The 55,406-nt window shown below is 68.1% G+C and carries 53 protein-coding genes and 2 tRNA genes (1 of these 55 running past the window's edge); 24 read left to right on the forward strand and 31 right to left on the reverse strand.

All coding sequences use genetic code 11. The annotated features are described in order from the left end of the window. Positions 1–517: 517 nt before the first annotated feature. The 3 genes from D1604_RS13340 to otsB are packed head-to-tail and all read right to left on the reverse strand — an operon-like array spanning position 518 to position 4,450. Entirely contained in the window at positions 518–1,894 is a 1,377-nt protein-coding gene (locus tag D1604_RS13340) for an alpha,alpha-trehalose-phosphate synthase (UDP-forming) (protein ID WP_119413692.1), read from the reverse strand. After that, positions 1,891–3,675, reverse strand: a complete 1,785-nt coding sequence (locus D1604_RS13345; RefSeq protein WP_119413693.1) for a glycoside hydrolase family 15 protein — start codon at positions 3,673–3,675, stop codon at positions 1,891–1,893. Before D1604_RS13345 ends, D1604_RS13340 begins: the two co-directional genes overlap by 4 nt. Then, positions 3,665–4,450 (reverse strand): trehalose-phosphatase, encoded by a 786-nt coding sequence (gene otsB, locus D1604_RS13350; RefSeq protein ID WP_119413694.1) that lies wholly within the window; start codon positions 4,448–4,450, stop codon positions 3,665–3,667. The genes D1604_RS13345 and otsB overlap by 11 nt, the downstream gene beginning before the upstream one ends. A 202-nt stretch (positions 4,451–4,652) precedes the next feature. On the opposite strand from otsB, the gene D1604_RS13355 reads away from it, so the two are divergent. Genes D1604_RS13355 through D1604_RS13370 form a run of 4 tightly spaced genes read left to right on the forward strand, consistent with a single transcriptional unit; the run spans position 4,653 to position 8,582 of the window. After that, the gene (locus D1604_RS13355; RefSeq protein WP_119413695.1) at positions 4,653–5,648 is read left to right on the forward strand and encodes a KpsF/GutQ family sugar-phosphate isomerase; all 996 of its coding nucleotides are present in this window, start codon (positions 4,653–4,655) and stop codon (positions 5,646–5,648) included. After that, the gene (locus D1604_RS13360) at positions 5,648–6,913 is read left to right on the forward strand and encodes a glycosyltransferase family 4 protein (protein WP_119413696.1); all 1,266 of its coding nucleotides are present in this window, start codon (positions 5,648–5,650) and stop codon (positions 6,911–6,913) included. Before D1604_RS13355 ends, D1604_RS13360 begins: the two co-directional genes overlap by 1 nt. A gap of 35 nt (positions 6,914–6,948) precedes the next feature. Then, entirely contained in the window at positions 6,949–8,091 is a 1,143-nt protein-coding gene (locus D1604_RS13365) for a polysaccharide biosynthesis/export family protein (RefSeq protein WP_119413697.1), read from the forward strand. Between the two features lie 11 nt (positions 8,092–8,102). Further along, on the forward strand, positions 8,103–8,582 hold the full coding sequence (locus D1604_RS13370) for a hypothetical protein (protein WP_119413698.1): 480 nt from the start codon (positions 8,103–8,105) through the stop codon (positions 8,580–8,582). Here D1604_RS13370 and D1604_RS13375 read toward each other — a convergent pair. From D1604_RS13375 to rpmH, 6 genes are all read right to left on the reverse strand, one after another. Next, complete coding sequence (locus D1604_RS13375; protein WP_119413699.1) at positions 8,579–9,571, reverse strand: LLM class flavin-dependent oxidoreductase; 993 nt, start codon at positions 9,569–9,571, stop codon at positions 8,579–8,581. The genes D1604_RS13370 and D1604_RS13375 overlap by 4 nt on opposite strands. A gap of 70 nt (positions 9,572–9,641) precedes the next feature. Continuing rightward, the gene (locus tag D1604_RS13380; protein ID WP_119413700.1) at positions 9,642–10,145 is read right to left on the reverse strand and encodes a DUF3617 domain-containing protein; all 504 of its coding nucleotides are present in this window, start codon (positions 10,143–10,145) and stop codon (positions 9,642–9,644) included. Between the two features lie 72 nt (positions 10,146–10,217). Further along, a complete protein-coding gene (gene yihA / locus D1604_RS13385) occupies positions 10,218–10,886 on the reverse strand; it encodes a ribosome biogenesis GTP-binding protein YihA/YsxC (protein ID WP_003166775.1) in 669 nt (222 codons plus the stop codon). 4 nt (positions 10,887–10,890) lie between these two features. Next, complete coding sequence (gene yidC, locus D1604_RS13390) at positions 10,891–12,693, reverse strand: membrane protein insertase YidC (protein ID WP_024354911.1); 1,803 nt, start codon at positions 12,691–12,693, stop codon at positions 10,891–10,893. 5 nt (positions 12,694–12,698) lie between these two features. After that, the gene (gene rnpA, locus D1604_RS13395; RefSeq protein ID WP_024354912.1) at positions 12,699–13,139 is read right to left on the reverse strand and encodes a ribonuclease P protein component; all 441 of its coding nucleotides are present in this window, start codon (positions 13,137–13,139) and stop codon (positions 12,699–12,701) included. Positions 13,140–13,173: 34 nt separating this feature from the next. Beyond that, positions 13,174–13,308 (reverse strand): 50S ribosomal protein L34, encoded by a 135-nt coding sequence (gene rpmH / locus D1604_RS13400; RefSeq protein WP_024354913.1) that lies wholly within the window; start codon positions 13,306–13,308, stop codon positions 13,174–13,176. Between the two features lie 179 nt (positions 13,309–13,487). Here rpmH and D1604_RS13405 point away from each other — a divergent pair, with 179 nt between their 5' ends. The 3 genes from D1604_RS13405 to D1604_RS13415 all read left to right on the forward strand — a co-directional run bounded on the left by D1604_RS13405 (position 13,488) and on the right by D1604_RS13415 (position 16,296). Continuing rightward, positions 13,488–14,216: a TVP38/TMEM64 family protein gene (locus tag D1604_RS13405; RefSeq protein ID WP_119413701.1), complete on the forward strand. Its 729-nt coding sequence runs from the start codon at positions 13,488–13,490 to the stop codon at positions 14,214–14,216. Beyond that, complete coding sequence (locus D1604_RS13410; RefSeq protein ID WP_119413702.1) at positions 14,213–15,673, forward strand: sensor histidine kinase; 1,461 nt, start codon at positions 14,213–14,215, stop codon at positions 15,671–15,673. The genes D1604_RS13405 and D1604_RS13410 overlap by 4 nt, the downstream gene beginning before the upstream one ends. A 95-nt stretch (positions 15,674–15,768) precedes the next feature. Further along, entirely contained in the window at positions 15,769–16,296 is a 528-nt protein-coding gene (locus D1604_RS13415) for a cell wall hydrolase (RefSeq protein ID WP_233552095.1), read from the forward strand. Between the two features lie 73 nt (positions 16,297–16,369). Here D1604_RS13415 and D1604_RS13420 read toward each other — a convergent pair whose 3' ends face one another. Beyond that, positions 16,370–17,413 carry a ribonucleotide-diphosphate reductase subunit beta gene (locus tag D1604_RS13420; RefSeq protein WP_119413703.1) on the reverse strand — a complete coding sequence of 348 codons (1,044 nt, stop codon included), beginning with the start codon at positions 17,411–17,413 and terminating at the stop codon, positions 16,370–16,372. A 149-nt stretch (positions 17,414–17,562) separates the two neighbouring features. On the opposite strand from D1604_RS13420, the gene D1604_RS13425 reads away from it, so the two are divergent. Next, positions 17,563–18,219, forward strand: coding sequence for a glutathione S-transferase family protein (locus D1604_RS13425; RefSeq protein WP_119413704.1), 657 nt, complete (start codon positions 17,563–17,565; stop codon positions 18,217–18,219). Between the two features lie 3 nt (positions 18,220–18,222). On the opposite strand, the gene D1604_RS13430 is transcribed toward D1604_RS13425, so the two are convergent. After that, entirely contained in the window at positions 18,223–19,542 is a 1,320-nt protein-coding gene (locus tag D1604_RS13430; protein WP_119413705.1) for an acetyl-CoA hydrolase/transferase family protein, read from the reverse strand. A 100-nt stretch (positions 19,543–19,642) separates the two neighbouring features. Next, positions 19,643–20,380 carry a phosphatase PAP2 family protein gene (locus D1604_RS13435; protein WP_024354920.1) on the reverse strand — a complete coding sequence of 246 codons (738 nt, stop codon included), beginning with the start codon at positions 20,378–20,380 and terminating at the stop codon, positions 19,643–19,645. Between the two features lie 278 nt (positions 20,381–20,658). Between D1604_RS13435 and D1604_RS13440 the strand changes: the two genes are divergently transcribed. Together D1604_RS13440 and D1604_RS13445 are read left to right on the forward strand one after the other, a co-directional pair. Further along, entirely contained in the window at positions 20,659–22,542 is a 1,884-nt protein-coding gene (locus D1604_RS13440; protein ID WP_119413706.1) for a ribonucleoside-diphosphate reductase subunit alpha, read from the forward strand. A gap of 159 nt (positions 22,543–22,701) precedes the next feature. Then, positions 22,702–23,580 carry a lipid A-modifier LpxR family protein gene (locus tag D1604_RS13445; RefSeq protein ID WP_233552096.1) on the forward strand — a complete coding sequence of 293 codons (879 nt, stop codon included), beginning with the start codon at positions 22,702–22,704 and terminating at the stop codon, positions 23,578–23,580. 15 nt (positions 23,581–23,595) lie between these two features. Here D1604_RS13445 and D1604_RS13450 read toward each other — a convergent pair whose 3' ends face one another. Further along, positions 23,596–25,329, reverse strand: a complete 1,734-nt coding sequence (locus D1604_RS13450; RefSeq protein ID WP_119413707.1) for a gamma-glutamyltransferase family protein — start codon at positions 25,327–25,329, stop codon at positions 23,596–23,598. Between the two features lie 193 nt (positions 25,330–25,522). Between D1604_RS13450 and D1604_RS13455 the strand changes: the two genes are divergently transcribed. Both D1604_RS13455 and D1604_RS13460 read left to right on the forward strand, forming a co-directional pair. Beyond that, positions 25,523–25,599, forward strand: a tRNA-Arg gene (locus D1604_RS13455). A 194-nt stretch (positions 25,600–25,793) separates the two neighbouring features. Then, the gene (locus D1604_RS13460) at positions 25,794–26,771 is read left to right on the forward strand and encodes an alpha/beta hydrolase (protein WP_158584944.1); all 978 of its coding nucleotides are present in this window, start codon (positions 25,794–25,796) and stop codon (positions 26,769–26,771) included. A 64-nt stretch (positions 26,772–26,835) separates the two neighbouring features. Here D1604_RS13460 and D1604_RS13465 read toward each other — a convergent pair. Beyond that, positions 26,836–26,912, reverse strand: a tRNA-Arg gene (locus D1604_RS13465). 138 nt (positions 26,913–27,050) lie between these two features. Between D1604_RS13465 and D1604_RS13470 the strand changes: the two genes are divergently transcribed. Further along, positions 27,051–28,337, forward strand: a complete 1,287-nt coding sequence (locus D1604_RS13470; RefSeq protein ID WP_119413709.1) for a hypothetical protein — start codon at positions 27,051–27,053, stop codon at positions 28,335–28,337. Positions 28,338–28,406: 69 nt separating this feature from the next. Continuing rightward, a complete protein-coding gene (locus D1604_RS13475; RefSeq protein ID WP_119413710.1) occupies positions 28,407–28,712 on the forward strand; it encodes a hypothetical protein in 306 nt (101 codons plus the stop codon). A 183-nt stretch (positions 28,713–28,895) separates the two neighbouring features. Here D1604_RS13475 and lpdA read toward each other — a convergent pair whose 3' ends face one another. The 5 genes from lpdA to D1604_RS13500 form a co-directional block, all read right to left on the reverse strand. Beyond that, a complete protein-coding gene (gene lpdA, locus D1604_RS13480; RefSeq protein WP_233552097.1) occupies positions 28,896–30,290 on the reverse strand; it encodes a dihydrolipoyl dehydrogenase in 1,395 nt (464 codons plus the stop codon). A 45-nt stretch (positions 30,291–30,335) separates the two neighbouring features. Beyond that, complete coding sequence (locus D1604_RS13485) at positions 30,336–30,623, reverse strand: GIY-YIG nuclease family protein (protein WP_024354929.1); 288 nt, start codon at positions 30,621–30,623, stop codon at positions 30,336–30,338. A gap of 71 nt (positions 30,624–30,694) precedes the next feature. Beyond that, complete coding sequence (locus D1604_RS13490) at positions 30,695–32,338, reverse strand: 2-oxo acid dehydrogenase subunit E2 (RefSeq protein WP_119413712.1); 1,644 nt, start codon at positions 32,336–32,338, stop codon at positions 30,695–30,697. 1 nt (position 32,339) lies between these two features. Then, entirely contained in the window at positions 32,340–33,443 is a 1,104-nt protein-coding gene (locus tag D1604_RS13495; protein WP_199683790.1) for an alpha-ketoacid dehydrogenase subunit beta, read from the reverse strand. Positions 33,444–33,446: 3 nt separating this feature from the next. After that, positions 33,447–34,676, reverse strand: a complete 1,230-nt coding sequence (locus D1604_RS13500) for a 3-methyl-2-oxobutanoate dehydrogenase (2-methylpropanoyl-transferring) subunit alpha (RefSeq protein ID WP_024354932.1) — start codon at positions 34,674–34,676, stop codon at positions 33,447–33,449. A 148-nt stretch (positions 34,677–34,824) separates the two neighbouring features. Between D1604_RS13500 and D1604_RS13505 the strand changes: the two genes are divergently transcribed. Next, the gene (locus D1604_RS13505; RefSeq protein ID WP_024354933.1) at positions 34,825–35,313 is read left to right on the forward strand and encodes an Lrp/AsnC family transcriptional regulator; all 489 of its coding nucleotides are present in this window, start codon (positions 34,825–34,827) and stop codon (positions 35,311–35,313) included. Between the two features lie 30 nt (positions 35,314–35,343). Here D1604_RS13505 and pdeM read toward each other — a convergent pair whose 3' ends face one another. Beyond that, the gene (gene pdeM, locus D1604_RS13510; protein ID WP_024354934.1) at positions 35,344–36,075 is read right to left on the reverse strand and encodes a ligase-associated DNA damage response endonuclease PdeM; all 732 of its coding nucleotides are present in this window, start codon (positions 36,073–36,075) and stop codon (positions 35,344–35,346) included. A gap of 166 nt (positions 36,076–36,241) precedes the next feature. Next, positions 36,242–38,752, reverse strand: a complete 2,511-nt coding sequence (locus D1604_RS13515; RefSeq protein WP_119413713.1) for a ligase-associated DNA damage response DEXH box helicase — start codon at positions 38,750–38,752, stop codon at positions 36,242–36,244. Between the two features lie 58 nt (positions 38,753–38,810). On the opposite strand from D1604_RS13515, the gene D1604_RS13520 reads away from it, so the two are divergent. Next, positions 38,811–41,660 (forward strand): ATP-dependent DNA helicase, encoded by a 2,850-nt coding sequence (locus tag D1604_RS13520; RefSeq protein ID WP_119413714.1) that lies wholly within the window; start codon positions 38,811–38,813, stop codon positions 41,658–41,660. Between the two features lie 187 nt (positions 41,661–41,847). Beyond that, the gene (gene ybaK, locus D1604_RS13525) at positions 41,848–42,321 is read left to right on the forward strand and encodes a Cys-tRNA(Pro) deacylase (protein WP_119413715.1); all 474 of its coding nucleotides are present in this window, start codon (positions 41,848–41,850) and stop codon (positions 42,319–42,321) included. A gap of 2 nt (positions 42,322–42,323) precedes the next feature. Here the strand turns inward: ybaK and D1604_RS13530 are convergent, their stop codons facing one another. Beyond that, a complete protein-coding gene (locus D1604_RS13530) occupies positions 42,324–42,758 on the reverse strand; it encodes a VOC family protein (RefSeq protein ID WP_119413716.1) in 435 nt (144 codons plus the stop codon). Between the two features lie 102 nt (positions 42,759–42,860). Between D1604_RS13530 and D1604_RS13535 the strand changes: the two genes are divergently transcribed. From D1604_RS13535 to hisC, 3 genes are read left to right on the forward strand one after another with little or no spacing between them, the layout of a single operon-like run. After that, positions 42,861–43,919 (forward strand): DUF2125 domain-containing protein, encoded by a 1,059-nt coding sequence (locus tag D1604_RS13535; protein WP_119413717.1) that lies wholly within the window; start codon positions 42,861–42,863, stop codon positions 43,917–43,919. A 13-nt stretch (positions 43,920–43,932) separates the two neighbouring features. Further along, a complete protein-coding gene (locus tag D1604_RS13540) occupies positions 43,933–44,625 on the forward strand; it encodes a hypothetical protein (RefSeq protein ID WP_119413718.1) in 693 nt (230 codons plus the stop codon). Positions 44,626–44,669: 44 nt separating this feature from the next. Continuing rightward, on the forward strand, positions 44,670–45,785 hold the full coding sequence (gene hisC, locus D1604_RS13545; RefSeq protein ID WP_119413719.1) for a histidinol-phosphate transaminase: 1,116 nt from the start codon (positions 44,670–44,672) through the stop codon (positions 45,783–45,785). A gap of 4 nt (positions 45,786–45,789) precedes the next feature. Here hisC and D1604_RS13550 read toward each other — a convergent pair whose 3' ends face one another. The 5 genes from D1604_RS13550 to D1604_RS13570 are packed head-to-tail and all read right to left on the reverse strand — an operon-like array spanning position 45,790 to position 49,618. After that, positions 45,790–46,581, reverse strand: a complete 792-nt coding sequence (locus D1604_RS13550) for a MipA/OmpV family protein (RefSeq protein ID WP_119413720.1) — start codon at positions 46,579–46,581, stop codon at positions 45,790–45,792. 50 nt (positions 46,582–46,631) lie between these two features. Beyond that, positions 46,632–47,345, reverse strand: a complete 714-nt coding sequence (locus D1604_RS13555) for a lysophospholipid acyltransferase family protein (RefSeq protein WP_119413721.1) — start codon at positions 47,343–47,345, stop codon at positions 46,632–46,634. Then, on the reverse strand, positions 47,342–47,989 hold the full coding sequence (locus tag D1604_RS13560; RefSeq protein ID WP_024354944.1) for a YdcF family protein: 648 nt from the start codon (positions 47,987–47,989) through the stop codon (positions 47,342–47,344). Before D1604_RS13560 ends, D1604_RS13555 begins: the two co-directional genes overlap by 4 nt. A 10-nt stretch (positions 47,990–47,999) precedes the next feature. After that, entirely contained in the window at positions 48,000–48,881 is an 882-nt protein-coding gene (locus D1604_RS13565; RefSeq protein ID WP_119413722.1) for a cell division protein FtsX, read from the reverse strand. Next, a complete protein-coding gene (locus D1604_RS13570) occupies positions 48,878–49,618 on the reverse strand; it encodes a cell division ATP-binding protein FtsE (protein WP_119413723.1) in 741 nt (246 codons plus the stop codon). Before D1604_RS13570 ends, D1604_RS13565 begins: the two co-directional genes overlap by 4 nt. 69 nt (positions 49,619–49,687) lie before the next feature. Here D1604_RS13570 and D1604_RS13575 point away from each other — a divergent pair, with 69 nt between their 5' ends. Then, positions 49,688–50,551, forward strand: coding sequence for an MJ0042-type zinc finger domain-containing protein (locus D1604_RS13575; RefSeq protein WP_119413724.1), 864 nt, complete (start codon positions 49,688–49,690; stop codon positions 50,549–50,551). Beyond that, on the forward strand, positions 50,544–51,083 hold the full coding sequence (locus D1604_RS13580; RefSeq protein WP_024354948.1) for a phosphoribosyltransferase: 540 nt from the start codon (positions 50,544–50,546) through the stop codon (positions 51,081–51,083). Before D1604_RS13575 ends, D1604_RS13580 begins: the two co-directional genes overlap by 8 nt. 3 nt (positions 51,084–51,086) lie before the next feature. Here the strand turns inward: D1604_RS13580 and lysA are convergent, their stop codons facing one another. The 3 genes from lysA to argH are packed head-to-tail and all read right to left on the reverse strand — an operon-like array spanning position 51,087 to position 54,050. Next, a complete protein-coding gene (gene lysA, locus D1604_RS13585; RefSeq protein WP_119413725.1) occupies positions 51,087–52,361 on the reverse strand; it encodes a diaminopimelate decarboxylase in 1,275 nt (424 codons plus the stop codon). 37 nt (positions 52,362–52,398) lie between these two features. Further along, positions 52,399–52,635 carry an LPS translocon maturation chaperone LptM gene (gene lptM, locus D1604_RS13590; protein ID WP_024354950.1) on the reverse strand — a complete coding sequence of 79 codons (237 nt, stop codon included), beginning with the start codon at positions 52,633–52,635 and terminating at the stop codon, positions 52,399–52,401. Further along, a complete protein-coding gene (gene argH, locus D1604_RS13595; RefSeq protein WP_119413726.1) occupies positions 52,632–54,050 on the reverse strand; it encodes an argininosuccinate lyase in 1,419 nt (472 codons plus the stop codon). The genes lptM and argH overlap by 4 nt, the downstream gene beginning before the upstream one ends. Here argH and D1604_RS13600 point away from each other — a divergent pair. Further along, positions 54,049–54,705, forward strand: a complete 657-nt coding sequence (locus tag D1604_RS13600) for a TlpA family protein disulfide reductase (RefSeq protein WP_119413727.1) — start codon at positions 54,049–54,051, stop codon at positions 54,703–54,705. The two genes, argH and D1604_RS13600, sit on opposite strands and share 2 nt — an antisense overlap. Before the next feature lie 144 nt (positions 54,706–54,849). Next, the gene (locus D1604_RS13605) at positions 54,850–55,131 is read left to right on the forward strand and encodes a hypothetical protein (protein WP_233552098.1); all 282 of its coding nucleotides are present in this window, start codon (positions 54,850–54,852) and stop codon (positions 55,129–55,131) included. Between the two features lie 89 nt (positions 55,132–55,220). Here the strand turns inward: D1604_RS13605 and D1604_RS13610 are convergent, their stop codons facing one another. After that, positions 55,221–55,406, reverse strand: partial view of a GIY-YIG nuclease family protein gene (locus D1604_RS13610; protein WP_306460740.1) — the 3' portion only. The gene runs 63 nt beyond the window's last position; only the last 186 of its 249 coding nucleotides appear in the window; its start codon lies beyond the right edge, outside the window — the gene reads right to left on this strand; it ends in the stop codon at positions 55,221–55,223.

Genomic DNA, 55,406 nt, shown 5'->3' on the forward strand with positions numbered 1-55,406 from the left:
ATCGATCGCGCCGTACCAGCCATCGGGCTCAGCCGATGCTGCGCCGGCTGCAAACAGCCCGGCTGCAGCGACACTGGCCAGAAGTTTCAGCTTCATGGTGTCCTCACACTCCTTAGTTAATCCGATAGCCGACACGTACCCCGCGAAGGCGCTCGAAACCCGAACGACATTGCAGTGCGGCAGTTCCCTCTTCTAGCGTTGATTGTGGCGACTGTGGCGCCGTTTCAACACAAAAAATCGTCCCCGCCTCGGTGTCTGACAACAGGGCTTCACTGTCTGGACGAACCTGAACGAGCGATGAACCTGCGGACTTTGCGACAACTTACTTGCGGCGTCATAACCGGGGTCGGCGATGAATTCCACAACATCCCGACACAGATGGTTCAAGACCAGACGATCAGGACTCTCAATTGCCACGGCCAGCCCTCTGCGTCCGCAGCTTGAAGGGTTGCAGTCAGACGAATTCGCCGCATTCCCGCCTCGCCGCACCGCGCAAATGAGGCGTTGCGCCGCAGGGCTATCTCTCTGCAAGCAGGGCGCGCACGAACTGATCGCGCCAGTGGGCGACGTCCGTGTCGCGGACGACCTGCATCAGGGCCTTCCACTTTCGGATACGCTCTTCCAGAGGCATGGTCAGAGCCTTGCGGATGGCGTCGGACAGTTCTTCACGGCTGAAGGGGTTGACCAGCAAGGCCTCGCCCATCTGTTCGGCGGCGCCGGCGAAGCGGGACAGGATCAGCACGCCGGGGTCGTCAGGGTCCTGGGCGGCGACGTATTCCTTGGCCACCAGGTTCATGCCGTCGCGCAGCGGGGTCACCAGCCCGACCCTGGCGGCGCGATAGATGCCCGCCAGCTGGTCGCGCCGGAAGGTCCGGTTCAGGTAGCGGATCGGCTGCCAGTCCATGTCGGCATAGGCCCCGTTGATGCGACCGGCCAGAGCTTCCAGCCGCGCGCGGATATCCTGATAGGTATCCACGTCATCGCGCGAAATCGGCGTCACCTGCAGCAGGAAGACGTCGCCCCGCATCGACGGATTGTCTTCCAGGAACTGCTCATATCCGAGCAGGCGCTGTTCCAGCCCCTTGGAATAGTCGAGCCGGTCCACCCCCACGATCATGGAGCGGAAGGCCGCGCTGGCCGCGATACGGTCATAGGTCTTCTGGCCCAGCAAGGAATCGCGCGCCGCCAGGAAGCCGTCCACATCGATGCCGATGGGAAAGACGCCAAGCTGAACGCTGCGGTCGAAGGCTTCGACACGGCCGCCCGGCCCGACCACGCCCTTGGCCTCGACCTCGACATAGCGCTGGAACAGTTCCATCCACTCGCGGGTCTGGAAGCCCAGCAGGTCAAAGTGGAATATGGACTTCACCAGGCGTCGGTGATGCGGCAGGGTGACGAGCAATTGCCGCGCAGGCCAGGGCGTGTGCAGGAAGAAACCGATGCGGTTCTTCACCCCCAGACGGCGCAGATCCCGCGCCATCGGGATCATGTGGTAATCATGAATCCAGATGACGTCGTCGGGCTGCAACAACGGTTGCAACACCTCGGCGAAACGGCGGTTGGTGCGCTCATAACCCTCGCCATAGGATCGCTCATAGGCCGTCAGGTCGACGCGGTGATGGAACAGCGGCCACAGGGTCTTGTTGGCGTAGCCGTTGTAATATTCATCGACATCCTGGGGCTCCAGATCGACGGTGGCCACCGTGACGCCGGCGCGATCCTCGACGTTGAGCTCGCCGGTGAAATGCTCGACCGTCTCGCCGGACCAGCCGAACCACAGGCCGTCATATTTCCGCAGCGCCGCCGACAAAGCCATGGCCAGACCGCCCGCCGAGCCCGCCGCCGGGTCCTTGGGCGCCGAGACGCGGTTCGAAACGACGATCAGGCGGCTCATCGCGCATCCTGCCATGAACGACTGAGCAGGACGGCGCAGTTGATGATCCCGACCAGGGAATAGGTCTGGGGGTAGTTGCCCCACAGTTCGCCGTCCTGGATCGAAATATCCTCGCTGAGCAGGCCCGCGTGTGTGCGGCGGCTGAGCATCTCCTCGAAGATGACGCGCGCCTCCTCGACCCGGCCGTTCAGCGCCAGGGCCTCGATGTACCAGAAGGTGCAGAAGTTGAAGGCGGTCTCGGGCTCGCCGAAATCGTCCGGGTGGATGTACCGGAACAGATAGGGGCCGCGCTTCAGGTCGCGCTCGATCGCCTCGAAGGTCTTCACCTGGCGCGGGTCGCGGGCGTCGAGGAAGCCCAGGTCCGTCATCTGCAGCAGGGCGGCGTCCAGCTCGGTTCCGCCGAAGCTGGCGGCGAAGCGGCCCTCGTCGGGAAGGTAGGCTTCGGCCTCGATGCGCTCGCGGATGATGCGCGCCCGCTCGCGCCACAGTTCACAGCGATCGTTCAGGCCCAGGTGAAGCGCCGCGCGGGCCAGACGGTCGCAGGCCGCCCAGCACATGACCGAGGAATAGGTGTGCACCCTCGCGATGGTGCGGAACTCCCACAGGCCCGCGTCGACCTGATCGTGCATGGCGAAGGCGCGGTCGCCGACCTTTTCCAAAGCGCGGAAATCCTCGACCGTGCCGGGACGCAGCAGGCGCTGATCGAAGAAGGCCTGAACCAGCGGCAGGACGATCTGGCCATAGACGTCGTGCTGAAGATGCTCATGCGCCTGATTGCCGACGCGCACGGGCTTCATGCCGCGATAGCCTTCGACGCTGTCGACGATGCGCTCTACGATGGCGGGCTCCAGCCCCACGCCATAGACCGGCTGCACATGGCCGCCCGCCGAGGCGTCGACCAGATTGCGCAGATAGCCGAGGTAGTTCTCCAGGATATCCACCGCGCCCAGGCGGTTCAGCGCCCGCACCGTGTAATAGGCGTCGCGGATCCAGCAGTAGCGATAGTCCCAGTTGCGCCCGCTCTCGGGAAATTCGGGCACCGACGTCGTCATGGCGGCGACGATGGCGCCGGTCTCCTCGTAGACGCACAGCTTCAGGGTGATGGCGGCGCGGATCACCGCCTCCTGCCAGTCCAGCGGCAGATAAAGGGTGCGCGTCCAGTGCTTCCAGTGGGCGATGGTCAGGTCCAGCGCCGCGTTGACGCCCGCCAGCACCGACTGGTCATAGCCTTCGTCCGGGCCGAGGAAGAAGGCCATCTCCTCTTCCAGACGGAAGGTGCGCTCGTTCAGCACATGGCTGACGGGACAGTTGGTGGTCAGGCGCAGCGTCACGTCGCTGCACAGATAGCGGACGTGGTTGGAGCCCGAGGTCCGCTCGGCCGCCCGCGCGCCCCAGTCGGCCGAGGGGCGCAGGCGCACGGTCACGCGCGGCGATCCCGACAGGGGTCGCAACACCCGCGCAAAGGCGGTCGGCCGATAGATGCGCGAGTGCTTCAGATGGCGAGGGCAGAAGTCAATGATCTCGACGGCGGCCCCATCCTCGGCCGTCAGGACGGTGCGCAGCACGGCCGTGTTGCGCACATAGGCCTGTTCGACAGTGGCGAGGCCCTCCAGTTCGACGGCCCAGAAGCCGTGCTCGGGCTCCTCGCCGTCCATCAGGGCGGAAAAGACCGGGTCGTCGTCGATGCGCGGGGCGCAGGCCCAGACGATGCGGCCGCGCCGGTCGATCAGGGCGCTGACGGAGCAGTTGCCGATGGGGGCGAGGTCGAGGTCAGGCTTCATGGCGAGCCTCCTTGTGAACGTCGGCGGCGACGGCTTCCAGCCAGTCCAGAACGGCGGACACGCCGGGCAGACCATAGCGGGCGGCGGTCGAGCGCGGGGCGCCCACGAGAACGCCAAAGCCGCCGAGCGCCTGCGCCGCCTCGAACCCGGCCTCATCGGTCAGATCGTCGCCGACCATGACGGGGACAGCGCCGAGGAAGGGCGGCTCCTGCATGAAGGCGCGGACGGCCGTGCCCTTGTCCGCGCCGGGGGTCTTAAGCTCCAGCACCATTGAGCCGGACTGCAGGGTCAGGCCCGTCGCCGCCGCCAGATCGGTCGCCAGCCGCGTCGCCGCCTCGCCCTCGGTCGGAGCCTGACGGAAATGGAGGCCAGCGGACAATCCCTTGTCCTCGACCAGAACGCCGGGTCTGTCAGCGGCGAAGGCATGGAAGGCCTGCAAGGCCTGCCCGATGGCGGGCGAGGGGGCCGTCCGCAGCAAGGCGCCGTCGTCTCGCCGACGCTCCAGCCCATGCACGCCGGAGGCGGCGCGCGCGGCGCCGTCGCTGATCCGATCGATCTCGGCCAGGGTGCGACCGCTGACCACGGCCGTTCGTCCCTGCAGGACCTGCGTCAGCCGCGTCAGAACCGCCGTGCGGCGCACGTCAGGGCCCACGGCGTCCGGCGTCGGCGCAAGGGGCGCCAGCACGCCATCGAGGTCAAGAAACAGTGCGAGGCCCGGCAAGCAGACGGGCGGGTGAGGCAGGCGCGGGGGTACGGCCCCCTGAGCATCGGACATCAGGCTGAGGTTTCGACTTTCCCATTAGTGAGACCGTCACAACGCCCCAACACCGCAAAGGTTGTAAAAGATTCTCAAACGGGCGGATCGGAAAGTTTTGAGCGGCGCTTTCCGAACGCGCCATTGTGCGAAGCAGCTTATTGGGGCAATTCCCGCTGCTGTACGAAGAGCCGCAGAAGCGGCCCCGGCGCCTGGAACCGTCATGACCGCCATTTCCGCCCCTTCTACTCCCGAACAGCTCGCCGCCATGTCAGACCGCGCCCGCGAGGTCGTGCGCCTGAACATAGAGGCGCTTGAGGCGCTGGAGCGGTCGCTGGATTCCTCGATCGCGCGGGCGGCCGATGTCATCCTGTCACGGCCGGGCTATGTCGTGGTCACGGGCATGGGCAAGTCGGGACACATCGGCGGCAAGATCGCCGCCACCCTGGCCTCGACCGGCACCAACTCCTTCTTCGTCCACCCGGCCGAGATGAGCCACGGCGACCTGGGGATGCTGCGCCCAGACACCACGCTTCTGGCCCTGTCCAACTCGGGCGAGAGCCGCGAACTGCGCGATCCGCTGATCTTCTGTGCGCGCAACGACATTCCGGTGATCGGCCTCACCCAGAGGCCGCAGAGCTTCCTGGGCCGCCACTCCGACGTCTGCCTGACCATGCCCAAGGTGGCCGAGGCCTGCCCCAACGGCCTGGCGCCGACGACCTCGACCCTGATGTCGCTGGCGATGGGCGACGCCCTGGCGATGGTGCTGATGGACCGGCGCGGCTTCACGCGGGAGGATTTCGGCCTGCACCATCCGGGGGGCTCGCTGGGCATGAGCCTGCAGACAGTGCGCGAATGGATGGGCGACAACGCCGCTGCGCCCGCCAGCGTGCCTCTGGACGCGGATTTCAGAACCGTCGTTTCGGCCATCACCGAGGGGCGCAAGGGCGCGGTCGCCGTGCTGGCGCCGGACGGCGCCCTGGCGGGCATGATCACCGACGGCGACGTACGCCGCGCCTTCGCCAACGACATCACGACCCTGCACGCCGAAGACATCATGAGCCGCAGCCCGATCACGGTCGATCCGCAGGCCCGGATGAGCGACGTGGTCGATCTGTTGAGCGCCAACAAGATCAGTAATCTGTTCGTCGTCGATGAGCGCCGCCCGGTCGCCATCATCCACATCGCCGAGTTGATGCAGGCAGGATACGTCTCCTGATGGTGCAGGACGTGCTCTTCGACGCCAGTCGATTGCTCAGCCGGACCGAACGCAGTGCGCCGACCGGCGTGGACCGGGTCTGTCTGGCATACGCCGAGTGGCTGATCGAGCATCCCGTCTATCGCATGACGCCGGTGCGGGCGCGCAAGGATCAACTGGCGCGCGTCGACAACGACTGGTTCCGCCAGCGCCTGACCGAGCTTCGGATGCGCTGGACCGGCCCCGGCGCGGTGTCCGAACTAAACGGCGAGGCCCGTAAACTGTTCGACGCCCTGAGTTCGCCCGAGGACGACGCCTCGGTCATCGGCCATGCCCCCGAGGAAAGCCCGCAGCTTCGCAAGAAGCCGAAGCGGGTGTGGAAACAGTATTTCCGGTCGCGCCGCATCGCCGCCCCGCCTGCGGCGCGCGCCTATATCAACGTCGGCCACACCAGTCTGAATACGCCGGACATCCTGACCTCTTTGGCGCATGGCGGCATCGAACGGATCATCATGGTCCATGATCTGATCCCGGTGACGCACCCCGAGTTCTGCCGTCCCGGCGACGGGGCCAAGCATGAACGGCGCATGGAGAATGTGCTGCGCCACGCCTCGCGCATCATCGTCAACTCCCACTATACAGCGGATGAGCTGAGCCGCTTCGCCGCCCGGTCGAACCTGGCCGCCCCGCCGATCGACGTCGCCCACCTGGGGCTGGAACGCACCTTCGACAGCCGCACCGCCATCACGGCCGCCCGCCCCTATTTCCTGCACGTCGGCACGATCGAGGCCCGCAAGAACCTGGCCTTCCTGCTGACCGTCTGGCGGCGGCTGCAGGAGACGATGGGCGCCGAGACGCCGCGCCTGGTCCTGGTCGGGCGTTACGGCTGGGAAAACGAGGCGGTGCTGGATCACCTGCAACGCTCGCCCAATCTGCGCGGCCTGGTGCATCAGGCGGAAAACCTGCCCGACTGCGCCCTGTCGGCGCTGATGCGCGGCGCCCGCGCCATGGTGGCACCGTCGTCGGTCGAGGGCTTCGACCTGCCCGCCGTCGAGGCCAGCGCCATGGGCGTGCCTCTGATCGCCTCCGACATCGCCGCGCACCGCGAACTGGTGCCCCACGCCCGCCTGATCGACCCGCTGGACGGGCTGGGCTGGCTGAGCGCGCTGGAGGACTGGACCCGCAACCCGCCCGTCGCCCCGCCCTACTGCGCGCCGGATTGGGAGCGCCATTTCGACGTCGTTCAGGACCGGGTGCTGTCTTCCTCTGGCGGCGCGACCGCCTGAAGGGTAAGCATCTGATGAAATTGAACAGAGGCCCCATGACCAGAACCGCCGCCAGCCTGCTCATCGTCGCCCTTCTGGCCGGGTGCTCCACCCTGCCGCGCGACGGGCCGTCCGGGCGCAATGTCGTTCAGGGCGCCTCCTCGCCCGAACGCGCCGGCGACTACGCCCTGATCGATCTGGACTTCGTCCTGAGCGAACGTCTCAAGGCCGCGCCGCCGCCCTCCTTCTCGACCCTGGCCCTGGCGTCGTCGGATGCGCCGACCGACATCATCGGCATCGGCGACACCCTGGCCGTCAGCGTGTTCGAACCCGGCGGCGGCCTGTTCAGCGGCATGGGAACCACAACCGCCACCTCGGGCGCGCAGATGCTGCCCCCGCTGGTGGTAGGCCGCACGGGCGCGGTGCCTATCCCCTTCGCGGGCGAGGTCAATGTTCAGGGGCTGACACCGTCGCAGGCTGCGGCCGCCGTGCGCCGCGCCCTAATCGGCAAGGTCGCCAATCCGCAGGTGATCGTCACCATCGGAGCCAACGCATCCAACGCCGTCACCGTGCTGGGCGATGTCCGCAACCCGGGCCGCCAGCCCCTGTCCTCCAACCATGACAGGCTTCTGGACGTTATCGCCGCCGCCGGGGGACCGTCGCGCTCGCTGTATGATATCGATGTGCGGATCCAGCGCGACGACAAAGTCTATACGGCCCCGCTGTCGATCGTCACGACCGAGTTTAACGAGAATGTGCGCCTGCAGCGCGGCGACCAGGTCAATCTGGTCCACAAGCCCCGCCGCTTCAGCTCTTTCGGCGCCTTCAACGCCGTGGCGCGCAGCGAACTGCCGTCCGGCCCACTGACCTTGGCCGAAGCGCTCAGCGGCGTCGGCGGCCTGGACTCCAACCTGGCCAACGCCCAGTCGGTGCTGATCTTCCGCTTCGAGCGGCCTGAAGTGGCGCAGGCTCTGGGCATTCAGCAGGCTCCCACCTCTCGCGGGGTGCCGGTCGTCTATCGCCTGAATCTGAACGAGGCTGAAGGCTTCTTCATCGCCAGCAACTTCCAGATGCAGCCGGACGACGTCATCTACGCCCCGCGCGCCGGGGCCGCAGAGATGCGCAAATTCTTCGAGTTCGTGCAGAGCATGACCCGCGTCGTCTACGACGTCTCGGTGACCAGCACGCTCAACCGCTGACGGAGCAAGTCTTGTTCAGCCGCTTCGGACGATCGCGAGAGCCTTCACCGCAGCGGCTGCACGATGGGCGCTCACGGGAAGCCGACGGCCGCCTGGCTCTCGGCGCGGAAATCGACGCCATCGAGGCGGCGGCGCTCGAAATCTACGTCCGTCACGACCTGCCCGGAGAGATCGGCCACTACCAGCGCGCCGACAGTCAGGCGCCGTGGGAGAAGCTCGAAGACGCCCTGACCCCGGAACAGCGCTGGGCCATGGTGCAAGCCGCTCCAGAAGGCGAAGGTCGCCGTTTTGCGTCCAGCGCAGACCTCGGCGTCGATTCGCCCGTGCCTGAGGCGCGCAGGGCGGCCGCTATTCTGGCCGCCTGTCGCGGGCTGAGACAAAGACTCGCTGAGGCGGCCGGCTTCACCGCCCAGGACCTGGCAGACGCGATTCAGTTGGGCGCCGCCGCACGGCGCCTCGAAGATGACGACGCTCAGGACATATCCAGTTAGACCGCCGCCCCCGCCGCCTCGGCCAGCAGCTCCAGCGAGCGTATCCGTGCGGCCGGATCCCATATCTGGCTGGTGAGCATCAGTTCATCCGCCTCGGTTTGGGCGATGAAGGCGTCAAGGGCGGCCCTGGCTGTCGCCGGAGCGCCGACCGCAGAGCAGGCCAGGGCCGCGTCGATCATGCCGCGCGCCGCGCCGTCCAGCCGCTCGTAATAGCCCTCGACCGGCGGCGGCAGCTTGCCGGGGCGGCGGGTTCTCAGGTTGACGAAGGCCTGCTGGACCGAGGTGAACAGCAGGCGCGCCGCCTCGTCCGTCTCGGCGACGAAGGCGTTGTAGCCCAGCATGACGTAGGGCTTGTCCAGGTGCTGCGACGGGCGGAAGGTCCGGCGATAAATGTCGATGGCCCGCATCATCTCGCCGGGCGCGAAATGGCTGGCGAAGGCGTAGGGCAGCCCCAGATGCGCCGCCAGTTGGGCGCCATAGGTCGAAGAGCCCAGAATCCAGATCGGCACGTCCTGCCCCTCGCCCGGATTGGCGATGATGCGCTGATCCGGCGCGGCGGGCGCGAACCACTGCATCAGTTCCATCACGTCCTGCGGGAAGGCGTCGTGGTCGCCCTGAAGCGTGCGGCGCAGGGCCCGCGCCGTGGCCTGATCCGAGCCAGGCGCGCGACCCAGTCCTAGGTCAATGCGGCCGGGGTGCAGCGCGTTCAGGGTGCCGAACTGTTCAGCGATGACCAGTGGGGCGTGGTTGGGCAGCATGACCCCGCCTGCGCCGACGCGAATGGTCTTCGTCGCCGCCGCTACTGCGCCGATCACCACCGAGGTCGCCGCGCTGGCGATGCCCGGCATGTTGTGGTGTTCGGCCAGCCAGTAGCGGCTGTAGCCCAGCCGTTCGGCATGGCGGGCCAGATCGATGGTGTTGGCGAGCGCCTGGCCCACGTCGGAGCCTTCCGGCACGGGGGCGAGGTCGAGAATGGACAGAGGGATCATCCGACCGATATGGGGCCGCGCATGCGCGACGCCATACCGGCCGTGACGATCAGTCGTCTATTGGCGCCGCTTATTGACCGGCGGGGCAGTCGCCGATGCGCTCGGCCGTCATGGTGACCTTGGTCTGTGCCATCTGCGGCGTCGGCGCCGGGTCCATCTTGGTGGTGACCTCGGTGACGTAGCGGCTGTTGAAGTCGCCGGTCACGCGGATGGTGGAATCGGCCTTCATATTGCCCGGCAGGGTGCACGACGAGGTAGCGACCATGGCGTCGCCCTGGCGCGCGAACGGCTGGGTCGTACAGTCGGCGCCCGGCTGCTGGGCGCTAGCCGGCGCTTCCAGCTTGGCGTCCTTGATGCACACGTCCTGCGCCGGGACCGAGGCGCCCCCCGGCATGCCTTCCATGGCGGTGGACACGCGCCACAGGCCGGGCTTGGGCGCGTCGAGCGTCGCCGGGGCCGTCGAGGCGGTCTCGGCCCCCTCAGCGGCTGGGCCTTCGGCCTTGTTGTTGTTTCCGCAGGCCGACAGACCCAGCAGGCAGGCGACGGCGACGCCGCCGATGATCGCTGAACGCATGACGCGCTCCCCTCTCGTTAAGAACCAGGGGACAACGCCGGTCCGGCTTAACGGTTCACGCCAACGTGAGAGTCAGTCGAGAACGACGCCGGTCGTGCGCATGATCTCGGCGCGCAGTTCAGGCAGACCCAGGCCCTTCTCGGACGAGGTGACGGCCACGTGGGGGTAGGCGGCCGGGCGTTTGGCGATGGCCTTCAGCGTCGCCGCCTGCACCTTCTCGGCCTCCCCTGCCTTCAGCTTGTCAGCCTTGGTCAGGACGATCTGATAGGAGACGGCGGACAGGTCCAGCGCGTCCAGCGCCTCGTCGTCGACCTTCTTCAGGCCGTGGCGGCTGTCGATCAGCAGATAGACGCGCTTCAGCGTCACCCGGCCGCGCAGATAGTCGCGACCCAGGTCCTGAAACTTCTTCACTGTCGTTTTCGACGCCTTGGCCCAGCCGTAGCCGGGCAGGTCGACCAGACGCATCCGACCGTCCAGATCGAAGAAGTTGACCTCGCGCGTGCGGCCCGGCTCGTTCGAGGCGCGCGCCAGCTTGTGCATGCCCACCAGACCGTTGATCAGGCTGGACTTGCCCACGTTCGAGCGACCGGCGAAGGCGATCTCGGGCAGGTCCGGCGTCGGCAGCTGCTCGATCTTGGCGCAGCCCATGATGAAGGTCGCGGGGCGCGCGAACAGCACGCGCGCCGCCTCGATCTCGGCGTCGGCGTATTCGCCGACCTTGGGCTCGTCAGAAGCGTCCAAACGATCAGGCCTTCTTGAAACGGGCGATAAAGCTGTCGATCGGGTTTTCGGCCCCGAAGCGATGCATGATCACATATTGCTGGATGATCGACAGGACGTTGTTCCAGGCCCAGTAGATCAGCAGGCCGGCCGCGAACGGGGCCATGATGAAGGTGAAGACGATCGGCATCAGGGCGAAGATCTGACGCTGCATCGGGTCCTGCGCCGGCGGGTTCATCGCCATCTGCAACCACATGGTTAAGCCATAGACCAACGGCAGCACGCCCAGGTGCAGCGGGCCGTTCAGGATGGCGCCCAGCACCGGCAGGGTGGCCGGGTCCCACGGCACGGCGCCGAACAGGTTCCACACCGTCGAGGGGTCGCGCGCCGACAGGTCGCGGATCCAGCCGAAGAAGGGGGCGTGACGCATTTCGATGGTCACGAACAGCACCTTGTACAGGGCGTAGAAGACCGGGATCTGCACCACCATCGGCAGACAGCCCGCCAGCGGATTGATCTTCTCCCGCTGATACAGGGCCATCATCTCCTGCTGCTGCTTCTGCGGGTCGGAGCCGTGCTTCTTCTTGATCTCCTCCATCTTGGGCTGGAGGGTCCGCATCTTGGACAGGCTCTCATAGGACTTGTTGGCCAGCGGGAAGAGGATCAGCTTGACCACGACCGTCAGGGCCAGGATGGCCAGGCCGAAGTTGCCCAGCACGCCGTAGAAGAACTCCACCACGGTGAAGATCGGGCGTGTCAGGAACCAGAACATGCCCCAGTCGATGGCGTAGACGAAGCGCGGCAGGCCCAGCGACTCCTCATAGCCCTTCAGCACCTCGGCGCGCTTGGCGCCGGCGAACAGACGCTGGGTCTCCTCGATCTGGCGGCCCGGCTGGATGGTGTGGGTCGCGCCCAGCATGGCGGCTTCGTGGATGTTCATGCCGTCGGCGTCGCGCACCGAGAAACGGCCTTCGATGGCTTCGTTCTGGGTCGGGATCAGGGCCGCCAACCAGTATTTGTCGCTGACGCCCAGCCAGCCGCCGACCGATTCCTTCTGGATGCGCGGCTTCTTGGCCCAGTCCTTGTACTTGACCTGTTCGGTGGTGAATTTGCCGTCCGAACCGAAGGCGCCGATGGCCCCCTCGTGCAGGATCATCTGCTTGCCCAGATCGACTGGAACGCCCTGGCGCTCGACGCGGCCGTAAGGGGCGATGGCGATGGCCTGGGTCCCCAGGTTGGCCACCGTGTCCTTGACCGTGAACATATACTGCTCGTCGATCGAGACGAGGCGAGTGAAGCGCAGGCCCGAGCCGTTGTCCCAGGTCAGCTCGACCGGGGTGGTCGGCGTCAGGGTCTCGCCTTTGGTCAGGCGCCAGACGGTGTTGGGACCGGGAACGCCGCCGGGGACGTTGGGGCCGCTCCAGCCGAACTGGGCGAAATAGGCGTGCTCCATCCCCTGCGGGCGGAACAGCTCGACCGGCGGCGAATTCTTGTCCAGCGTCTCGCGATAGCGGGTCAGGTACAGGTCGTCGATGCGCGCGCCCTGCAGCGACAGCGAACCCTTCAGCGTCGGCGTCTGGATCGGCACGCGGGCGACGGCGCCCAGGGCCTCGCCCCGGTCCTTGATGAAGGCGCCCGGCGCGGCCGACGACGACGTCAGCCCGGCGTCGGCCGAGGCCTCGCGCGCCTTCTGCTGCTCGGCGGCGACGATCTGCGCCTGGCGGCGGCTCTCGGCCTGCGGGCGCATCACCATGAAGTAGTAGACGCCCATGATCAGGGCCGCGCACACGAAGAAGATGATGGTGTTGCGCGAATTCTGGGTCTGCATCGGGATCAGCGGTCCTGGTCGGCGGGGCGCGGGTCGGAGGGGACGCGGGTCGGTATCGGAGCGGGCGAAACGGCCCGTTCTCCCATATCGGGAGCCGCGCGCGGGGTTGCGAGCCTTGTAAGGGCCGATTTCACATCGTCAAGCAAGCGGTCCCAGTCACGGTCCGCCGTGCCCATGCGGGCGATGAACACATAGTCGCATCCCGCCCGCCCGTGGAGCGGCGTCAGCAGACGCGCGGCCTCGCGCAGACGGCGCTTGGCGCGGTTGCGCACGACGGCGCCGCCGATCTTGCGGGTGGCGGTGAAGCCAAGGCGTACTGAGGGGTCGCCATCGGCGCGGTCCAACTGCTGGACCACCACGGCGCCTCGGGCCTGAGAAACGCCTTTGGCGGCCGCCAGAAACTGGGGCCGCCTCAACAGGCGATCGATTTTCATCAGATCGGTCATGCGCCCCGCCCTGAAGGGAAATGGGCGCGTGACGTCAGGCCGTCAGGCGCTTGCGGCCTTTGGCGCGGCGACGCGCGACAATCTTTTGGCCATTCGCGGTGGCCATCCGCGAACGGAAGCCGTGACGGCGCTTGCGCACGAGTCGCGACGGCTGATAGGTCCGCTTCACGGTCGGCTCCGGGTTACTGGGGTTGGCGACAGACACAAGCGTCAGCCGCGAGAGAGGCGGGCGTATAAGCGGCGACAGGACGGGAGTCAACGCCACAGCCGCTTTTCAGTGCGCTCGACAGGCGCGCACGACGGCTGGAAATCCGCTAGGGATGCAGAAGGAAGAGGACGGAGCGCGGTTTGGACCGGGTCAAAAGATTTCTGCCCCTGGCCGTGCTGCTGGCCGCCGCCGCCCTGATCTTCGGCATGGGCTGGAATCGCTATCTGTCGCTGGAGACCCTGCGCGAGCACGGCGCCGCGCTGGAGGCGCTGGTCGCCCAACGCTATCTGCTGATGCTGGGCGCCCTGATGCTGGTCTTCGCCCTGCTGACGGCCAGCGTGGTGCCGGGCGTGGTCTTCATCACCGTGACGGCGGGCTATCTGTTCGGGCCGTGGGTCGGGGGCGTGGCCACCGCCTTCGCCGCCACCGTCGGCGCCCTGGCCGTGTATTATGTAGGGCGCACGGCCCTGGGCGATTCCCTGCGCCGCCGCGCCGCCGCCGATACTGGCCTGCTTAACAGAGTCTGCGCGGGCGTGGACAAGGACACCTTCTGGTATGTGCTGATCGCCCGCCTGGTCGTCACCGTGCCGTTTCACATGATCAATGTGGCGGCGGGCGTGATGGCGGCGCCCTTGCGCCCCTATGTCATCGCCACCTTCGTCGGCCTGCTGCCCGCCCACATCATCTATTGCTGGATCGGCGACAGCCTGCATGAGGTGCTGATCACCAACCCGAACCCCGACATCCGCAGCCTGTTCGCCGAGTTCTTCTGGCCCCTGATGGGCGTGGCCTTCCTGTCGATGCTGCTCCCCCTGCTGCTCAGGCTGGGCCAGAAGCTGCGCGGCCGCCCCCGCATGGAGGCGTCATGACGGCCGGCGAGATGCAGTCCCATGCGCCCGAGGTCACGCCGGTGACGGAAAGGCCCGAGCCGCGCCGCCGGTTCGCCCTGCCGTCGCCGGACGGCCTGTCGGTGCGGCTGCTGGTGCTGACGGTCGTCTTCACCCTGTCGGTCGTCGGCCTGATCATCGTGCCCAGCGCCGCCTCCTTCCAGGAGCGGTGGCTGATGGACCGGCTGCAGGCGGCCGAACTGGCCTCGGTCGGGGTCGAGGCCCTGCCCTATTCGGCGGTGGAGGATACGACGGCGGAGCAGTTGCTCAGCATCGGCGGGGTGCAGTCGGTCGTGGTCGGCGAACAAGGCGTGCGCCGCCTGCTGCTGCAGGCCCCCAACCTGCCGCGCGCGCCCGAACTGATCGACCTGCGCCAGCGCAATGTCGGCGCGCGGCTGCTGGACCCGTGGAAGACCCTGTTCGGCCACCCGGACCGTTCGCTGCGGGTGCAGGCGGCGCCGCGCTATCGCTCGGGCGACCTGATCGAGATCCTGGCCCCGGCCCAGCCGCTGAAGAAAGAACTGGCGACCTTCCTGCGCAATAACCTGGCCGTGGCCCTGCTGATCGCGGCGATGGCGGGCGGCCTTCTGTACGCCGCCCTGTCCTATCTTGTGCTGCAACCGCTCAGCCGGGTGACGCGCTCGATCGAGCGCTTCGCCGCCGATCCGGAAAGCCCGGCCGAGACGCCCTCCAACCGCCGCGACGAGATCGGCCGGGTCGAGCGCGAACTGGCGCGGATGCAGGAGGAGGTGCGCCAGTCCCTGCGCTCGCGCGCCCGTCTGGCGGCGCTGGGCGAGGCGGTGGCCAAGATCAACCACGACCTGCGCAACATGCTGACCTCGGCCCAGATGGCGTCCGAGCGGCTGTCGACCTCGTCCGACCCGCTGGTGGCGACGGCCCTGCCCCGGCTGGAACGGGCGCTGGGGCGCGCCTCGACCCTGGCGCGCAACGTCCTGGCCTACGGCAAGACCGAAGAACCGGAGCCCCAGCGTCAGAAGATGCTGCTGGCCCGCGCCGTGGCCGCCGCCGCCGAGGACGCCGGACTGGAGCCGGACGGGGTCAAGCTGGTGCGCGACCTGCCCGCCCGCTTCACCGTCAACGCCGACCCGGACCAACTTCACCGCATCCTGGTCAATCTGATGCGCAACGCCCGCCAGGCCATCGAGGCGAACGCCGAGACCGGAGGCAAGGGCGCCATCACCGTCAGCGCCGCGACCGAAGGGGCTGAGGCCGCCATCCTCATCGCCGATGACGGGCCCGGCATCCCTTCGCGCCTGGCCGAGCGCCTGTTCGAGCCCTTCGTCAGCGGCAGCAAGGCGGACGGCACGGGACTGGGCCTGACCATTTCGCGCGAACTGGCGGCGAACCACGGCGGCTCGCTGACGCTGGTCGACACCGGGCCTTGGGGCGCGCGGTTCGAATTGCGCCTGCCGATCTGACAGGCAGCCAAACCGGCTCACAAAGCGTTGTTTCCCTGAAGCCTCGGAAACGCCAAGCTTGCAGCGTTCCGTCGCCGCGTCCGAAGGAGATTTCGATGATTCGCTTTTCCGCCCCGCGAAACGCCGCCCGGGTCCTGCCCCAGGCCGTGGCCTTGACGCTAGCTCTGGCAGCCCTCGCCGCGCCCGCCGGCGCCCAGTCGACGGCGCCCCGCGCCGACCAGCCGCAGACTCAGGCCCAAACCCAGTCGCGCGACCACGTCGCCGAAATGCTGATCAAGGGCGAGCGCTACCGGCGCGCGCCCGATTCGAAGCAGGACCCCGACGAACTGCGTCGGACCCAGGCTCTGAATGCCGAAATCGTCGCCCAGAACGATCTGGCCGAGAACGAAGACCGCGCCAATCAGACCGCGCAGGCCGAGGCGCAGCGGCGCTGGCAGGCCCAGCTCGATCAGACGGAGGCCGACGCCCGCGCCTCCCGCGAACGCCACGAGGCCGATCTGCGCGCCGCCGGGGAAGCCCAGGCCCGCTATGACCGCGAGATGGCCGACTGGCGCGCCACCGTCGCCGCCTGCGAACGCGGCGACCGCGCCCGCTGCAACGCCGGGCGTCAGGGGCCGAACTAAGCCTTCAGCAACAGAAAAGGCGCCGCCGACCTTGCGTCAGCGGCGCCTTTTTACTTAGCCGCAGCGGGCCGGATCAGGCTTCAACGCTGTCCGTGCGGCGCTTCATCATATTGTCGAAGCTGTCCCAGACGCCGTCGGCGCCGTGCCAGGCCCCCTGCGTCGCCGCCTTGGAGTATTCGGTGGCGCGCGCCTCGAAGAAGTTGGCGTGCTCCACGCCGCTGAGCAGCGACTGCAGCCAGGGCAGCGGGTTCTCGGTCACGCCGTAAACCTCGGGCAGGTTCAGCTGGCGCAGGCGCCAGTCGGCGATGAAGCGGATGTAGGCCTTGATGTCGTCGGGCGTCATGCCGTTCACCGGGCCCATCTCGAAGGCCAGGTCGATGAACTTGTCCTCCATCTCGATCACCGTCTTGCAGCAGTCGACGATGTCGTCGGCCACGGCCTTGGTGACGGCGCCCGTCTCCTTGTTGAAGGCGTGATACAGCTTGATGATGCCCTCGCAGTGCAGGCTTTCGTCACGCACCGACCAGGACACGATCTGGCCCATGCCCTTCATCTTGGACTGGCGCGGGAAGTTCATCAGCATGGCGAAGCTGGCGAACAGCTGCAGCCCCTCCGAGAAGCCCCCGAACATGGCCAGGGTCCGGCAGATGTCGGCGTCGCTGTCGACCCCGAACTGGCCCATGTAGTCGTGCTTGTCCTTCATGGCCTCGTATTCCATGAAGGCGCCGAACTCGCTGTCCGGCATCCCGATCGTCTCGAGCAGCAGGGCGTAGGCCGCGATATGGATGGTCTCCATATTGGCGAAGGCGGCCAGCATCATCTTCACCTCGGTCGGTTTGAAGACCCGGCCGTAGCGCTCCATGTAGTTGTCCTGCACCTCGATGTCCGCCTGGGTGAAGAAGCGGAAGATCTGGGTCAGCAGGTTGCGCTCGCCGTCGTTCAGATTGGCGGCCCAGTCCTTGACGTCCTCGCCCATCGGGACTTCCTCGGGCATCCAGTGGACCTGCTGCTGCTTCTTCCACATGTCGAAGGCCCACGGGTAGCGGAACGGCTTGTAGGCGGCCGAAGGGGTCAGCAGGCCGGGCGTGCCGGGACGAATGAGAGCGGGAGCGTTCATCGAAAAAGACCTGGGGCGAATCCGGAGAAGATGCGTTTCACCATGCGTCCGTCAGCGCGCGGGGACAAGGGAAGATGCGCACATCTAGCGATCACATTTCTCTCGACCGCTAGATATGGTGTTTCGATGACAGGAAATTGGGGAGGAAGATGGGGATGGTTTTCACGCTTTACGGCGCCGCCGGATCCGGCTCTGTCCCGGTCGAGGCCACGCTGCGGCTGATCGGACTGGACTATCGGGTGGTCGAGGCACCGACGTGGGAGGCCGAGGCGGAGCGCGACAAGGTGGCGGCGGTCAATCCCATGCGCCAGGTGCCCGCCCTGGTCACGCCCGGCGGCGAGGTCGTCACCGAAAGCGCCGCCATCCTGATCTGGCTGACGGACGCCCATCCGCAAGCGCGGCTATCGCCGGCGCTGGACGATCCGCGCCGGGCGCAGTTTCTGCGCTGGATGAGCTTCATCCCCGCCTCCATCTATTCGATGTTCTGGGTGCGGGACGAGCCGTCCCGCCTCGTGGGCGACGATCCAAAGGCTCAGGCCGAAATCCAGCAGCGCACCCTCGACCGCATCGCCGCGTGCTGGCGGATGATGGACAGCCAGGTCACGCCCGGCCGCTTCCTGCTGGGCGAGGAGATGACGGTGCTGGACCTCTATGTCGCCGTCGCCAGCCGCTGGACGCCGCAGCGTCGCCGCTTCTATGCCGAAGCGCCGGGCATGGCCGAGGTCGTGCGCCGCGTCGACGCCCTGCCCGCCCTGCAAGACTTCTGGGCGGAGCGATTCCCGTTCGACGACGGCTGGGAGGGCTAGGGCCTAGATCAGACCCATCGCCCTCGCCTCCAACTCCAGCCCCTCGCGGAACTCGGGCGCGGCCAGGCCGATCAGGGCGCGGGCGCGGGCGTCGTCAGTCAGCCCCTTCAGATTGACCGCCCCATGCTCGGTGACGACGTAGTGGATGTCGTTGCGGGGCGTCGTCGCCGGACCGTCCAGCCGCGCCACGATGCGCGAGGCGGTCCCCTTCGCCGCCGTCGAATGGCAGGCGATGATCGACTTGCCGCCCTGCGACGCCGCCGCTCCGCGCACGAAGTCCAGTTGGCCGCCCGCCGCCGTATACTGCCGCCCGTTCAGATATTCGGAGCAGCATGCCCCGAACAGGTCGATCTGAAGGGTGGCGTTGACCGAGACCATCCTGTCATTGCGGGCGATGACGGCCGGGTCGTTCACATAGTCGACCGGATAGGCCTCGACGGCCGGGTTCTCGTGCAGGAACTGATAGGTCGAGCGGTCGCCCATCGAGAAGGTGAAGACCGTCTTGCCAGGATGCAGGGTCTTGCGCGCATTGGTGACGACGCCCGCCTTCATCAGTTCGACCAGACCCGGCGTCAGCATCTCGGTGTGGACGCCCAGATCGCGATGATCGTGCAGGGCCGCGCACACGGCGTCCGGCAGGGCGCCGATGCCCATCTGCAACGTCGCCCCGTCCTCGACCAGTCCCGCAATCAGGGCGCCGATGGCCAGATCCTGCGGCTGCTGCGGCGCCTTGCCCGCCTCCAGCAGGGGCGCCGAATGCTCGATCAGGGCCGCGACCTGAGAGACGTGGACGCGGCAATCGCCGAACACGCGCGGCATGTGCGGATTGACCTCCAGAATCACCCGCTGCGCACTCTTCGATACGGCCAGGGCGTAGTCGGTGTTGGTCCCGAAACTGAAATAGCCCTCGGCGTCCATCGGCGAGACAGTCGCCAGCAGGGTGTCGACGCCGATCTCCTGCGTCAGCACCCGGGGCGCCTGCTGAAAGCCGGTCGGCACGAACCAGACGGCGCGGCGGCCTTCCTCGATCGCGCGCGCCTCCAGCTTCCGTTCGATGGCGCCGTGGAACAGGCTGTGCGGGCGGATGCGGTCGGTCAGTTCATAGCGCATCACCGTCTCGCCCGCGATGGCGGTGGACAGCAGGTAGTAGAGGTTGATGTCGCCGACCTGCCGCGCCTCGGCCCGGTCGGCCAGGGCCTTCAGCAGGGCCGGCGGCTGGCCGACGCCCAGGGCCATAGCCACCTTGGCGCCCGACGGTATCAGGGCGGCCGCCGCCTCGGGCGTCGTCAGCCGTTCGGCGTAGAGGGCGGCGAAATCGGTCATGGGCAACTCCTGAAACGTCGTCCTTCTTTATCCGACAGCCTTGCGCCGTCGCGGCGCTAGACCTTGGTCTAAGGGGGCAGGCGTCTAAGAGGGCGGGCGATCAGGGCGCGTCCTGAAGCGGCGCATCATGCAGGCGCTGACGGCGCTCGGCGGCGTAGGCGACCAGCCACAGAGCCATCGACCAGGCGGCGCCCACGCTCCAGCCCGCAAATACGTCCGAGGCCCAGTGGGCGCCCAGATAGATGCGCGTCAGCCCGATCAGAAGGGCGATCACCACCGCACAACCCAAGACATAGGCCTTCAGCCGCCGACGCGGAAAGGCGCGCGTCAGCATGACGCCCAGCGTCAGATAGAAGACCGTCGACAGCAGGGCGTGGCCCGAGGGGAAACTGGCGTTCAGCGTATCGACCGCCTGATAGATCTGCGGCGGCCGCTCGCGCTCGAACAGCGCTTTCAGCCCCTCGCTCAGGGCCACCCCGCCCGCCAGGCCGACCACGAGCATCAGCGCCGACAGCCGCTTCTTCATGATCAGCAGAAAGCCGATGGCGATGATCGCGAACAGGGACAGGACCGATATGCCGCCCAGCGAGGTCAGGTCCGCCGCCGCCTCATGCAGCCACCACGGCCCCCAGGGCCGCCCCGGATCGTCGGCGAAGGGACGCACCGCCGCCAGCACCGCCTGATCGAAGGCCTGACCGTCCGCCTCGCGCATGTCGTCGGCGACCTCGATGAAGGTCAGCACCCCCAGGGCGACGACAAGCATGGCGGCCACAGCGGCGATTTCAGTGCGCGCGACACGCAGCGCGCGGGTCAGAAAAGCGGTAGGGTGCGGGGCCATGGGGCGCTAACGGCCAAGCTGCCTGGCCGTTCCCGTCTCGCCGCCGCAGAAATCGACGCGCGTTCGGTGAAAAATGTGACCGGGCCAATTCCTGAGTCATTTCCACAGGGTGTGATCAGCCGCCCACCGATTCGTCTGAAAAGGTCCCGTCAAGAGCTTTACCTGCGGTTAGGGATGTGTACCCATATATGTAGCCGAGCACCGGCGAACAGCCACTAGATGTAGTGTCTCAAACCGGTACGGCCTTCTAATCGCATTTGTTCGGGACAGGGACGAAAATGGCTGGCGGCGAAGCGTTGCAGACGACGGAATTTTCTAAGGTTTCCCCGGCTCCGATCGAGTTGAAGCCGGAACTGAAGGTGGTGGGCGGCCTGAAACTGGACCGCACGCGCGACGCCCTGCTGACCGAATTCGGCAAGAAGACGCTGGAAGACCGCTATCTGCTGGCGGGCGAAAGCTATCAGGACATGTTCGCCCGCGTCGCCACCGCCTATGCCGACGATGCGGAGCACGCCCAGCGCGTCTACGACTACATGTCCAAGCTGTGGTTCATGCCCGCCACGCCCGTCCTGTCGAACGGCGGCGCCGATCGCGGCTTGCCGATCTCCTGCTTCCTGAACGCGGTCAACGACAGCCTGGACGGCATCCAGAACGTCTGGAACGAGAACGTCTCCCTGGCCTCGAACGGCGGCGGCATCGGCACCTATTGGGGCGGCGTCCGCTCCATCGGCGAAAAGGTCAAGGGCGCGGGCCAGACCTCGGGCATCATCCCCTTCATCCGCGTGATGGACAGCCTGACGCTGGCGATTTCGCAAGGGTCCCTGCGTCGCGGTTCGGCCGCTGTCTACCTGGACATCCACCACCCGGAAATCGAAGAATTCCTCGAAATCCGCAAGCCGTCGGGCGACTTCAACCGCCGCTCGCTGAACCTGCACCACGGCATCAATATCACCGACGCCTTCATGGAGGCGGTCCGCGACGGCAAGCCGTTCGACCTAGTTTCGCCCAAGAACGGCGAGGTGCGCAAAACCGTGGACGCCCGCAACCTGTGGACCAAGATCCTGGAAATCCGGATGCAGACGGGCGAGCCCTATCTGATCTTCTCGGACACGGTGAACCGGCAGATGCCGCAGCACCAGAAGGACCTGGGCCTGTCGGTCAAACAGTCCAACCTGTGCTCGGAAATCATGCTGCACACGGGCCTGGACCATAAGGGCGTCGAGCGCACCGCCGTCTGCTGCCTGTCGTCGGTCAACGCCGAGACCTTCCTGGAATGGCGCGAAGAGCCCCGCTTCATCGAGGACATCATGCGCTTCCTCGACAATGTGCTCGAGGACTTCATCACCCGCGCCCCGTCGTCGATGGCGGCCGCCGTCTATTCGGCCCAGCGCGAGCGTTCGGTGGGTCTGGGCCTGATGGGCTTCCACTCCTTCCTGCAGGCGCAGGGCGTGGCCTTTGAATCGGCCATGGCCAAGAGCTGGAACATGCGCCTGTTCAAGCACCTGCGCCGCGAGGCCGACAAGGCCAGCCGCACCCTGGCGGAAGAGAAGGGCCCCTGCCCCGACGCCGCCGATCGCGGCGTGATGGAGCGGTTCAGCCACAAGCTGGCCATCGCCCCGACCGCCTCGATCTCGATCATCTGCGGCGGCACCTCGGCGGGCATCGAGCCGATCCCGGCCAACATCTACACCCACAAGACCCTGTCGGGCTCCTTCGCGGTCAAGAACCCCTATCTGCAGAAGCTGCTGGGCGAAAAGGGCATCGACACGGAGGCCGTCTGGTCCTCGATCCTCGAGAACGAAGGCTCGGTTCAGCATCTGGACGCCCTCAGCCACGAGGAGAAGGCCGTCTACAAGACCGCCTTCGAACTGGATCAGCGCTGGGTCATCGAACTGGCGGCCGACCGCACCGGCGACATCTGCCAGGCGCAGTCGCTGAACCTGTTCATCCCCGGCGACGTCAACAAGTGGGACCTGCACATGCTGCACTGGTCGGCGTGGGAGCGGGGCCTGAAGTCGCTCTATTATCTGCGCTCCAAGTCGGTGCAGCGCGCCGCCTTCGCCGGCGCCGACGACAAGCAGGAAGAAGAGATCGATCCGAACCAGCCGGATCTCTTCTCGGCCGCCCCGACCGACTACGACGAGTGCCTGGCCTGCCAGTAAGGCAGCCTTAGCCGTCATCGCCATCGCCTTTGAGCCGCCCGGGGAACCCTCTCCGGGCGGCTTCGTTCGTTTGATAAGGATTAAGGCGCAAAAGAGTCCGTTGCGGTTCCCCGGCGTTCGTGCACAGTGGAACTGTTAACGGGTCGGGAGGGACCGTTGATGCGGCGCATGGCATGGGCAGGACTGGCGATCGGGGCGGCTGCTGTCGTTCCCCTGCCTGTTTCCGCCATGCCTGCTTCCGCCCTGCTCCAGGTCGACGCCGAAGGCTCCATAGCCGCGCGCGGGGGCGAGGCTGTTCGTTTCGAGGACGCCGCCTCCGTGGTCGACAGCCGCCTGCCCTTCTCGGCCGATCCTGACGCCGCCTTCGGCGCCCCGGTCCAGTTCAACAACGCCTCTCGTCTCAGCGCCGAAACAGGCCAACTGCGGCAAGAGGCCTGGTTCGCGGGCGACGGCTTCACCGACCGCCTGCGGATCACGACCACCGGCGAGCTGCGCCACGCGGACGGCTCGCCCGCCCCGCCCCGCGCCCTCGACCCCGTCGCCTTCTCGGGCGAGAGCTATGACGTCACCTATACGCGCGGCTGGACAGCGGCCAGCGGTCGCACCCCCTCGGGACTGGAGGTGTCGCTGACGCCGCACGCGGGCTTCGGGGTCGGCAGCGACGGCCCCTCGGCCGAAGCGGGCGCCACCCTGCGCATCGGCGAAAACCTGGACCGCCTGGCCCCCAACGGCGACGAGGCCTTCGGCGAGCGCCCGCGCTGGTATCTGTACGCCGCAGGCTCCAAGCGGGCGGTCGGCTACAACTTCGCCCGCACGCGCGACGGCGATTTCGCCCGCTCGGGCGTCAGCCAGGACGCCGGCACCTATCTCGGCGACGCCTCCATCGGCGTGGCCTATCGCCGGGGCGCGGTGCAGAGCTCGTTCGGCGTCGTCTACCGCGAAATCGAAGCCAAGGGCCTGCGCGGCTATCAGGGCATCAACACCGACGTGTCGGAAGGCCTGGTGGCCTTCCAACTGACGATCCGCCCGCCGCGCTAAGCGGCCTCGCAGCCTTTACTGCGTCCGCGCCACGCCCTCGCGACGGCTGTCCGCGCCGCCGTCCCAGCGCCCATTCCGCCACAGGCCGCCGTGCAGACCGGAAGTCTCGGTCGTATTGGGCTTCAACTCCACGCCGCGCGCCGCCATCCCCTCGCGCACCGCCTCCGGGAAGCCCTCGGTGTCGGCGCCGAAGCCGTCACCCTTGGCCACCAGGTTCGGCAGGTCGAACGCCTGCTGCAGCGGCAAGCCCCAGGCCAGGGCGCCGATCAGGGCCTTGGCGTTATAGGCCAGGATCGACGAGCCGCCCGGCGAGCCCAGCAGGCCGACCAGACGCCCCTCGCGATCCAGGATCAGGGCAGGCGACATCGACGAACGCGGCCGCTTGTTCGCCGCCACGGCGTTGGCTGCAGGCGTGCCGTCCGACGCGGTCGGGACCATGGAGAAGTCGGTCAGCTGGTTGTTCAGGAAGAAGCCGCCCGCCATACGGCCCGAGCCGAACAGGCTCTCGACCGTGGTGGTCATGCTGACGGCGTTGCCTTGCGCATCCACCACGACCAGGTGCGACGTCCCCGCCGGTTCCCGCGTAGCGTCAGCGCCGACGCTCGGCGCCCCCGCCGGAACGCCATAGGGCGCCGCCCCGCGAAGGCCCGGCGCCAGGGCCGCCCGCTCGGCCACATAGGCGGTGTCCAGCAGACCGGCCACCGGAACGCTGACGAAAGCCGGATCGCCGAAATAGCGGTCGCGGTCGGCGTACATCAGCCGCTGAAGCTGGCCGAAGGCGGCCCAGGCCTCGGGGCTGTCCGGGCCCTTGTCGATGTCCGGCGTCCGTTCAGCCATCGCCAGCAGCTCCAGGATGGAGGCCCCGCTGGACGGCGGCGGCGGCACGCAGACGGTGTAGATCTTGTAGGGGCCGCACACGGCCTCGCGCACGATCGGGCGATAGCCGGCGACGTCGGCCGTGGTCAGGGCGCCGGGGCGCGGGCCTTCATGCACGGCGGCGACGATGGCCTCGGCCAACGGCCCCTGTTGCAGGGCGGCGGCCCCGTCCCGTGCGATACGGCGCACCGTTTCGGCATAGGCCGGGTTTCGCAACGTCTCGCCCGCCTGATAGCGGGCGCCGTCCGGCTTGGTGAAATACTCGCTCGCCCAGCGGGTCTTCGCCTGAGGCGCGTCGCTGTTGATCATGCCCGCCAGCCGCTCGCTGACGACAAAGCCGTCCTGCGCCAGTTTCTCGGCGTCGCCGAACAGTTCCGACCAGGCCAGGGCGCCGTGCTGCTTCTGCGCCAGGGCCAGCATGGGCACCACGCCCGGAGCCCCGGTCGAGCGCCCGCTCAACACCGCATCGACAAAGGCCAGGGGCTTGCCGTTCTCATAGAAGAGTTCAGGCGTGGCGGCGGCCGGCGCCGTCTCGCGTCCGTCATAGACGGTGACGGCCCCGCTCTGCGCGTCATAGAACATCATGAAGGCGCCGCCGCCCAGGCCCGACGACTGCGGCTCAGCCAGCCCCAACACCGCCTGCACGGCCACGGCCGCATCCACGGCCGACCCGCCGCGCGCCAGCACCTTCATCCCCGCCTCGACCGCCAGCGGATTGGCCGCCGACACGAACGGCCCGCGCGCGATGGTCTGGCTTGCCTGCGCCTGCGCCTGCGCCTGCGCTCCCGGCGCGACGCCGACGTCCACCGCCGAGGTCGCGCATCCGCTCAGCAACAGGGCCGCAGCGGCCGTCCCTGCGATCAGGGCCGACATTCTGCGGGCGGGACGGAAGGTCGAAAATGGCAAGGCGCGCACGCAATCTCTCCAGCACGTTGCAGGGCGCCTTATGCCTAGGCCCCGCGCCCGCTCAGGCCAACCCTGCATTTTCTCAAGTTTTTCTTAGAAAACCGACTTGCCAGCCCGAAAGCGACCCGCTAGATACCCGGCCCTGCCCGCAAGGCGGTGCGCACCCGTAGCTCAGCTGGATAGAGCACCAGACTACGAATCTGGGGGTCAGGAGTTCGAATCTCTTCGGGTGCGCCATCTTCCCAAACATCGTTGAAAACGTCGCGAAATTGATGTCGGCACTGCCGCGATCCGGCCTGTACGTCAGTTAAATTTCGTTCATCCGCATCTATCACCGCCAAGCTCGCCTCTTAATCGCATCGTTCCAACTTGTGGACATTCAGATGCGATACGCAGCCATAGCTCTTCTAGCGGCCCTTTCACTCGCTCCCATGGCGTCTTGGGCGCAATCGGATGTCGAGGTCAGCATACCATCTGGTGATGCTGTTCTGGCCGGCACGCTGACCTTGCCGGAAAGCCCCGCCCGCGCCGCGGTCGTCTTAATCCAAGGCGCAGGTCCGCATGGGCGCAATCAGATCATCTCAGGAACCCCAATGTTCAAGGAACTGGCCGAGGGCCTTGCCGAGCAAGGCATCGCCAGCCTTCGTATCGACAACGCCGGGGTCGGGGCCTCCACCGGACCGCGCGTCCAACACTTCAAGCAGCGTGAACCGCACATCCTCGCCGCATTCGACGCCCTCGCTCAGCGAAACGACCTTCAGAATGTCCCGTTGGGTCTGATCGGCCATAGCGAAGGCGCCCTGGTCGCTTCATCCATCTGGGCGGACCGCAAGGACGCCGTCGCCTTCATGGTGCTGCTCGGCGCCCCCAGCCGACAGGGCCGCGCCGTGTGGGTCGAGCAGCAATCCAACCCTGCGCGTTTTCCCGACCACAGCCCTGAAGACCACCAACGCCTCCGCGCCGCCTTCGACGTCATAGCGGAAGCGTCCATCGCCGCCGACCGCGCCGCCGTGGCGGCGGGGGTCGATCGCCTCTTCGACCTGGCGCGGGCTACGCCCGAAGAGATCGCTGAGAACAAGACCGATTTCGTTGACCGGATGGCCAGCCAGGAAATGCAGGTCTGGCTGAGCCACGATCCCGCGCCCGTATTTGGACAGATCACCGACCCGACCCTGCTGGTCTGGGGCGATGCGGATTCGCTCACCTCGCCATTGCAGAATCTGCCTGTCTTCCTTGCGAAAAAGAATCCCGCCGCCGAAATGACGTTCATCGTGCTGCCCCACGAGGATCACTTCTTTCTGCGTGGCGAAGGGTTCGCGCCGGGACAGCATCGGGCGGGAGCTATGAGCCTCAGCCCCGCCATCGTGAAGACCATCAGCGACTGGATCGCGGTGCAGGCAGTCGATTAGGCGCTTGCCGCCAGCCAACGACAACGGTTGCGCGCCAGCGTGTGTTCAACGATGTGCTTGAGACTGGCGCACCCGACAGGATTCGAACCTGTGACCTCTGCCTTCGGAGGGCAGCACTCTATCCAGCTGAGCTACGGGTGCGTCTGCGGCGACGAGGCCGGAGGGCGGTGCTTACAGCATGGGCGGGGCGGTCTCAATCCCTGAACTGCCTTCCGCTGGTCGCTTCTTGGCGAGAGGGGCCGGAACGCCTAGCGTCAGGCGCGAGAGAGGGAGATTTCCATGCGTGTCGCCACCATCGCCGCCCTGATGGGCGCCGTCGTCGTTCTGGCCGCCTGCGCTGCGGCGCAGAAGCCGGACGCCGACAGTCTGGACGCCGTCGCGCGCGACTATGTCGCCCTGACGCTGGAGATCGGCGAGCGCGAGCCGGGTTATGTCGACGCCTATTACGGCCCGGCCGAGTGGGTCGAGGCGGCCAAGGTCAACCCGCGCGCCCTGCCCCAGCTGGCCGAAGGCGCGGCGGCGTTGAGCCGACGTCTGGACGCCCTGCCCGAGCGCGGCCTGGACGCCCAGAGCCGTCAGCGCCGCGCCTATCTGAAGGCCCATGTCGCGGCGGCCTCGGCGCGGTTGCGGATGCTTCAGGGCGAGAAGATGGGTTTCGCCGACGAGGCCGAAGCCTTGTTCGGCGTGCGGCCGGAGCTGCGGCCCCTGTCGTCCTACGATCCGGTGCTGGCGCGCATCGACGCCCTGGTCCCCGGCGACGGGCCGCTGGCGGAACGGGTCGCGGCGTTTCGCGCCCGTTACGTCATTCCCAAGGACCGGCTGGATACGGTGATGCGCGCCGCCATCGGCGAGTGCAAGGCGCGCACCGAACGCCACATGACCCTGCCCGCAGGCGAGACCTTCACCCTGGAGTTCGTCACCGATCAGCCGTGGTCTGGCTACAACTGGTTCAAGGGCGGGGCCTTCAGCCTGATCCAGGTGAACACCGACCTGCCGATCTATATCGACCGCGCGGTCGATCTGGGCTGCCACGAGGGCTATCCGGGCCACCACGTCTACAACGCCCTGCTGGAACAGACCTTCGTCAAGGACAAGGGCTGGGTCGAGATGAGCGTCTATCCGCTGTTCAGCCCCATGTCCTTCATCGCCGAGGGCAGCGCCAACTACGGCATCGACCTGGCCTTCCCCGGCCATGAGCGGACGGATTTCGAGGCGCGCGTGCTGTATCCGCTGGCGGGGCTGGACCCGGCGACGGCGGAGGCGCAGACGCAGCTTCTGGCCCTGACGCGCGAGCTGGCGCGGGCGGAGTATACTGTGGCGGACGCCTATCTGGCCGGGCGCATCGACCGCGAGACGGCGCTGGACCAGTTGCAGAAATACAGCCTCGTCGCGCGCGACCGGGCGGCGCAGCGGCTGAGCTTCATCGAGACCTACCGCTCCTACGTCATCAACTATGGCCTCGGCCGCGACATGGTGCAGGCCTGGGTCGAACGTCAGGGGCCCGACCACTGGAAGACGACGGAGCGGCTGTTGGCCAGCCAGACGCTGCCGATCAATCTGGACTGAGGCCGCTCGCAACCCAAGGCGATGAACGGCGTTAAAGCCAAGGTTCATATCTCAGAGGGGCTATCACCCATGCGCATCCGCACCCTGACCATCGCCGCCGCCTCGGTTCTGGCGCTCGGCGCCGCCGCCTGCACCCAGGCCGAGCAGAACAAGGCCGAGGCCAACGCCGAAGCCGCCGGCGACAAGGCTGCCGACGTGGCCGCCCAGACCGGAGAAGTCATCGAATCCGGCGCCATGAAGGCCGCTCAGGCTGTCGAAGACGGCGCCGGCAAGGTCGCCGACAAGCTGGAAGACAAACAGGCTCAGGCCGCCGCCGAGGGCCGCCCCGGCGCCGTCGATCCAGCCACCGACACGCGCGTTCCCGCCAAGCACTGACGACGAACGCCAGATACAGGAAGGGGCCGCGCGATGTCGTTCGCACGGCCCCTTTTTCTTGCCTCGAGCGGAGCAAAAGACCGCTCCGGCCGCGTCGGGGCGGGAGGTCCCGAAGGGCCGACGATCGCGGCCTGCTCGACTGCGCTCACGCAGCGAGCGACCGCGTCGCGAGCGATAGCGCCCTCAGATATGTATGGCGTGACCCAGAGCGCGCAGTGAGGCCTCGTGGAAGGCCTCGCCCAGCGTCGGGTGGACGTGGATGGTTCCGGCCACGTCCTCCAGCACGGCGCCCATTTCCAGCATCTGGGCGAAGCTGTTGGACAGCTCCGAGACATGCTGGCCGACGGCCTGGATCCCGAGCAGACGGTGATCCGACTCGGAGGCGATGACGCGGACGAAGCCGCCGTCCTCGCCCGCCTCGATGGCCAGGGCGCGGCCGATGGCGGCGAAGGGGAAGACCGCCTGGATCACGTCGTCGCGGCCCTTGACGTCGTCAGGGCCGAGGCCCGCCGAGACGATCTCCGGCTCGGTGAAGCAGACGGCGGCGATGGTGGTCGGGTCGAACACGCGATCATGACCGGCGATGATTTCGGCCACGACTTCACCTTGCGCCGAGCCCTTGTGCGCCAGCATGGGTTCGCCGGTCAGGTCGCCGATGGCCCAGACGTTCTTCATGCTGGTGGCGCAGCGATTGTCGATCTTCACGAACGGGCCGTTCATGGCCACGCCCATGTTCTCCAGGCCCCAGCCCTGGGTCCGCGCGCGGCGGCCGACGGTGACCAGCACCTTGTCGGCGTCCAACTGCATCGGGTTTCCGTCCTTGTCGGTGACGTTCAGCTTGCCGTCGCCGAACCCTCCCGCGCGGGCGCCGAGCAACAGCTGGACCCCGTGCTTTTCCAGCCATTTGGCGACCGGGTCGGTCAGGGCCTTGTCGTAGAGCGGCAGGATGCGCTCAGCCATCTCGACGATGGCCACCTCGGCGCCCAGCTTGCGGAAGGCGATGCCCAGCTCCAGGCCGATATAGCCGCCGCCGACGACGACCAGCTTCTTGGGAACCTCGGGCAGGCTCAGGGCCTCGGTGGACGAGATCACGTCGCCGCCGAAGGGCAGGAAGGGCAGTTCGACCGGCTCCGACCCTGTGGCCAGGATGACGTGCTCGGCGGTGATGCGGATGTCGCCGTCGTCGGTTTTGACGGTGCAGGTCTTGGCGTCCGAGAACTCGGCCCAGCCCTTGATGACCTTGACCTTGGCCTTCTTCACCAGGGCGGCGACGCCCGCGTTCAGCCTCTTGACCACGCCGTCCTTCCACTCGACCGTCTTCGACAGGTCGATGGCCGGGGTCAAGGCGGTGATGCCCAGGGTTCCGTCGCCGGCGGCCTTGGCCACCGTCTCATACTTGCCCGCTGCGTGGATGATGGCCTTGGACGGGATGCAGCCGACGTTCAGGCAGGTGCCGCCGAGGCCCGGCGAGGCGTCCACCAGAATGGTGTCCAGGCCGAGTTGGCCGCAACGGATGCCCGCCACATAGCCGCCGGTTCCGGCGCCGATGATCAGGACTTTGGTCTTGAGGGTCTGCATCAAACTCTCCGCTCATCCCCGCGGAGGCGGGGACCCAGGTTTCGGCTACGCGCTCAACGTCTCGGTCAGATCGCGCCAGCCAGGGTTCATGTCTTCAATCAGCCGCAGCTTCCACTGACGGTTCCACTTCTTGATCTGCCGCTCCCGTTGAAACGCCGCCTCGCGGGTTTCGTGGATCTCGAACCAGACCAGTCTTTCGACCTCATAGCGGGCTGTGAATTTGGAGCCCGCCCTTTCCTTGTGCTGCCAGGCGCGCAGACCGATGTCGTCCGTCGAGCCCGTGTAGAGCGTCCCATTCCGTCGGCTGGCCATGATGTAGGTGAAGAAGGCCAAGGGCGGGGTCCGAAGCTAAAGCCTGGGTCCCCGCCTCCGCGGGGATGAGCGGAAGGGAAGAGGCTGGGTTCTTAGTTCATCCACAACGTCGCCGGGTTCTCCAGCAGGGTCTTGATCTTCTGCACGAAGACCGCCGCGTCATGGCCGTCGACGATGCGGTGATCGAAGCTGGAGGACAGGTTCATCATCTTGCGCACGACCATCTGGCCGTTTCGCACCACGACGCGCTCCTCGATCTTGTTCGGACCGACGATGGCGACTTCGGGGTGGTTGATGATGGGCGTGTGCACCACGCCGCCGAGCGTGCCCAGCGAGGTGATGGTGATGGTCGAGCCGGACAGCTCCTCACGCTTGGCGCTGCCGTCCTTGGCCGCGCCCGACACGCGGGCGATTTCCTCGGCTGTATCGTAGGCGTCGCGCGCCTCGGCGTGGCGGACGACCGGGACCATCAGGCCGTTCGGCGTCTGGGCGGCGATGCCCAGATGGACGGCGTTGTGCTGGGTCAGCACGCCCGCCTCGTCGTCATAGGTGGCGTTGATGTTCGGCTGGTCCTTCAGGGCCACGACGATGGCGCGGGCGATGAAGGGCAGGACGTTGAGCTTGGCCTTCCCCGTGCCCTTGTTCTGGGCGTTCAGGTGAGCGCGCAGCTCTTCCACCGCCGTCATGTCGATGTCCTCGACATAGGTGATGTGCGGGATGCGACGCACGCTCTCGGCCATCTTCTCCGCGATCTTGCGGCGCAGGCCGATGATGCGGACTTCGTTGGTTCCCTCAGCCTTGGCGTAGAGCGAACCGCCCGCGGCCGTGGCCGGGGCGAACGTGCCGCCGCGCGCCACGAAGGCGTCCAGATCGGCGTGCTCGATGCGGCCGGCGGGGCCGTTGCCCGGCACGAAGACCAGGTCGATTCCCAGATCCCGCGCGCGGTTGCGCACGGCGGGCGAGGCCAGCGGGCGCTCGCCCGGCTGGCGGCCGGTTAGGGCCGGAACGGGCTTGGCGTCGGCCTTGACGACAGGCTTGGGCGCGGCAGCCGCTGTCGGTGGGACGGCAGGCGCAGCCTTGGCGGCAGGCGCGGCAGCAGCAACCGGGGCCTCGGCGACATTGCCCTTGCCCTCGACCTTGAAGCTGACCAGCGGACCGCCGACGGCGATCTGCTGACCGGCTTCGCCGTGCAGGGCGACGACGACGCCGGAGACCGGGCTGGTCAGTTCGACCGTCGCCTTGTCGGTCATGACCTCGGCCAGGATCTGGTCTTCCTGAACCGCGTCGCCGACCTTAACGTGCCAGCCGACCAGCTCGGCCTCGGCGGTGCCTTCGCCCACGTCGGGCAGTTTGAAGACGTGGTTAGCCCCGGCGGCGGCCGGGACGCTGACTGGAGCAGCCTCGGCCTTCGGCGCCTCAGCGACGACCGGAGCCGTTTCGGCCTTGGCGGCCACGGGCGCGGGGGCTGGCTCATCGGCGGCGACGTTGCCTTCGCCCTCGACCTCGAACTCGGCCAGCGGGCCGCGCACGGCCATCATCTGACCGGGCTCGCCGTGCAGGGCGGTGACGACGCCCGCGACCGGGCTGGTCAGCTCGACCGTGGCCTTGTCGGTCATGACGTCAGCGACGATCTGATCCTCGGCGACGGTATCGCCGACCTTGACGTGCCAGCCGACGAGCTCGGCCTCGGCGGTGCCTTCGCCCACGTCGGGCAGCTTGAAGACGAAACGACCCATCTTAACGGCCTCCCGACATGACGGCTTTCAGCGCGTCGGCGACCCGCTGCGGTCCGGGGAAATATTCCCATTCAAAGGCGTGCGGATAGGGCGTGTCCCAACCGGTCACGCGCGCCACCGGCGCCTCCAGGTGATAGAAGCAGCGCTCCTGCACCAGCGCGCTCAGTTCGCCGCCGAAGCCCGAGGTTTTCGGCGCCTCGTGCACGATGACGCAGCGGCCGGTCTTCTTGACCGAAGCCTCGATGGCCTCGATGTCCAGCGGCACCAGGGTGCGCAGGTCGATGACCTCGGCGTCGACGCCCGCATGCTCGGCGCCCGCCAGCGCCACCCAGACCATCGTGCCGTAGGCCAGGATGGTGACGTCGGAGCCTTCCTTCATCACGCGGGCCTTGCCGATCGGCTCGACGTATTTGCCGGTCGGGACCTGGGCCAGTTCCTGCGCCTTCCACGGGCTGACCGGCTTTTCGTGCCAGCCGTCGAAAGGGCCGTTGTAGAGGCGCTTGGGCTCGAAGAAGATGACCGGATCGTCGTCCTCGATCGCCGCGAGCAACAGGCCCTTGGCGTCATAGGGGTTGGACGGGATCACCACCTTCAGACCGGCGATGTGGGTGAACAGGCTTTCCGGCGACTGGCTGTGCGTCTGGCCGCCGAAGATGCCGCCGCCGTAGGGGCTGCGGATCACCATCGAGGAGGTGAACTGGCCGCCCGAGCGATAGCGCATCTTGGCCGCTTCGGAGACGATCTGGTCGTAGGCCGGATAGATGTAGTCGGCGAACTGGATCTCGACGACCGGGCGCAGGCCATAGGCGGCCATGCCGATGGCGGTGCCGACGATGCCCGTTTCCGAGATCGGAGCGTCGAAGCTGCGGCTCAGGCCGTGCTTCTTCTGCAGGTGGTCAGTGACGCGGAAGACGCCGCCGAAATAACCCGCGTCCTCGCCGTAGGAGACGACGGTCGGGTCTTCGGCCATCTTGACGTCCAGGGCCGAGTTCAGGGCTTGGATCATGTTCATCGGCGCAACGGCGGGCGCGTCCGGGGCGACCGACGCCGGGGCGTTCTTCTGGTCGACCATGTCGGCTTCAATCTTGTCGTTGATCTCGGCCATCACTCAGACTCCTACTTCGCGGCGCTGTTCGACCAGACGCCAGTCCTCGGTCGCATAGACCTCCTCGAACATGGTCTTCACGCTGGGGCGCGACTGGCCGAGCGTGCCGATGGCCTCGGATTCCTTGGCGGCGGCGCGGACCTTCTCGACCGCTTCCTTTTCGGCCTCTTCCTGCTGTGCGTCGGACCATTCGCCGATAGCGATCAGGTGCTGTTTCAGGCGGGCGATCGGATCGCCCAGCGGCCACTTCTCATGCTCGTCGCCGGGACGGTAGCGACTGGGATCGTCCGAGGTCGAGTGCGGGGCGCCGCGGTAGGTGAACAGTTCGATGATCGTCGCGCCTTGATTGGTCCGGGCGCGCTCCTCGGCCCACTGGGTCGCGGCCCAGACGGCCAGGAAGTCGTTGCCGTCGACGCGCAGGGCGGGCAGGCCATAGCCGATGCCCTTGGACGCGAAGGTGGTGTCCAGTCCGCCGGCGATGCCCTGGAAGGACGAGATGGCCCACTGGTTGTTGACGATGTTCAGGATGACCGGCGCGCGATAGACGGCGGCGAAGGTCAGGGCCGAGTGGAAGTCGCTCTCGGCCGTCGAGCCGTCGCCGATCCAGGTGATGGCGATCTTGTCGTCGCCGCGGATGGCCGAGGCCATGCCCCAGCCCACGGCCTGAACATACTGCGTGCCCAGATTGCCCGAGATGGTGAAGAAGCCGTAGTCCTTGGCCGAATACATGATCGGCAGTTGGCGGCCCTTGATGGGGTCTTCGGCGTTCGAATAGATCTGGTTCATCATGGTCGCGAGCGGATAGTCGCGCGCGATCAGAAGACCCTGCTGCCGATAGGTGGGGAAGCCCATGTCCTCGCGGCTCAGGATCATCCCTTGCGCGACCGCGATGGCCTCTTCGCCGGTGCACTTCATATAGAAGCTGGTCTTGCCCTGACGGTGGGCGCGGTGCATCCGGTCGTCGAAGGCGCGCGTCAGGATCATGGCCTTCAGGCCGCGACGCATCGTCTCGGGGTCCAGCTTGGGGTCCCACGGCCCGACGGCCTTGCCCTGATCATCCAGAACGCGGATCAGTCGGAAGGCGTGGTCGCGCATTTCGGCAGGGGCCGTGCTGACGTCGGGGCGGGCGACCGCGCCGGGCTCATCGAGCTTCAGATGGCTGAAATCAGGCGTGTCGCCCGGCCGGCCCGAAGGCTCCGGGACGCGCAGCGACAGCGTCGGGGTGTTCTTCATCAATGCCTCCCGTCCGGTTGAACCGGCCGCGTTTCCTTATGAAGCAGGGCATAGCATGTCGGCTCAATGTTAGCTCTTCCAAAAACACTCTTGCCAAATACCGATTTGGGGTATTTTATTGCGCAGAAAGCAAATTCGGAGAAAGCCTTTGGCCGACGAACTCGACCCCATCGACGCGCGCATCCTTGACATCCTTCAGCAGGACGCAGGCCTGTCCGTCGCCGAGGTGGCCGATCGGGTCGGCCTGTCGGCCTCGCCCTGCTGGCGTCGGATCAAGAGACTGGAGGATAGCGGCCTGATACGCAAGCGTGTCACGCTGTTGGACGCTGGACTCCTGGGTCTGGACTTCGAGGTCTACGCCATCGTCAAGCTGAGCCTGCCGACGCGCGACAATCTGCAGATTTTCGAGGAAGCCGTCGAGGGCTGGCCGGAAGTGGTGCAGTGCGCCACCATCACGGGGCGCGAAGACTATGTCCTGCGCATCATCACCACCGACATGCACGCCTTCGACCAATTCCTGCGCGACAAGCTGCTCACGCTGGGCATCGTCTCCAACTGCGAGAGTCACATCGTCACGCGCGGGGTGAAAAGCGTCACCACCCTGCCCCTGGGCATCATCACGCCCCACGTCGGCTGACCGGCCGACCGTCCTTGCGCCGTCGCCGCCTCAGCTGAGGCGGTCGAAGGCGACGGCGTGGACCTTGTCCCGCCCCAGCAGGGCCGCCAGCGGCGCGGTCGCAAACAGGGACGCCACCGCCGCATCGCGCACATCCAGCCCCCCGGTGAAGGCGCCGAAGGCGGGCATGATCAGCCGCCGCCCGTCCGTGACGAAACACGGACGCCGCACCCCCCGGCCATAGGCGGCGACGCGCGCGGCGGGGTGCAGATGGCCTGCGACCTCGCCCGGCGCCGGCTCGATCTGGGGTTCGTGGATCAGAAACAGGCCGCCCAGCGCCATCGTCTCGACCACCCGGCCCGGCAACTGGTCCAGGGCGCCGGCCAGAGCGTCCAGATCATGGTTCCCCTCCAGCCAGACCCAGTCGCGCCCGGCCGCCAGCCTCTCCAGCCGCGCCAGCTGGGCGCCGTCCATGCGCGACACCGCTTTTGAATCATGGAAGCTGTCGCCCAGCAGCACGACCATGCGCGGGTCCAGCGCCTCGATCTCAGCTTCCAGCCGCGCCAGGGTTGCGGGGCTGTCATAGGGCGGCAGCATCTGGCCGCGCGCAGCAAAGGCCGAGCCCTTCTCCAGATGCAGGTCCGAGGCGATCAGGGCCTGACGACCCGGCAGCCACAGGGCGCCGGAACAGCGCAACACGCAAGGCTCGCCGTTCACCATCAGCTTCAGCCCTCCGCAGGGATGGCGGTAGGGCGACAGGGTTTCGCGCAGGGCGTCGTTCATCGCCCTTCTCCCCTCGGGGGAGAAGGTGGGCGGCGGAGCCGCTCGGATGAGGGGGCTGTATCCGCAGGCAAGCCGTCAGACCGGGAGCGCGTGTCGGGCGTCCCCCTCATCCGTCTTGCTCCGCAAGCCACCTTCTCCCCCGAGGGGAGAAGGACGCACGATTGCTTCACGCCGCCCCTTTCAGCGCCTCAGGCGCGTCTTCCATCACCTCGGCGATCAGGGCTTCGGCGCTTTCATCCAGGATCATCTCGGCCGCATCGCCGCCGACCCGTTCGCGACCGATCTGCACCAGCACGGGCACGCTGAAGGGCGAGGGCCTGTCCAGCGCCTTATGGACGATGCGGCCGTGGATGCGGCTCAGCAGTTGGCCCAACCGCGCCACGTCCAGCAGGCCGGTCGCCGCATCCGCGCGCGCTGTCCTCAGCAGCAGATGGTCCGGCTGATGCCGCCGCAGCACGTCGTAGATCAGGTCGGTCGAAAAGGTCACTTGCCGCCCGGTCTTCTCGGCCCCCGGCTGGCGCTGCTCGATCAGGCCGGAAATCAGCGCGCAGTTGCGGAAGGACCGTTTCATCATGAAGCTTTCCTCCAGCCAGGTCTCCAGATCGTCGCCCAGCATGTCCGGCTCGAACAGGGCGTCCAGGTCAAGGTCGTCCATCGGCCGGACCGACCAGATGGCCAGCGAATAGTCCGTCACCACAAAGCCCAGAGGCCCGACGCCCATCCGGTCCAGCCGCCGCGTCAGCAGCATGGCCAGCGTCGTATGCGCCAGCCGACCCTCGAACGGATGGGCGACCATGAAGTGTCGAGTCCCGCGCGGAAAGGTCTCGACCAGCAGGGTCTGCGCTTCGGGGATGGCGCTGCGGACCGCCTGGAGTTCCAGCCACTCCTGCACGTCGGGCGGCAGGACGCGCCAGTGATCGCGGTCCTGCACCATGCGCCGCACCCGCTCGGCCAGCGACGTGCCCAAAGGAAATTTCGAGCCGCCGTAGGAGGGAATCTTCGGGTCTTTATCGACGGCGGGCGAGACGAGGGCGTCCGTCTTGACGATCCCCTGAAAGGCCCAGACCTGACCGGCGAAGACGAAGGTGTCGCCCGGCGTCATCTGTTCGAAATACCACTCCTCGGCCTCGCCGATCTTGCGGCCTGCGACGAGGTGTTTGCCGCTTCCGCGCCGTCCAGCGACGCGCACGTTCAGATTGGCGGCCGAGACGATGGCGCCGACGTTCATCCGGTGCCGCTGGGCCATCTGGCCGTTGCGGACGGTCCACCTGCCGTCGCGGGTGCGCACGATGCGGGCGAAGCGGTCATAGGTCCGCAGCGCATAGCCGCCGGTGGCGACCAGATCGACCACCTCCTCGAACGCCTCATAGGTCAGTCTGCGATAGGGGCCGGCCGTCGTCACCTCGGCGTACAGGTCGGCCAGATCAAAGGGTTCGGAGCAGGCGCAGCCCATGACGTGCTGGGCCAGCGTATCCAGCGTGCCGGTATGTTCGGGCTCCCAGTCGAAGGCGTTCTCGGCCACGGCCTCGCGCGCGGCCTGACATTCCAGCATCTCGAAGCGGCTGGCGGGGACCATCAGGGCGCGCGAGGGCTCGTCCAGCCGGTGGTTGGCCCGGCCGATGCGCTGGACCAGACGACTGGCCCCCTTGGGCGCGGCCAGCTGGATCACCAGATCGACGTCGCCCCAGTCGATGCCCAGATCCAGCGTCGAGGTGCAGACCACGGCCTTCAGATCGCCGCGCGCCATGGCCGCCTCGACCTTGCGTCTCTGCTCGGCGGCCAGGGAGCCGTGGTGCAGGGCGATGGGCAGGTCGTCCTCATTGATCGCCCACAGCGACTGGAACACGAACTCGGCCTGCCAGCGGGTGTTGACGAAGATCAGGCTGAGGCCTGCCTGTTTGATGGCGTCATAGACTTCGGGGATGGCGTGGACGCCGGTGTGGCCCGCCCAGGGCACGCGGCCTTCGCTGACCAGCACATCCACCACCGGCGGGGCGCCGGGGTCGCCGAGGACGATCCGAATCCCTTCTCCCCCGAGGGGAGAAGGAGACAACCAGTCGGCGATCCTGTCCGGATCATCCACCGTCGCGCTCAAGGCCACCCGACGCATCCCCGGCGCGAACGTCTGCAACCGCGCCAACCCCAGCGCCAGCAGGTCGCCGCGCTTGCCGCTCCAGATGGCGTGGACCTCGTCCAGCACGACGCATTTCAGGTCGGCGAAATAGTCCCTCGCCCCCTCCCAGGCGCAAAACAGGGCCAACTGCTCCGGCGTGGTCAGCAGGATGTCGGGCGGGAAATCGCGCTGGCGCTGCTTTTTCGACTGTTTGGTGTCGCCGGTGCGGCTCTCGACGTGAATGTTCAGCCCGATCTCGCGGATGGGCGTCATCAGGTTGCGCTCGACGTCGGTGGTCAGCGCCTTCAGCGGCGACAGATAGAGGGTGTGAACGCCCGAACCCGGCCCTGCGTCGGGCCTCGGGCCGCGCTCGGCCAGATCGATCAGGCTGGGCAGGAAGCCCGCCAGAGTCTTGCCCCCGCCCGTCGGCGCCACCAGCAGGGCGTGCTGTCCGGCCTGCCCCGCCGCGACCATTTCCAGCTGATGCCGACGCGGCGACCAGCCCCGACCGGCGAACCAGTCGGCGAACAGGGGCGGAAGCGTTGCAGTGATCGTCGTCGTCACGCCAAGCCTATAGCATGTTCCCGTTCCGTTTCGTCACCATCGACGCTATCTAGCAAAAGTGACCGTCGAATCCGCCGAGACCAGCACCGCGTCGTCCCTGACGTTCGACCTGCCGCCCGCGCTGGCCACGCCGCCGGGGGCCGGGGCCGTGTGCGACGATCAGGGCGCAAGGAAGATCGGACGCGGCGCCGCCGAGGGCCTGTTCACCGGCGGCGCCGTCATTGTCGCCCACGCCGGGCTGACGGCGCGGCGTCTGGGTCTGGCGCCGCCGCCGCGCTCGAGCGAGATGCTGGATGCGCTGGAGCTGTTCGCCTTCGTGCGCCCCGCCCGGTTCTGCGCACCGTCGGCCACCGGACTGGCGCTGGCGCTGGGACGCGAGGAGCCGAGAGGGGCCGAGGCCCAGGCCGCCGCCCTGCGCGCCGCCGCCGCCGATCTGCTGGCCGAACTGGCGGCGCCCGCCTATCCGGGACGGGAAGAGGCCTACACGCTGGCCCTGACGCTGGAACGGGCGGGTTGGGGCTGGGCGCCGCGCGTGCTTCAGGCCCTGCGCGCCGGGCCGTTGCGGGACCGCCAGCAGCGCGGCTCGGGCCTCGACGTCTGGGCGCGGCTGCAGGAGTGGGAGGATGAGGCGCCGCGCGGCGAGGCCGGGTCCGCGCCGGTCGACTCTGAGAGCGCCCGCATCCGTCTGGATAAACTGCTTCAGGCCTCGGGTCTGGACGAGACGCGGCCCGCCCAATCCGACTATGCGGCCGAGGCCGCCTATGCCTTCTCGCCACGCAATGAAGAGGGCCGCCCGCGCGTCCTGCTGGCCGAGGCGGGGACCGGCACGGGCAAGACGCTGGGCTATCTGGCGCCCGCCAGCCTGTGGGCCGAGCGCAACGCAGGCGCAGCGTGGATCTCGACCTACACCCGCGCCCTGCAACGCCAGATCGACCGCGAGAGCCGCGCCCTGTGGCCCGACGAGGCCGAACGACGCCGCAAGACGGTGGTGAGGAAGGGGCGCGAGAACTATCTCTGCCTGCTGAATCTTCAGGACATGGTGCAGGCGGCGCAACTAGGGAACGGCGACCTGATCGGCATGGCCCTGGCCGCGCGCTGGGCCGCCCACACCCGCGACGGCGACATGACGGGGGGCGACTATCCCGGCTGGCTGCCCGGCCTCTATGCGACCGCGCCCATGCATCAGGCGGGACCGGCCAATCTGGTCGACCGGCGCGGCGAGTGCGTCCACGCCGCCTGTCCCCACTATCGTCTGTGCTTCGTTGAAAAGACCATCCGCGCCAGCCGACGGGCCGATCTGGTGGTGGCCAATCATGCGCTGGTGATGACGCAGGCGGCCTTCGACGGCGCCCGCACGGCGCGCGGCCTGAAGCAGGACGGCGAGACGGCGGCGCTGAAACGCATCGTCTTCGACGAGGGCCACCACCTGTTCGACGCCGCCGACAGCGCCTTCTCCGCCTGCCTGTCGGGACAGGAGGCGGCCGAGCTGCGCCGCTGGATCAGGGGGCCGGAGGGGCGCGGCCGTCGCGGGCGCGGGCTGGAACAGCGTCTGGGCGACCTGACCGCCGACAACGAAGCCGCCTCCAAGGCCCTGAAGGACGCGCTCCAGGCCGCCGCCCAACTGCCGGGCGAGGGCGTATCTGGCCGCATCGCCCCGGCCTCGGGCGAGGTGAATCCCATCGGGCCGATCGAGCGGTTTCTGGTCGCAGCGCTGGAGCAGCTGCGCGCCCGCGCGGCCGAGAACGGCGGCGCCGAGTTCGGGCTGGAATGCGCCCTGCGCCCCGTCACAGAGCCGGTGCTGGAGGCCGCGCGCGAGGCCGCGCGCGCCATCGCCGCCGTCGAGGCGCCCCTGCTGGCCCTGTCGCGCCATCTCGAAGACATTCTGGACGAGGAGGCGGCCGAACTGGACGGCGCCGCCCGCGCCCGCATCGAGGGCTCTCTGCGCGGACTGGACCGGCGCGGCCGCATGACCCTGCCCGGCTGGCGCTCCATGCTGGCGGCGTTGGAGGAGGGCGGCGACGAACCGGACCCCGACTATGTGGATTGGCTGAGCGCCGAGGCCGCCTTCGGCCGCATCCACGACGTGGCCCTGCGTCGTCACTGGATCGATCCGACCGTGCCGCTGGAAGCCGCCGTAGTCATGCCGTCGCACGGGGTGCTGGTGACCAGCGCCACCCTGTCCGACCCGGCGGCCGAAGACCCCTTCGACCTGGCCCGTCTGCGGACCGGGGCGGCGCGCCTGATCGAGCCCGCGCGGACGCTGAAGGTCGACAGTCCCTTCGACTATGCCACCAACAGCCGGGTCATCGTCGTCAACGACCTGGTCAAGGACGACCCGCGCCAGATCGCGGCGGCCATGCGCGAACTGTTCCTGGCGGCGGGCGGCGGAGGACTGGGCCTGTTCACAGCCATCCGGCGGTTGAAGGCGGTCTATGAACGGCTGGGGCCGGAACTGGCGCGCGCGGGCCTGCCGCTCTACGCCCAGCACGTCGATCCGTTGGAGGTCGGGGCGCTGGTCGATGTCTTCAGGGCTGAGCGGGACAGCTGCCTGCTGGGCACGGATGCCGTCAGGGATGGCGTGGACGTGCCGGGCCGGTCCTTGCGGGTTCTGGCCTTCGACCGCGTACCGTGGCCGCGTCCGGACCTGCTGCACAAGGCGCGGCGCGAGCGATTCGGCACGGGCTCGGGCGGACGCTCGTGGGACGACGCCCTGGCGCGCGGTCGGATCGCTCAGGCGTTCGGCCGCCTGATCCGCCGGGCGGACGACCGGGGCGTCTTCGTCATGCTGGACGCCGCCTGCCCGACGCGCCTGTTCGCCGCCCTGCCGCCGGGGACGGAGGTGCTGCGCCTGGGGCTGGCCGAGACGGTGGAGTTGACCAAGAACTTCCTCGATCCCGAGACGACCTGAAGCCTCGGCCTCTTCTTCGTCATCCTCCGGCGAGCGGAGCGAGACCGGGGGACCTAGCGGCGCCGAAGGCGATCTTCATGGCAAGCGCAGCGCGTGGGCTTTTCGCCCTGACGGGCGCCGCTGGGTCCCCCGGTCAGCGCCGCTGCGCGGCTTGCCGGAGGATGACGAAAGGTGAGATGGGGACGCCATGTCCCGCACCACCCCCGCCACCGTCGCCCTGACCAAGGCCGGCGTCGCTTTTGAACTGCACCCCTACGACTACGACCCCGACGCGCCGCGCGTGGGCCTGCAGGCGGCCGAGGCCTTGGGCTGGGCGCCCGAGCAGGTGTTCAAGACGCTGATGACCTTGGTGGACGCCAGGCCCGTCTGCGTCGTCGTGCCGTCCGACTGCGAGGTCAGCATGAAGAAGCTGGCCGCCGCCGCCGGGGGCAAGTCGGCCCAGATGATGAAGCCCGCCGACGCCGAACGCCTGACCGGCTTCAAGGTCGGCGGCGTCAGCCCCTTCGGCCAGCGCAAGGCCGTCCCGACCTTCATCGACGAGACGGCGATCCTGTTCGAGCGGGTGCTGATCAACGGCGGCCAGCGCGGCCTGCTGCTGGAGCTGGCGCCGGACGAGGCGGCCCGCGCCTGCGCGGCGACCTGGGCGGACCTGACCGCCTGATCCTAGCTCTCGAACGTCACGACCACGCTGGCGGCGGAACGCTCGGCCTCGCCGTGGAACACCGCTTCGATGTTGTTGCCGTCCGGGTCGAGTAGGAAGGCGGCGTAGTAGCCGGGGTGATAGGGCCGCTCGCCCGGCGCGCCGTTGTCGGTTCCGCCCGCCGCCAACCCCGCCTTGTGGAAGGCTTCGACCATGGCGCGGTCCTTCGCCTGGAAGGCCAGATGGCAGCGGCCGGTCGCGCGGCCCTGCGCAGCGATGCTGTCCACCGCCGAGACGAACAGTTCGTCAGCCCAGAAGAAGCGTTCGGCTTCGCCGCCGATCGGCACGCCCAGGGCCTCCAGCACCGCGCCGTAGAAGCGGCGGCTGGCCTCAAGGTCCGGCGTCACCAGTTGCAGATGGTCGATCAGACGGCCGCGATGAAGCTGCTGCGTCTCCATGGTCCTCGTCTCCTGTCAGCTTGCAATTCGAACGGGCGGCAGCCTCGCCTGTTCCTGCTGACAGGACGTGTCAGCAGCCGCTCATCCTGCTAAAGCGCGCTCATGACCGACGCCGCACCGCACCACAGCCGTAAGGGCCTGATCATACCCTTCGCCATCGTCGCCGTGGGCCTGGTCCTGTGGACCGGCTGGTGGTTCTTCCTGACCCAACAGATCGAACAGCGTCTGGAGGGCAAGATCGCCGGGCTGCAGCAGAGCGGCTGGACCATCACGCATGGCGGCGTCTCGACCACGGGCTGGCCGATGCACGCGCGGGTGACGATCAAGCATCTGGATGTGATCGCGCCGTCGGGCCACGCCGTCGAGGCGCCCGAGATGGTGGCGCAGGCCAACGCCTATAATCCGACGCGCTGGGTGCTGGCGGCGCCGCACGGGCTGACGGTTACGCGCGCTGAAAAGGGCAAGACCGCCATCCGCGCCGAGGGCGTCCGCATGAGCCTGCACGGCCTGACGCAGCGCTGGCCCAATATCGCGCTGGAGCTGGAGAAGCCGGTCTTCACCGCCCTGCCGGACGCCGAGCCCTTCCCGCTGAAACAGGCGGCGCTGGTGCAGTTTTACATGCGGCCGCATCTGGTCGGCTCGGACACGCCGACCGATGACGTCGACGTGCTGTTCCGTCTGGTTGACGGCGAGGGCCGCGCGAACGGCCCGGTCGAGGGCTTCGCCCAGTCGGGGATGCTGAACGCCCAGATCGAGGCGGTGATCGAAAAGGCCTCGGCCCTGCGCAAGGGCGCGGACGCCAAGGGACTGCTGACCGCATGGACGGCGGCGGGCGGCCGCTTCATCGACGTGAAGGGCCAGCTTCAGGCGGGCGAGAGCAAGGCCTTCGTCTCCAGCGACGCCCTGTCGGCCGACGCCAAAGGTCAGTTGGAAGGCGAGGTCTTCGTGCGCGCCGAGAAGCCGCTGGCGGCCATCGTCGGCCTGGCGGGCGCCCAGCAGGGCGGGGCGCTGGATCGCGCCGCAGCCGCAAAGGCCGCCGCCGCCACGCCGCAGGGCGGAACCGGCGACGACGGTCAGGGCGTGGAACTGGCCATCCTGTTCCGCGGCGGCCGCACCTATCTGGGGCCGTTCGCCCTGGCCCCCGCGCCGCAGCTGTTCTGATGCCGCCCTTGTCATGCTGATCGAGCCGCCCGCAGACGAGGAACGCCTGTCGCTGGAACGCGCCGTTGCAGAGGCCGCGCGCGCCCGTCTGGCGGCGGGGCCACGCGGCTCGGTCGACGGCGACGCCATCGCCCTGCGCGCCGTTCTTTCGGGCATGAGCCTGTCCGAAAAAGCGGCGGTGCGCGCCGTGCTGGGGCGGCTGGAGGCGTCTGAGGGACGCCCCCTGATCGCCTGCGGAGCGCGGTCGCAAATGCTGGCGTCTGACCGCTGGGGTCTGGCGGCGCGGCCGCTGGCCGAGGCGGATCAGGCCCTGATCGCCGTGCGCGACGGGGCGGCGCGCAAGACGCGCGCCCTGATCGATCTGTCGCCGCGCCCGTGGTGGGGGCGGCTGCTGGCCCTGCCCATGCTGAAGGTCATCGCCGCCCTGCCGGATGACGCCGCCGGGGCGCCGCGCGCCCTGATGGTGTCGACCGAGGCGCCGGGACCGACCGGCGAGGACCGCACCTTCTGGGTCACGGACAGCGCATGGCCGGACGCCCGTATCGTCGAGGCCCTGTCGCAGGCCGGTCTGGCGGCCGAATTTCTGTCGGGCGGAGGCGGGTTGAAGCTGTTCGTCCTGACAGGCTATGTGCAGGCGGAAGACATCAGGCTGGACGGCGCGCCCGGCGGCCTGACCGGCGTCATCGGCGCCGCTCCCGTCTTCTGAACGTAGCGGCTCAAGTTTTTCGACCGGCAGGGGATGACGCGCGCATGACCGAAGCGAACCAGGCGCCGTCCGGCGGCGCGCCTCAACCCAAGCGCGGCGTGCTGGACATCGCGCCCTATGTCGGCGGCAAGAGCGCCATCGCGGGCGTCGCCAAACCGATCAAGCTGTCCTCCAACGAAAACGCGCTGGGCGCGGGCGAGAAGGCGCGCGAGGCCTTCGCCGTCGCCGTCGCCTCGATCCACCTCTATCCCGACGGTCGGGCCGATCGCCTGCGCGCAGCGGTGGCCGAGGCGCACGGGCTGGAGCCGGAACGGCTGATCTTCGGCAACGGCTCGGACGAAGTCTTCGCCCTGCTGAACCAGACCTATCTGGAGGCGGGGGACAATATCGTCACCAGCCAGTACGCCTTTGTCGCCTATCAGATTTCCGCCCGCGCCTGTCAGGCCGAGGTCAGGCAGGCGGCCGAGCCGGACTTCCGCGCCGACGTCGACGCCATGCTGGCCCTGGTCGATGCGCGGACCAAGCTGGTCTATCTGTCGAACCCGGCCAATCCGACCGGCAGCTTCGCCACGGGCGAGGAGATCCGCCGCCTGCACGCGGGCCTGCCCGCTCATGTCATCCTGGTGATCGACGAAGCCTACGCCGAGTTCGTGACCGAGCCGGATTGGGAGAGCGCCTTCGATCTGGCGCGCACGGCGCCCAACATCGTCGTCACCCGCACCTTCTCCAAGCTGCATGGGCTGGGCGGTCTGCGGGTGGGCTATGGCTATGCGCCGCTGGCGGTGGAGCAGGCCATCGACCGCATCCGCCTGCCGTTCAACGTCTCCCTGCCGGGGATCGAAGCGGCCATCGCCGCCCAGGGCGATGAGGCGCACCAGAAGGCCTCGCGTGATCTGGTGGCCGAGTGGCGGCAGCGCCTGACGCAGGCCATTCGGGGCTTTGGTTTCGAGGTGTTTCCAGCCTCGGGCAACTTCATCCTCATCCGCTTCCCCGATGCGAAGCGCTCAGCCTCGGCGGCGCAGGATTATCTGCAGGCCAAGGGCATCATCGTTCGCGGCGTGGGCAGTTATGGCCTGCCTGACTGCCTGCGGGTGACGATCGGGACCGAAGACCAGAACCGCGCCGTCCTCGACGCCCTCAGCGAGTTCGCGGCGAGCTGAAGCCTCAGCCGCCGCTGTTGAAGCGCACCACGCCGATCACGCCTGCGCGCCAGACGTAGTCGTCCTTGATCAGGGGGCTGTCCTTGATGTCGCCCAGACGCTGTTCGTAGTTGACGAAAGCGCCGACGCCGTAACGGTCGCCGATCGGCACGGCCAGCATGGCTGCGGCGCCTGCGGCCGACAGTCCGCCCGACGGCGTGAAGGCGGCGTAGTCGGTATTGGCCGCTTCCTGTGCGGTCACGCCGTAATAGCGCTGGACGCGCGCGTCGCTGCCGCCGCGCATATAGGCCATCGTCTGCAACATGCCGACGGGCGTCACGCGCTGGTGGCTGACCGAGCCGTAGTACTCAAGACCGGCGTCGTCGCCGGTGGCGTCATGCTGGATGCGGCCTCCGACCACGACATTGCCCGGCAGACGTTTGAAGGCGTAAAGGGCCGCATCGGCACCGTAGCCGGGCCGGTCCATGCCCTCGATGTCGCCCGCTGCAAAGCGCGGACGCAACTGAACGCCCGCATGGAAACCGTCGCGCTTGACGGCGTTCCAGCCCAGTCCGTCCAGACCGTTGGCGTAGACGATGTCACGATAGGAGGCCGAGCCCCAGGCGGTGAAGTTGAAATCCTCGGACTTGTCGCCCGAGACGCTGAAGCCCCGGACAAAGCCGCCGCCGATGTCGACCTTCCACGTCTGCGGCGCTTCAAGCGGCTGGAATGGCTGTGACTGCGCAGAGGCGACAGCCGGCAAGCCCCCCAGGGCGACCGTCAGCAGGGCGAGGCGAAAGGCGGAGCGTGAAATCATGAGCGGGTCCCGGTCAACAGCTGATGATATAGGGGCCCGCTCTCCAAAGCCTAGGTTCTGGGCGGCAACAAGGCGGTCGAGGCGTCTTCGATCCGGCTTTCCAACTGCTTCATGAACTCGGCCCGCTTCAGACCCGACGGAATCGGCGGCAGAAACTCGAACACCACCGTGCCCGGATAGCGCTTGAAACCATGCGCCGACCAATGGACGCCCGAGTTGGTGGCGACCGGCCAGCAGGGCGCGTCCACGTCGCGATAGATGGCGGCGACGCCGGGCTTGTAGTCGGCCGGTGCGCCCGGAGCCGTGCGCGTGCCTTCGGGGAAGATCAGGATCTGACGCCCCTCCACCAGACGGGCGCGGGTCTGGCGCACCATGTCCTTCAGCGCCTTGGCGTGGGCGGCGCGGTCGACGGCGATCATCTTCGTCTTCCAGGCGAACCAGCCGAAGAAAGGCAGCGGCATCAGCTCCTTCTTCATCACGAAACAGGCGTCGTCGAGGAAGGCGAAGGGGGCGATGACGTCCAGCATCCCCTGATGCTTGGCCGCAATCAGGGCCGGGCCGTTGGGGCGGTGCTCCAGCCCGCGCACTTCGACCTTCACCCCCGCGATCCAGCGCAGGCCGAACAGGACGAAGCGCGCCCACAGCTTGATCACCCCCATCGCCGCCCGGTGCGGCATCAGCAGCGCGGGCGACAGCAGGACGGCGAACAGCGGCATCGACAGATACAGCCACAGGGTGAAGATCAGGGATCGAACGGTCGTCATGCAGCGGCCTTGCGGAGGTCTGAGGCGTCGGGTGCGGCAGGGCCGGGGCGCTCGGGATGGCGGCCGGTCAGGCGATGCATCCCCTCGCGGCCCAGGACGGCCAGGTATTTCATGTACTCCAGCGTCATGCGCCGGGCGGTCTCGGTCGCGCGCCACCAGGACGGGGTGTCCAGCGACGGCGTGGAGATGGCGTAGGGGGTCAGCCGCACGCCGGGCGCCGCCCCCCGAATCTCCAGCAGGCTGCGCGGCATATGATAGTCCGAGGTGACGACGATCAGATCGTCATAACCCTTGGCCCGCGCCCAGGCGGCGATCTCCTGGGCGTTGCCGACGGTGTTCTCGGCCTCGAAGCCCAGGTCGACACAGCAGTTGAACAGCTTCTTGGACCCCGGCGTCAGGGCGCGCAGCTCCTGACGGCGCACCTCGCGGTTGACGCCCGAGATCAGCAGCCGGTCGCCCTTGCCCTGCTCCAGCAGGCGGATGGCGGCGTTGACGCGCTCGGCCGAGGGGCCGGTCAGGGAGACAATGGCGTCCGCCCGCGCCGGCTCGGGCGCAGGCGTCAGACCGCGAACCCGCTCGGCGAAGACGAACAGGCCCGTCAGCCACATCAGCGCCACCACGGCGATCAGCGTCAGGAACTTCATGCTTAACTAACTAGCGACGCCCGCCCAGCTTCGCCAGCGCCGTCAAACGCGCAGCCAGCACCGCGACCGCCCCCGCCAGCAAGGGGCAGGCGATCAGCGCCAGCAGGTCGCCAAAGGCCAGCGGCAGGGCCGGGGTCAGCCCGCCCTCGCCCCCGATCAGGCGCAACGCCGCCAGCATCAGCGCGGCCAGTCCGGCCCCCGCCGCGCCCGCCGTCGCCGCCAGAACGCCGAACCGCTGCTGGAACAGGGCGGCGATCGCTCCGTCCGACGCGCCGTTCAGGCTCAGCGTCTCGATCACCGTCGCCTGGGCCGCCATGCCCGCTCGGGTGGCGTAGGCGATCGCCGCCGCCGTCGCCGCCGCGATCAGCAGGAAGGCCGCGCCCGCCAGGGCCGTGATCAGGCCCGCCGACCGTTCGACCTCGCCGCGCCACAGGCTGTGGTCGTCGACGCTGGCGTCCAGCCCGGCCTCGGCCAGGGCGCGGCTCAGGCTCGGCGCGCTGGCGGGCGCCTCGGGGTCCAGCCGGACGACAACCAGATAGGGCAGAGGCAGGTCGGGCAACACCGCCTCCCCCACCCACGGCCGCAACAGGGCCTCGGCCGCCTTGCGGTCCATCGCCTGCGCCTCAGCCACGCCCTTGACCCCGGCCAGGGTCTCGGCGGCGCGGGCGGCGGCGGCGGGGCCGGTCTCATCGACGCGGGGGCGCACCTGCACCGTCGCCTCGGCGCGCAGATGCGACGCCCAACCGTGCGCGGCCCGATCGGCCGCCAAGGCGCCGACGGCGGCGATGGAGGCCAGGAAGCACAGCACGGCGATGACCACCACCAGCCAGCGTTCTCCACCGGCCTCGCGCGGCAGAAGTTCGGGCTGGGCGTTGCGCATGAGGCCGATCATGACTGCGCCTCCGGTCCCGCCGATGAAGCCGGCGCGATCTGAGCCAGCCGCCCGCCTTCCAACCGCAGGACGGCGGCGCCGCTGCGCTCGGCCAGAGCCTCGTCGTGGCTGGCGATCAAGACCGTGGCGCCCAGTTTGTTCAGCGACTGGAACAGCCGCATCAGCTTCTCGCCCATCGGCCGGTCGACGCTGCCGGTCGGTTCGTCGGCCAGGATCAGGCGCGGCCGCGCCACCACGGCGCGGGCGATGGCCAGCCGTTGCTTCTCGCCGCCGGACAGGGTGGGCGGCAGGGCGTCCAGCCGCCCGCCCAGCCCGACCCAGCGCAGCATCTCCTGCACGTCGGCGCCGTAGTCCGCCGGGCGTTCTCCCGCCAGCCGCAGCGGCAAGGCCGCATTGTCGAAGGCCGACAGATGGTCCAGCAGGCGGAAATCCTGAAAGATCACCCCCATGCGGCGACGAAGCGCCGGGACCTCGCGCCGGGGCAGTTGGGTCACGTCCTGGCCGAACAGGCTGATTCGACCCGCCTGCGGCCGCGCCGCCAAAGTCAGCAGCCGCAGCAACGAGGACTTGCCCGCCCCCGAAGGTCCGGTAAGGAAGTGGAAAGAGCCGTTTGGCAGACTAAGGTTAACGTCCCGCAGCACGGCGGGCCTGCCCGCATAGCCGAAGCCCACGCCTCTGAGGCGGACGGCTTCAGGCGCGGAATCAGGGTCGGCGGCGCGGCGGATCGGATCGGGCATAGGGTTTCGTATTGGACCGGGGCGTTGCGCCGCGACAGGAGGGGGCGATAAGCCTCACAGTCAGCTGACATGATACTGACCTGTCCCGCCTGCGCCACCAGCTATTTTGTTCCCGACGAAGCGATCGGCCCCAACGGCCGTCGTGTCCGCTGCAAGACGTGCGGCCACGACTGGCGCGCCAGCCTTGAGGATGCGCCGCTGGAGCTGGAATCGACGTCGGAAGGCCTGAGCCCAGCCGAAGACCCTTCGTCCGAAGCCCGGCCTGAAAGTCTAGCTGAGACGCCTGCGCCCGAACTGCCGCGCGCCTTCCGCGCCCGGGCCGAGCGCAAGCGCCGCACACGGCAGGCGGCGGCAGCGGGCGCAGCCTGGGCCGCGGCGGCGGCGGTCGTGCTGGGACTGATCACCAGCGGCGTCCTGTTCCGTGAAGAGATCGTCCGCAAATTCCCGGCGACGGCAGGGGCCTATGGCGCCCTGGGTCTGGACGTGAACATCGTCGGACTGGAGTTCGAAGCCCAAAGGGCCCGCGTGGCGCCGCATGATCCCGGCAGGATCGTCGTGTCAGGGGCCGTGCGGAATATTCGCGAGACCGAAGTGTCGTCGCCCCCCATCCGTGTGATCCTACAGGATGAGCGCGGCGTCGAGATCGCCAGCCGCGTGGTGCGCCCGGACTGGCCGCCCATCCTGCCCGGCAAGGTCGAGGGCTTCGCCACGGTCATCGCTGACCCGCAGGGCAAGGCGGCGGGGATGACGACGAAGTTCATTCTTGAGCCTGCGCGCAAGGCGCCCCCCCGCTCCGCCGGCAAGAAGGCCCGCCCTGAACCCGCCGCGCGCGAAGATGGAGGCCTGCGTCGTCTGGGCGCCCTCGACCTTGGTCCGACGCCCGCGCCTCTCGACACCGACGTCGCAGACGGGGTATCGGCGAGGCATGGCTGACACCCCATCGACGCCCGCTCCCACGGTTCTTCTGTCCCAGGCCGAGATCGAGGCCGTCGTGGCCGATCTGGCGCGCCGCATCGCCCCCCATGTCGATGATCAGACGGTGGCCGCCGTCCTGCTGACCGGCGGACTGTGGTTCGCCGCCGACCTGACCCGCGCCCTGTCGCGCGAAGGCCGCAATGTGCGCTTCGACGCCCTGTGGCTGGCTTCCTACGGCGATGAGCAGACCAGCCGGGGCCGGATCGAGGTCCGCGCCCCCTATCAGCGCCCGCTGACCGGAAAGAAGGTGCTGATTCTGGACGACGTGTTCGACACAGGCCTGTCGTTGGCCGAGGCGGTGCGCATCACCAGGGAAGCAGGCGCCGCCGAGGTGCTGACCTGCGTCTTCGCCCGCAAACCCTGGCCCAAGCCCCGCGCGCCCGAGCCCGACTTCGTCGGCTGGGAGGCGCCGAACCGCTTTCTGGTCGGCTATGGCCTGGACCATGCGGGCGGGATGCGCGGCCTGCCCGACATCTGCGCGCTGGACTGAGGCTTAAAGCCAGTCCGCCATCGGTTCGCGGGCGAACATCTCGTCATAGGTCGGGCGCGGGCGGATGACCGCGCTGCGCTCGCCGTCGACCAGGACTTCGGCGGCCAGGGGACGGGTGTTGTATTCGCCGCTCATGACCGCGCCATAGGCTCCGGCGCTCATGAAGACGACCAGATCGCCCGCCTTCAACGGCGGCAGGTCGCGATCGCGCGCGAAGGTGTCGCCGGTCTCGCACACCGGCCCGACCACGTCGTGGGGCAGGCGTTCGCCCGTCACAGGACGCACCGGCTTCAAGTCGTGGAAGGCGTCATAAAGCGCCGGGCGCATCAGGTCGTTCATCGCCGCGTCCAGCACCAGGAAGCGACGGCCATCCGTCCGCTCATTGACCTGAATGACGCGGCTCAGCAGCACGCCCGCGTTGGCCGCCATCAAGCGACCGGGCTCAAAGGCCGCTTCGACGTTCAACCCCTCAAGCACGCGCGCGGCCATAGCGACGTAGTCGGCCGGAGCGGGCGTCGCCGCCTCGCCATAATAGGGCACGCCCAGTCCGCCGCCGAGATCGAGCCGCGTTACGCTGTGTCCCAGCGCGCGCAGGTCTTCCGTCATCTGGCGCAGCACGCGGAAGGCGGCCTCAAGCGGGCTAAGGTCGGTGATCTGGCTGCCGATGTGGCAGGCCAGCCCCACAGGCGTAACGTGGGGCGAGGCGGAGGCGCGAGCGTAAAGGGCCATCGCTTCCTCGACCGGCACGCCGAACTTGTCGCCGGCGCCGCCGGTGGTGATCTTGGCGTGACCGCCCGCGCCGATCTTGGGGTTCACCCGGATGGCGATGGCGGGAGCCGCGTTCTTGTTCGCTGCGACCTCGATCAGCCGGTCCAACTCGGTCGAGGACTCGACGTTGATCTGACGCACGCCCTGTTCGATGGCGAAGGCCAGCTCGGCGTCGGTCTTGCCCACGCCCGAGAAGATGATGCGCTCGCCCGGAATGCCGACGGCCAGCGCCCGGCGAATCTCGCCCTCGGACACGGTGTCGGCGCCGCAGCCCAGCTTGGCCAGGGTCGCCAGCACCGACAGGTTGGAGTTGGCCTTGACCGCAAAGGCGATCAGGGCCTCGCCCAGCGCGCTCCTATGCGCGTCGCACGCGTCGCGCAGCAGGCCGTAGTGACGGCGCAGGGTGGCCGAGGAATAGACGTAGGTCGGCGTGCCGACGCTGTCCGCCAGCGCCTCCAGAGAGACGCCCTCGGAATGCAGGACGCCGTCCTTGAGATCGAAATAGTGCACCGGCGGGGAGTCCAGTCAGAGAGAAGAGCCAGAAGGCTCAGTTCATCGGCGGCGGCTTGCCGAACGGGTTGCTCGTGCCGTTGTCGATGGGCATCTGGCGCGGCGGCAGGTTCTGCATCGCCTCCTCGGGCAAATGGTCGGCCGAGCGGTCGCGGATGGCGCGCTCGGTCTGCTTCTTCGGCGTCGCGCCCTGCGGCGGCTCAAGGTCCGCCATGCGACCGCAGGCCGACAGCATCAGGGCGGCGGCGCCCGCGAGGATCAGTGTCTTCTTCACAGGCGGCTTCTCCAGTCGGCGATGCGCGCGCGGACCTGTTCCGGCGCCGTGCCGCCGAAGCTCTGGCGGCTGGCGCAGGAGGCTTCGGGCGTCAGCACTTCATACACGCCTTCGGTGATCCGGCCATCCAGCGCCTGCAATTCCGTCAGCGGCAATTCGCCCAGACCCAACCCCAGCGCCTCGGCCCGCTTCACGGCGGCGCCGGTGACGTGGTGCGCCTGGCGGAAGGGCAGGTTCAGTTCGCGCACCAGCCAGTCGGCCAGGTCGGTGGCGGTCGAGAAGCCCGCGCCCGCGGCGGCGGCCATCTTCTCGGTGTTGGGACGGATCACGGCGACCATGGCGGTCATGGCCGTCAACGCCAGATCCAGCGCGTCGAAGGCCTCGAAGACCGGCGGCTTGTCCTCCTGCATGTCCTTGGAATAGGCCAGCGGCAGGCCCTTCATCACTGTGGTCAGGGCGATCAGGGCGCCGTTGATGCGGCCCGTCTTGGCCCGCACCAGCTCGGCCGCATCCGGGTTGCGCTTCTGCGGCATGATGGACGAGCCGGTGGTCAGGTCGTCAGGCAGGGTCGCAAAGCCGAACATCGGCGTCATCCACACCACGATCTCTTCGGCCAGGCGCGACAGGTGGCCCGCCGCGATGGAGGCGGCGGCCAGGCTTTCCAGCGCGAAGTCGCGATCCGAAACGGCGTCCAGAGAGTTCGCCATCGGCCGGTCGAAGCCCAGCGCCTGCGCCGTCATGTGGCGGTCGATGGGGAAAGGCGATCCGGCCAGCGCGGCGGCGCCCAGCGGGTTCTCGTTCATGCGGGCGCGGGCGTCGGCGAAGCGCCCGGCGTCGCGGCCGAACATCTCGACATAGGCCATCAGGTGATGGCCGAACGTCACCGGCTGGGCCGTCTGCAGATGGGTGAAGCCCGGCATCAGGTCGCCCGCGTGCTGTTCCGCCCGGTCCAGCAGGGTCCGCTGCAGATCCTGAAGTTGCGCCACGGTGCGGTCGCAGGCGTCGCGCACCCACAGGCGGAAGTCGGTCGCCACCTGATCATTGCGGCTGCGCGCCGTGTGCAGACGCCCCGACGGCTCGCCGATCAGCTCCGACAGGCGCGCCTCGACGTTCATGTGAATGTCTTCATAGGCGTCGCGGAAGGGGAAGCTCCCGTCCCGGATCTCGCCTTCGATCACGTCCAGCCCGCCAAGGATGGCCTGGGCGTCGGCGGCGGCGATGATCCCCTGCTTTTCCAGCATGCGACAATGGGCCCGCGAACCGGCCAGGTCCTGCGCCCACAGGCGTTTGTCGACGCCGATGGAGACGTTGATGGCCTGCATGATGTCCGCAGGCTTGGCGCTGAAGCGCCCACCCCATAGAGACTGGCCCTGCGAGGGGGAATCTTGCTGTGGTTTGGAAGGCGTATCGGACATGAGCGGCTCTGGACGGACTTGGGCGGGCGTGGCGACGTTCGCGGTGATCGGCGTGATCGGCATGGGCGCGGCGCTGCTATACGTCAATCAGAAGGGCGTAGGCAAAGAGTCCGCGCCGCCTGCGGCCCAGATGCAGGCCCAGACTCAGGCGTCGGTCCACGCTCTTGAGCCGCAACTGGCGGCCTTCGCCAAGGGATCGCTGGCGGCCCTGCAGACGCCCGCCTCCCCGGCCGCGCCCGACTATGTGTTCAAGACCGCCGACGGCGCCGACGTCCGTCTGGCCGATTTCGCGGGCAAGGTGACGGTGGTGAACCTGTGGGCCACCTGGTGCGCCCCGTGCCGGATCGAGATGCCGACGCTCGCGGCCCTGGCCGACCACTATAAGGCGCGCGATGACTTCGCCGTGGTCGCCGTCAGCATGGACCTGGACAAGACGGCCGACGAGGCGCGGGACTTCATCGCCCAGAACGCGCCTCTGGACTTCTACATCGACCCGAAATTCCAGCTGGCGTTTGAGTTCCCCGGCAAGGGCGCCATGCCCCAGACCATCGTCATGGACCGCCAGGGCCGGGTCCGCGCCGTCCTGACCGGCGAGGCCGACTGGGCAGGGCCCGAGGCGCGCGCCCTGATCGACCACCTGCTGGCCGAGGGCTGAGGCCAGCCTCCGGCCCCGCTTGTCGAAGACGGCCCAATGCGTTGATGCTCGCGCCGCACAGGAGGCTGCGATGAGCGTCGAGACCCACTATCTGGCCGTCTTCACCAGCGACAAGACCGGCCCAAATGGCGGGCCTGGCGCGCCATGAGCGAGGCCGAGCAGGCCGAGACGGCCCGCCTCGGCGTCGCCGCCGTCGCCGAATGGGAAGCGGCGCACCGCGACTCCATCGTCTTTCAGGGCGGCCCGCTGGGCCCGACCAAACGCATCGACGACGACGGCGCCGTGACGGACATGGTCAACCTGCTGACCGTCTTCATGGTCGTGCGCGCCGACAACCACGAGGCGGCGGCCCGCCTGTTCGAGAACCACCCGCACATGAGCATCTTCGTCTGCGACGGGGTCGAGGTGATGCCGGTGTTGGGGTGAGGCTCAGTCGACGCCCGGCGGCGGGGTCCAATTCGGATCAGAAAACCAGTCGGCGGCGAGGTCGCGCCAATCCGGATTGTCCTTCTCGATCAGGGCCGCTTCCAGTCACGCAGCCACTTCTTGATCCGCCGCTCGCGTCGGATCGCATCCAGCATCAGGGCGTGTTGCTCGAACCAGACCAGACGGGTGCAGTCATAGGCGTCGGTGAAGCCGGGAAAGGCCCGCGTCCTGTGCTTCCACACGCGGCTTTCCAGATTGGAGGTCGAGCCGGCGTA

The organism is Brevundimonas sp. LPMIX5, assembly GCF_003576505.1.
In the GTDB taxonomy this organism is placed as follows: Bacteria; Pseudomonadota; Alphaproteobacteria; order Caulobacterales; family Caulobacteraceae; genus Brevundimonas; species Brevundimonas naejangsanensis.

What these genes read in the sequence shown, in the direction of transcription:
- D1604_RS13340 (WP_119413692.1), bottom strand. Translation starts at nt 1,894, where the DNA reads ATGAGCCGCCTGATCGTCGTTTCGAACCGCGTCTCGGCGCCCAAGGAC.
- D1604_RS13345 (WP_119413693.1), bottom strand. Translation starts at nt 3,675, where the DNA reads ATGAAGCCTGACCTCGACCTCGCCCCCATCGGCAACTGCTCCGTCAGC.
- otsB (WP_119413694.1), bottom strand. Translation starts at nt 4,450, where the DNA reads ATGTCCGATGCTCAGGGGGCCGTACCCCCGCGCCTGCCTCACCCGCCC.
- D1604_RS13355 (WP_119413695.1), top strand. Translation starts at nt 4,653, where the DNA reads ATGACCGCCATTTCCGCCCCTTCTACTCCCGAACAGCTCGCCGCCATG.
- D1604_RS13360 (WP_119413696.1), top strand. Translation starts at nt 5,648, where the DNA reads ATGGTGCAGGACGTGCTCTTCGACGCCAGTCGATTGCTCAGCCGGACC.
- D1604_RS13365 (WP_119413697.1), top strand. Translation starts at nt 6,949, where the DNA reads ATGACCAGAACCGCCGCCAGCCTGCTCATCGTCGCCCTTCTGGCCGGG.
- D1604_RS13375 (WP_119413699.1), bottom strand. Translation starts at nt 9,571, where the DNA reads ATGATCCCTCTGTCCATTCTCGACCTCGCCCCCGTGCCGGAAGGCTCC.
- D1604_RS13380 (WP_119413700.1), bottom strand. Translation starts at nt 10,145, where the DNA reads ATGCGTTCAGCGATCATCGGCGGCGTCGCCGTCGCCTGCCTGCTGGGT.
- yidC (WP_024354911.1), bottom strand. Translation starts at nt 12,693, where the DNA reads ATGCAGACCCAGAATTCGCGCAACACCATCATCTTCTTCGTGTGCGCG.
- rnpA (WP_024354912.1), bottom strand. Translation starts at nt 13,139, where the DNA reads ATGACCGATCTGATGAAAATCGATCGCCTGTTGAGGCGGCCCCAGTTT.
- D1604_RS13410 (WP_119413702.1), top strand. Translation starts at nt 14,213, where the DNA reads ATGACGGCCGGCGAGATGCAGTCCCATGCGCCCGAGGTCACGCCGGTG.
- D1604_RS13415 (WP_233552095.1), top strand. Translation starts at nt 15,769, where the DNA reads ATGATTCGCTTTTCCGCCCCGCGAAACGCCGCCCGGGTCCTGCCCCAG.
- D1604_RS13420 (WP_119413703.1), bottom strand. Translation starts at nt 17,413, where the DNA reads ATGAACGCTCCCGCTCTCATTCGTCCCGGCACGCCCGGCCTGCTGACC.
- D1604_RS13425 (WP_119413704.1), top strand. Translation starts at nt 17,563, where the DNA reads ATGGGGATGGTTTTCACGCTTTACGGCGCCGCCGGATCCGGCTCTGTC.
- D1604_RS13430 (WP_119413705.1), bottom strand. Translation starts at nt 19,542, where the DNA reads ATGACCGATTTCGCCGCCCTCTACGCCGAACGGCTGACGACGCCCGAG.
- D1604_RS13435 (WP_024354920.1), bottom strand. Translation starts at nt 20,380, where the DNA reads ATGGCCCCGCACCCTACCGCTTTTCTGACCCGCGCGCTGCGTGTCGCG.
- D1604_RS13440 (WP_119413706.1), top strand. Translation starts at nt 20,659, where the DNA reads ATGGCTGGCGGCGAAGCGTTGCAGACGACGGAATTTTCTAAGGTTTCC.
- D1604_RS13445 (WP_233552096.1), top strand. Translation starts at nt 22,702, where the DNA reads ATGCGGCGCATGGCATGGGCAGGACTGGCGATCGGGGCGGCTGCTGTC.
- D1604_RS13450 (WP_119413707.1), bottom strand. Translation starts at nt 25,329, where the DNA reads ATGTCGGCCCTGATCGCAGGGACGGCCGCTGCGGCCCTGTTGCTGAGC.
- D1604_RS13460 (WP_158584944.1), top strand. Translation starts at nt 25,794, where the DNA reads ATGGCGTCTTGGGCGCAATCGGATGTCGAGGTCAGCATACCATCTGGT.
- D1604_RS13470 (WP_119413709.1), top strand. Translation starts at nt 27,051, where the DNA reads ATGCGTGTCGCCACCATCGCCGCCCTGATGGGCGCCGTCGTCGTTCTG.
- D1604_RS13475 (WP_119413710.1), top strand. Translation starts at nt 28,407, where the DNA reads ATGCGCATCCGCACCCTGACCATCGCCGCCGCCTCGGTTCTGGCGCTC.
- lpdA (WP_233552097.1), bottom strand. Translation starts at nt 30,290, where the DNA reads ATGCAGACCCTCAAGACCAAAGTCCTGATCATCGGCGCCGGAACCGGC.
- D1604_RS13490 (WP_119413712.1), bottom strand. Translation starts at nt 32,338, where the DNA reads ATGGGTCGTTTCGTCTTCAAGCTGCCCGACGTGGGCGAAGGCACCGCC.
- D1604_RS13495 (WP_199683790.1), bottom strand. Translation starts at nt 33,443, where the DNA reads ATGGCCGAGATCAACGACAAGATTGAAGCCGACATGGTCGACCAGAAG.
- D1604_RS13500 (WP_024354932.1), bottom strand. Translation starts at nt 34,676, where the DNA reads ATGAAGAACACCCCGACGCTGTCGCTGCGCGTCCCGGAGCCTTCGGGC.
- pdeM (WP_024354934.1), bottom strand. Translation starts at nt 36,075, where the DNA reads ATGAACGACGCCCTGCGCGAAACCCTGTCGCCCTACCGCCATCCCTGC.
- ybaK (WP_119413715.1), top strand. Translation starts at nt 41,848, where the DNA reads ATGTCCCGCACCACCCCCGCCACCGTCGCCCTGACCAAGGCCGGCGTC.
- D1604_RS13530 (WP_119413716.1), bottom strand. Translation starts at nt 42,758, where the DNA reads ATGGAGACGCAGCAGCTTCATCGCGGCCGTCTGATCGACCATCTGCAA.
- D1604_RS13535 (WP_119413717.1), top strand. Translation starts at nt 42,861, where the DNA reads ATGACCGACGCCGCACCGCACCACAGCCGTAAGGGCCTGATCATACCC.
- D1604_RS13540 (WP_119413718.1), top strand. Translation starts at nt 43,933, where the DNA reads ATGCTGATCGAGCCGCCCGCAGACGAGGAACGCCTGTCGCTGGAACGC.
- hisC (WP_119413719.1), top strand. Translation starts at nt 44,670, where the DNA reads ATGACCGAAGCGAACCAGGCGCCGTCCGGCGGCGCGCCTCAACCCAAG.
- D1604_RS13550 (WP_119413720.1), bottom strand. Translation starts at nt 46,581, where the DNA reads ATGATTTCACGCTCCGCCTTTCGCCTCGCCCTGCTGACGGTCGCCCTG.
- D1604_RS13555 (WP_119413721.1), bottom strand. Translation starts at nt 47,345, where the DNA reads ATGACGACCGTTCGATCCCTGATCTTCACCCTGTGGCTGTATCTGTCG.
- D1604_RS13560 (WP_024354944.1), bottom strand. Translation starts at nt 47,989, where the DNA reads ATGAAGTTCCTGACGCTGATCGCCGTGGTGGCGCTGATGTGGCTGACG.
- D1604_RS13565 (WP_119413722.1), bottom strand. Translation starts at nt 48,881, where the DNA reads ATGATCGGCCTCATGCGCAACGCCCAGCCCGAACTTCTGCCGCGCGAG.
- D1604_RS13570 (WP_119413723.1), bottom strand. Translation starts at nt 49,618, where the DNA reads ATGCCCGATCCGATCCGCCGCGCCGCCGACCCTGATTCCGCGCCTGAA.
- D1604_RS13575 (WP_119413724.1), top strand. Translation starts at nt 49,688, where the DNA reads ATGATACTGACCTGTCCCGCCTGCGCCACCAGCTATTTTGTTCCCGAC.
- D1604_RS13580 (WP_024354948.1), top strand. Translation starts at nt 50,544, where the DNA reads ATGGCTGACACCCCATCGACGCCCGCTCCCACGGTTCTTCTGTCCCAG.
- D1604_RS13600 (WP_119413727.1), top strand. Translation starts at nt 54,049, where the DNA reads ATGAGCGGCTCTGGACGGACTTGGGCGGGCGTGGCGACGTTCGCGGTG.
- argH (WP_119413726.1), bottom strand. Translation starts at nt 54,050, where the DNA reads ATGTCCGATACGCCTTCCAAACCACAGCAAGATTCCCCCTCGCAGGGC.
- D1604_RS13605 (WP_233552098.1), top strand. Translation starts at nt 54,850, where the DNA reads ATGAGCGAGGCCGAGCAGGCCGAGACGGCCCGCCTCGGCGTCGCCGCC.